This window comes from Amycolatopsis sp. (assembly GCF_035546795.1).
Classification (GTDB): Bacteria; Actinomycetota; Actinomycetes; order Mycobacteriales; family Pseudonocardiaceae; genus Amycolatopsis_E.
Map to the genome: position 1 here is coordinate 1 of NZ_DASZWC010000071.1, position 56,603 is coordinate 56,603.

General features: G+C 70.1%; 54 protein-coding genes (1 of these 54 running past the window's edge). 29 read left to right on the plus strand and 25 right to left on the minus strand.

The features are described 5' to 3' along the window. Positions 1-333: Scr1 family TA system antitoxin-like transcriptional regulator (locus VHD82_RS35030; protein WP_325713588.1), on the plus strand; the 333-nt coding region annotated here is incomplete at its 5' end. On the opposite strand, the gene VHD82_RS35035 is transcribed toward VHD82_RS35030, so the two are convergent. The 6 genes from VHD82_RS35035 to VHD82_RS35060 form a co-directional block, all read right to left on the minus strand. After that, positions 282-566, minus strand: a complete 285-nt coding sequence (locus VHD82_RS35035; RefSeq protein WP_325713590.1) for a hypothetical protein — start codon at positions 564-566, stop codon at positions 282-284. The two genes, VHD82_RS35030 and VHD82_RS35035, sit on opposite strands and share 52 nt — an antisense overlap. Before the next feature lie 66 nt (positions 567-632). Further along, positions 633-1,991 carry a PepSY domain-containing protein gene (locus VHD82_RS35040; protein WP_325713592.1) on the minus strand — a complete coding sequence of 453 codons (1,359 nt, stop codon included), beginning with the start codon at positions 1,989-1,991 and terminating at the stop codon, positions 633-635. A gap of 12 nt (positions 1,992-2,003) precedes the next feature. Further along, the gene (locus VHD82_RS35045) at positions 2,004-3,413 is read right to left on the minus strand and encodes a copper resistance CopC family protein (RefSeq protein WP_325713594.1); all 1,410 of its coding nucleotides are present in this window, start codon (positions 3,411-3,413) and stop codon (positions 2,004-2,006) included. After that, the gene (locus tag VHD82_RS35050; RefSeq protein ID WP_325713596.1) at positions 3,410-4,183 is read right to left on the minus strand and encodes a DUF1775 domain-containing protein; all 774 of its coding nucleotides are present in this window, start codon (positions 4,181-4,183) and stop codon (positions 3,410-3,412) included. The genes VHD82_RS35045 and VHD82_RS35050 overlap by 4 nt, the downstream gene beginning before the upstream one ends. A gap of 65 nt (positions 4,184-4,248) precedes the next feature. Further along, a complete protein-coding gene (locus VHD82_RS35055) occupies positions 4,249-6,510 on the minus strand; it encodes a YncE family protein (RefSeq protein ID WP_325713598.1) in 2,262 nt (753 codons plus the stop codon). Between the two features lie 167 nt (positions 6,511-6,677). Then, positions 6,678-6,875 carry a hypothetical protein gene (locus VHD82_RS35060; RefSeq protein WP_325713600.1) on the minus strand — a complete coding sequence of 66 codons (198 nt, stop codon included), beginning with the start codon at positions 6,873-6,875 and terminating at the stop codon, positions 6,678-6,680. A 55-nt stretch (positions 6,876-6,930) separates the two neighbouring features. Here VHD82_RS35060 and VHD82_RS35065 point away from each other — a divergent pair, with 55 nt between their 5' ends. The 6 genes from VHD82_RS35065 to VHD82_RS35090 all read left to right on the plus strand — a co-directional run bounded on the left by VHD82_RS35065 (position 6,931) and on the right by VHD82_RS35090 (position 12,037). Next, positions 6,931-7,152 (plus strand): hypothetical protein, encoded by a 222-nt coding sequence (locus VHD82_RS35065; RefSeq protein WP_325713602.1) that lies wholly within the window; start codon positions 6,931-6,933, stop codon positions 7,150-7,152. A gap of 629 nt (positions 7,153-7,781) precedes the next feature. Next, positions 7,782-8,597 (plus strand): hypothetical protein, encoded by an 816-nt coding sequence (locus VHD82_RS35070; protein ID WP_325713604.1) that lies wholly within the window; start codon positions 7,782-7,784, stop codon positions 8,595-8,597. A 143-nt stretch (positions 8,598-8,740) separates the two neighbouring features. Next, positions 8,741-9,577 (plus strand): helix-turn-helix domain-containing protein, encoded by an 837-nt coding sequence (locus VHD82_RS35075; protein WP_325713606.1) that lies wholly within the window; start codon positions 8,741-8,743, stop codon positions 9,575-9,577. 254 nt (positions 9,578-9,831) lie between these two features. After that, positions 9,832-10,794 carry a PDR/VanB family oxidoreductase gene (locus tag VHD82_RS35080; protein WP_325713608.1) on the plus strand — a complete coding sequence of 321 codons (963 nt, stop codon included), beginning with the start codon at positions 9,832-9,834 and terminating at the stop codon, positions 10,792-10,794. Between the two features lie 61 nt (positions 10,795-10,855). Then, positions 10,856-11,575 carry a trimeric intracellular cation channel family protein gene (locus VHD82_RS35085; protein ID WP_325713610.1) on the plus strand — a complete coding sequence of 240 codons (720 nt, stop codon included), beginning with the start codon at positions 10,856-10,858 and terminating at the stop codon, positions 11,573-11,575. 39 nt (positions 11,576-11,614) lie between these two features. Continuing rightward, positions 11,615-12,037: a GNAT family N-acetyltransferase gene (locus tag VHD82_RS35090; RefSeq protein WP_325713612.1), complete on the plus strand. Its 423-nt coding sequence runs from the start codon at positions 11,615-11,617 to the stop codon at positions 12,035-12,037. A 95-nt stretch (positions 12,038-12,132) separates the two neighbouring features. Here the strand turns inward: VHD82_RS35090 and VHD82_RS35095 are convergent, their stop codons facing one another. Further along, the gene (locus VHD82_RS35095; RefSeq protein ID WP_325713614.1) at positions 12,133-12,996 is read right to left on the minus strand and encodes an esterase/lipase family protein; all 864 of its coding nucleotides are present in this window, start codon (positions 12,994-12,996) and stop codon (positions 12,133-12,135) included. A 126-nt stretch (positions 12,997-13,122) separates the two neighbouring features. On the opposite strand from VHD82_RS35095, the gene VHD82_RS35100 reads away from it, so the two are divergent. Next, positions 13,123-13,779, plus strand: coding sequence for a TetR family transcriptional regulator (locus VHD82_RS35100; protein ID WP_325713616.1), 657 nt, complete (start codon positions 13,123-13,125; stop codon positions 13,777-13,779). Between the two features lie 4 nt (positions 13,780-13,783). On the opposite strand, the gene lexA is transcribed toward VHD82_RS35100, so the two are convergent. Both lexA and VHD82_RS35110 read right to left on the minus strand, forming a co-directional pair. Continuing rightward, positions 13,784-14,440 (minus strand): transcriptional repressor LexA, encoded by a 657-nt coding sequence (gene lexA, locus VHD82_RS35105; RefSeq protein ID WP_325713618.1) that lies wholly within the window; start codon positions 14,438-14,440, stop codon positions 13,784-13,786. A gap of 30 nt (positions 14,441-14,470) precedes the next feature. Continuing rightward, positions 14,471-15,067, minus strand: a complete 597-nt coding sequence (locus VHD82_RS35110; protein WP_414637625.1) for a hypothetical protein — start codon at positions 15,065-15,067, stop codon at positions 14,471-14,473. Positions 15,068-15,172: 105 nt separating this feature from the next. Between VHD82_RS35110 and VHD82_RS35115 the strand changes: the two genes are divergently transcribed. The 6 genes from VHD82_RS35115 (at position 15,173) to VHD82_RS35140 (ending at position 25,026) form a co-directional block, all read left to right on the plus strand. Beyond that, on the plus strand, positions 15,173-16,030 hold the full coding sequence (locus tag VHD82_RS35115) for a fumarylacetoacetate hydrolase family protein (protein ID WP_325713620.1): 858 nt from the start codon (positions 15,173-15,175) through the stop codon (positions 16,028-16,030). A gap of 63 nt (positions 16,031-16,093) precedes the next feature. Further along, positions 16,094-16,987 carry a LysR family transcriptional regulator gene (locus VHD82_RS35120; protein WP_325713622.1) on the plus strand — a complete coding sequence of 298 codons (894 nt, stop codon included), beginning with the start codon at positions 16,094-16,096 and terminating at the stop codon, positions 16,985-16,987. A gap of 100 nt (positions 16,988-17,087) precedes the next feature. Beyond that, positions 17,088-18,479: an MFS transporter gene (locus VHD82_RS35125; RefSeq protein WP_325713624.1), complete on the plus strand. Its 1,392-nt coding sequence runs from the start codon at positions 17,088-17,090 to the stop codon at positions 18,477-18,479. Next, complete coding sequence (locus VHD82_RS35130; protein WP_325713626.1) at positions 18,476-19,621, plus strand: L-talarate/galactarate dehydratase; 1,146 nt, start codon at positions 18,476-18,478, stop codon at positions 19,619-19,621. The genes VHD82_RS35125 and VHD82_RS35130 overlap by 4 nt, the downstream gene beginning before the upstream one ends. A 348-nt stretch (positions 19,622-19,969) precedes the next feature. Continuing rightward, on the plus strand, positions 19,970-23,011 hold the full coding sequence (locus VHD82_RS35135; RefSeq protein ID WP_325713628.1) for a S53 family peptidase: 3,042 nt from the start codon (positions 19,970-19,972) through the stop codon (positions 23,009-23,011). 74 nt (positions 23,012-23,085) lie between these two features. Then, on the plus strand, positions 23,086-25,026 hold the full coding sequence (locus tag VHD82_RS35140) for a DUF6541 family protein (protein WP_325713630.1): 1,941 nt from the start codon (positions 23,086-23,088) through the stop codon (positions 25,024-25,026). On the opposite strand, the gene VHD82_RS35145 is transcribed toward VHD82_RS35140, so the two are convergent. The 5 genes from VHD82_RS35145 to VHD82_RS35165 all read right to left on the minus strand — a co-directional run bounded on the left by VHD82_RS35145 (position 25,010) and on the right by VHD82_RS35165 (position 29,863). Then, a complete protein-coding gene (locus tag VHD82_RS35145) occupies positions 25,010-26,596 on the minus strand; it encodes a glycosyltransferase (RefSeq protein WP_325713632.1) in 1,587 nt (528 codons plus the stop codon). The genes VHD82_RS35140 and VHD82_RS35145 overlap by 17 nt on opposite strands. Next, positions 26,583-26,945, minus strand: a complete 363-nt coding sequence (locus VHD82_RS35150; RefSeq protein ID WP_325713634.1) for a DUF2304 domain-containing protein — start codon at positions 26,943-26,945, stop codon at positions 26,583-26,585. The genes VHD82_RS35145 and VHD82_RS35150 overlap by 14 nt, the downstream gene beginning before the upstream one ends. Then, complete coding sequence (locus VHD82_RS35155; RefSeq protein ID WP_325713636.1) at positions 26,942-27,706, minus strand: glycosyltransferase family 2 protein; 765 nt, start codon at positions 27,704-27,706, stop codon at positions 26,942-26,944. Before VHD82_RS35155 ends, VHD82_RS35150 begins: the two co-directional genes overlap by 4 nt. Positions 27,707-27,720: 14 nt before the next feature. After that, positions 27,721-28,971, minus strand: coding sequence for a hypothetical protein (locus tag VHD82_RS35160; RefSeq protein WP_325713638.1), 1,251 nt, complete (start codon positions 28,969-28,971; stop codon positions 27,721-27,723). Between the two features lie 76 nt (positions 28,972-29,047). Next, entirely contained in the window at positions 29,048-29,863 is an 816-nt protein-coding gene (locus VHD82_RS35165) for an alpha/beta hydrolase (protein WP_325713640.1), read from the minus strand. Positions 29,864-29,961: 98 nt separating this feature from the next. On the opposite strand from VHD82_RS35165, the gene VHD82_RS35170 reads away from it, so the two are divergent. Continuing rightward, positions 29,962-30,333 carry a helix-turn-helix domain-containing protein gene (locus VHD82_RS35170; protein WP_325713642.1) on the plus strand — a complete coding sequence of 124 codons (372 nt, stop codon included), beginning with the start codon at positions 29,962-29,964 and terminating at the stop codon, positions 30,331-30,333. 2 nt (positions 30,334-30,335) lie between these two features. On the opposite strand, the gene VHD82_RS35175 is transcribed toward VHD82_RS35170, so the two are convergent. Both VHD82_RS35175 and ribA read right to left on the minus strand, forming a co-directional pair. Beyond that, complete coding sequence (locus VHD82_RS35175; protein WP_325713644.1) at positions 30,336-30,794, minus strand: SRPBCC family protein; 459 nt, start codon at positions 30,792-30,794, stop codon at positions 30,336-30,338. 9 nt (positions 30,795-30,803) lie between these two features. Next, complete coding sequence (gene ribA, locus VHD82_RS35180) at positions 30,804-32,015, minus strand: GTP cyclohydrolase II (protein WP_325713646.1); 1,212 nt, start codon at positions 32,013-32,015, stop codon at positions 30,804-30,806. Positions 32,016-32,069: 54 nt separating this feature from the next. Here ribA and VHD82_RS35185 point away from each other — a divergent pair, with 54 nt between their 5' ends. The 8 genes from VHD82_RS35185 to VHD82_RS35220 all read left to right on the plus strand — a co-directional run bounded on the left by VHD82_RS35185 (position 32,070) and on the right by VHD82_RS35220 (position 39,482). Further along, positions 32,070-32,558 (plus strand): flavin reductase family protein, encoded by a 489-nt coding sequence (locus VHD82_RS35185; RefSeq protein WP_325713648.1) that lies wholly within the window; start codon positions 32,070-32,072, stop codon positions 32,556-32,558. 133 nt (positions 32,559-32,691) lie between these two features. Next, positions 32,692-33,972, plus strand: a complete 1,281-nt coding sequence (locus VHD82_RS35190; protein WP_325713650.1) for an MFS transporter — start codon at positions 32,692-32,694, stop codon at positions 33,970-33,972. Next, complete coding sequence (locus tag VHD82_RS35195; RefSeq protein WP_325713652.1) at positions 33,969-34,964, plus strand: Ldh family oxidoreductase; 996 nt, start codon at positions 33,969-33,971, stop codon at positions 34,962-34,964. Before VHD82_RS35190 ends, VHD82_RS35195 begins: the two co-directional genes overlap by 4 nt. Continuing rightward, positions 34,957-35,421 (plus strand): PaaI family thioesterase, encoded by a 465-nt coding sequence (locus tag VHD82_RS35200; protein ID WP_325713654.1) that lies wholly within the window; start codon positions 34,957-34,959, stop codon positions 35,419-35,421. The genes VHD82_RS35195 and VHD82_RS35200 overlap by 8 nt, the downstream gene beginning before the upstream one ends. Before the next feature lie 10 nt (positions 35,422-35,431). After that, on the plus strand, positions 35,432-36,460 hold the full coding sequence (locus tag VHD82_RS35205) for an LLM class flavin-dependent oxidoreductase (protein ID WP_325713656.1): 1,029 nt from the start codon (positions 35,432-35,434) through the stop codon (positions 36,458-36,460). Next, positions 36,457-38,049 (plus strand): AMP-binding protein, encoded by a 1,593-nt coding sequence (locus VHD82_RS35210; RefSeq protein WP_325713657.1) that lies wholly within the window; start codon positions 36,457-36,459, stop codon positions 38,047-38,049. Before VHD82_RS35205 ends, VHD82_RS35210 begins: the two co-directional genes overlap by 4 nt. 10 nt (positions 38,050-38,059) lie before the next feature. Continuing rightward, the gene (locus VHD82_RS35215) at positions 38,060-38,977 is read left to right on the plus strand and encodes a pyruvate carboxyltransferase (RefSeq protein WP_325713659.1); all 918 of its coding nucleotides are present in this window, start codon (positions 38,060-38,062) and stop codon (positions 38,975-38,977) included. Between the two features lie 22 nt (positions 38,978-38,999). After that, on the plus strand, positions 39,000-39,482 hold the full coding sequence (locus tag VHD82_RS35220; RefSeq protein WP_325713661.1) for a MarR family winged helix-turn-helix transcriptional regulator: 483 nt from the start codon (positions 39,000-39,002) through the stop codon (positions 39,480-39,482). Here VHD82_RS35220 and VHD82_RS35225 read toward each other — a convergent pair. Beyond that, the gene (locus VHD82_RS35225) at positions 39,479-40,198 is read right to left on the minus strand and encodes an alpha/beta hydrolase (RefSeq protein WP_325713663.1); all 720 of its coding nucleotides are present in this window, start codon (positions 40,196-40,198) and stop codon (positions 39,479-39,481) included. The two genes, VHD82_RS35220 and VHD82_RS35225, sit on opposite strands and share 4 nt — an antisense overlap. Positions 40,199-40,217: 19 nt before the next feature. On the opposite strand from VHD82_RS35225, the gene VHD82_RS35230 reads away from it, so the two are divergent. Both VHD82_RS35230 and VHD82_RS35235 read left to right on the plus strand, forming a co-directional pair. Next, a complete protein-coding gene (locus tag VHD82_RS35230) occupies positions 40,218-40,811 on the plus strand; it encodes a GNAT family protein (protein ID WP_325713664.1) in 594 nt (197 codons plus the stop codon). Then, complete coding sequence (locus VHD82_RS35235; protein ID WP_325713665.1) at positions 40,808-41,557, plus strand: class I SAM-dependent methyltransferase; 750 nt, start codon at positions 40,808-40,810, stop codon at positions 41,555-41,557. The genes VHD82_RS35230 and VHD82_RS35235 overlap by 4 nt, the downstream gene beginning before the upstream one ends. Before the next feature lie 177 nt (positions 41,558-41,734). On the opposite strand, the gene VHD82_RS35240 is transcribed toward VHD82_RS35235, so the two are convergent. Together VHD82_RS35240 and VHD82_RS35245 are read right to left on the minus strand one after the other, a co-directional pair. Then, positions 41,735-42,886 (minus strand): acyl-CoA dehydrogenase family protein, encoded by a 1,152-nt coding sequence (locus tag VHD82_RS35240; RefSeq protein ID WP_325713667.1) that lies wholly within the window; start codon positions 42,884-42,886, stop codon positions 41,735-41,737. 11 nt (positions 42,887-42,897) lie between these two features. Continuing rightward, positions 42,898-43,743, minus strand: coding sequence for a 3-hydroxybutyryl-CoA dehydrogenase (locus tag VHD82_RS35245; RefSeq protein ID WP_414637626.1), 846 nt, complete (start codon positions 43,741-43,743; stop codon positions 42,898-42,900). A gap of 126 nt (positions 43,744-43,869) precedes the next feature. Between VHD82_RS35245 and VHD82_RS35250 the strand changes: the two genes are divergently transcribed. Further along, positions 43,870-44,535: a helix-turn-helix domain-containing protein gene (locus tag VHD82_RS35250; RefSeq protein WP_325713671.1), complete on the plus strand. Its 666-nt coding sequence runs from the start codon at positions 43,870-43,872 to the stop codon at positions 44,533-44,535. Positions 44,536-44,916: 381 nt separating this feature from the next. Here VHD82_RS35250 and VHD82_RS35255 read toward each other — a convergent pair whose 3' ends face one another. Beyond that, positions 44,917-45,819 carry a serine hydrolase gene (locus VHD82_RS35255; RefSeq protein ID WP_325713673.1) on the minus strand — a complete coding sequence of 301 codons (903 nt, stop codon included), beginning with the start codon at positions 45,817-45,819 and terminating at the stop codon, positions 44,917-44,919. Further along, on the minus strand, positions 45,816-46,700 hold the full coding sequence (locus tag VHD82_RS35260; RefSeq protein ID WP_325713675.1) for a LysR family transcriptional regulator: 885 nt from the start codon (positions 46,698-46,700) through the stop codon (positions 45,816-45,818). The genes VHD82_RS35255 and VHD82_RS35260 overlap by 4 nt, the downstream gene beginning before the upstream one ends. 89 nt (positions 46,701-46,789) lie before the next feature. Between VHD82_RS35260 and bla the strand changes: the two genes are divergently transcribed. After that, entirely contained in the window at positions 46,790-47,689 is a 900-nt protein-coding gene (bla, locus tag VHD82_RS35265) for a class A beta-lactamase (RefSeq protein WP_414637635.1), read from the plus strand. Then, positions 47,686-48,216, plus strand: coding sequence for a D-alanyl-D-alanine carboxypeptidase family protein (locus VHD82_RS35270; RefSeq protein WP_325713679.1), 531 nt, complete (start codon positions 47,686-47,688; stop codon positions 48,214-48,216). The genes bla and VHD82_RS35270 overlap by 4 nt, the downstream gene beginning before the upstream one ends. On the opposite strand, the gene VHD82_RS35275 is transcribed toward VHD82_RS35270, so the two are convergent. Together VHD82_RS35275 and VHD82_RS35280 are read right to left on the minus strand one after the other, a co-directional pair. Further along, positions 48,197-49,195, minus strand: a complete 999-nt coding sequence (locus VHD82_RS35275) for a 2Fe-2S iron-sulfur cluster-binding protein (RefSeq protein ID WP_325713681.1) — start codon at positions 49,193-49,195, stop codon at positions 48,197-48,199. The two genes, VHD82_RS35270 and VHD82_RS35275, sit on opposite strands and share 20 nt — an antisense overlap. A gap of 1 nt (position 49,196) precedes the next feature. Beyond that, the gene (locus tag VHD82_RS35280; protein ID WP_325713684.1) at positions 49,197-50,420 is read right to left on the minus strand and encodes a cytochrome P450; all 1,224 of its coding nucleotides are present in this window, start codon (positions 50,418-50,420) and stop codon (positions 49,197-49,199) included. A 139-nt stretch (positions 50,421-50,559) separates the two neighbouring features. Here VHD82_RS35280 and VHD82_RS35285 point away from each other — a divergent pair, with 139 nt between their 5' ends. Next, complete coding sequence (locus VHD82_RS35285; RefSeq protein ID WP_325713686.1) at positions 50,560-51,498, plus strand: AraC family transcriptional regulator; 939 nt, start codon at positions 50,560-50,562, stop codon at positions 51,496-51,498. A 4-nt stretch (positions 51,499-51,502) separates the two neighbouring features. On the opposite strand, the gene VHD82_RS35290 is transcribed toward VHD82_RS35285, so the two are convergent. Both VHD82_RS35290 and benC read right to left on the minus strand, forming a co-directional pair. Next, entirely contained in the window at positions 51,503-54,112 is a 2,610-nt protein-coding gene (locus tag VHD82_RS35290) for a LuxR family transcriptional regulator (protein ID WP_325713688.1), read from the minus strand. A gap of 20 nt (positions 54,113-54,132) precedes the next feature. Then, positions 54,133-56,603, minus strand: the 3' portion of a protein-coding gene (gene benC, locus VHD82_RS35295) for a benzoate 1,2-dioxygenase electron transfer component BenC (RefSeq protein WP_325713690.1). Its footprint extends 28 nt past the window's final position; only the last 2,471 of its 2,499 coding nucleotides appear in the window; its start codon lies beyond the right edge, outside the window; its stop codon occupies positions 54,133-54,135.

Here is a 56,603-nt window from a genome sequence, read left to right on the forward strand (position 1 = left end):
CACCTGCTCGACCTGATCAAAATGCCCACCATCTCCCTGCAGATCGTCCCGTTCGACATGGCCGGATACGCCGCGGAAAGCGCTTTCTCACTCCTGCAGTTCGCCGAACCCGAACTCCCCAACATCGCCTACCTCGAACACTCTGGCGGCGCGACCTACCTCGAAAAACCCGACGAACTCGAACTCTACGGACGCGCCTTCGACCGCCTCACCGTCGACGCCGAAACACCCGATCGAAGCAGGCAGCGTGTACGCAAACTGGCCGCGGAACTGTGCGCCGCTCAGGGCAGCAGGCCGTCGCGGCGCATCGCCGTCTCCAGGTCTGACAGGTAAAACCGCGCTATCCGCTCGGCGGCGCGGGCGGCGGAGGCGGAGCGTTCGAGATGCCGCAACAGGTCCTCTTCCTCCGTCTTGGGCAGGTGCCCGAGACCGGCCGCGTCGGTCATCACCAGCGCGTCGGTGGCGTCGACGGTTTCACGAAGCAGCTCCGCGAGCCCGGCGAAGCGGGTCAGCAACTCCTGGACCCGCCCGCGCTGCTCGTGGTATCGCTCCGGCACTTCCGCCACGGCACTCCCTCCGGTTTTCCCGGGGCAGAACATTACTCGAATCGCCGTGACTCCACCGGACACCTCTCAGCTTTCGCGAACAGCGTTCTCCCGCGCGGGCCGCTTGAACCGGGCGAGCACCGCGTCGACAGCCACGAAAACCACGAGACTGGCGCCGAAAACGGGCAGGAACCACGCGAGCACCGTGACCGCGAGCAGGACGACGATCATCGCGGGCCGCGGCAGTTGCCGCCACAGCGGGCGCGGTAGCGAAGCCCACCGGCCCCGGTACGGGTTGTGGATCCACCACATGCGATAGCCCAGCGCGAGCAGCACCAGGGTGCCCGCCGCGAGCACGGTCAGCACGATCTGGTTCGCGAGCCCGAACAGCGAGCCGGTGTGGAACTCCGTGCCCAGCAGGCTGAGCTTGGCCGCCACCGAATAGTCGCCCCAGCCGACCCGTTCGGTCACCTTCGCCGTGTACGGGTCGATCGCGACGGCCTCGCGGTGGACCGGCAGCCCTTCGCCCACCTCGGTCACGGTGAACGGCGCCCCGGGGCCCGCCGGCGGGATCACCGAAAGCTCACCGGTGAGCCCGGCGGTTTCGGCGACCGACAGCGCCTGATCGAGGCCGATCGGCTGGGGCCCCTGCGGTATCGCGACTGGTGCGGCGGCCAGCACGGGCGCGCGGAGGTGGATCGGATCGAACCCCTGATCGGCCCGGCCGCCCGCGAACTGCGACATGGCCAGCCCGGTGACGCTCGCGACGAGCAGGCCCGCCGCGAGCCAGAGCCCGGCCGCCCCATGCAGCGCGCGGAGCCGTTGCCAGCCCTTCTTTCCTTGTGCCGCAGGTAAAAGCACCTCCCGCAGCCGGCGTTTCCGGCGCGTGCGGGCGAGCCACAACGCGAGCCCGCCCAGCACGATCAGCGGCAGCCAGCTGGCGGTCAGCTCGGCGTAGAGCCGCCCGGCCTGGCCGAGGTGCAGGTCGCTGTGCAACTGGCGCAACCAGGTGTTGGCAGGCAGCCGGTTCTCGACCGTGGCCAGTTCACCGTTGATGTAGCCGGTGTACGGGTCGATGAACACCGTCCGGTCCGGTGTGCCGGGCGGCCCGGGTACCGACAGGACCACGCGCGTGGTGCGATCCGGCGCCGGTGCGGTGAGCACGGCCTTCAGGCGTGCCTCGGGATGTGCCCGCAGCGCCGGCTCGATCTGCTCGGCGAGCGGGCGCGGGGTGCCGCCGATGCGGCTGACGTGCAGATCGGAATGATAGAGGCTGTCGTGGATCTGCGGGCTGAACACATAGACGAGCCCGGTCAGGCACAGGATGGCGAGAAAGGGCGCGACCACGATCCCGGCCAGGAAATGCAGCCGCCGGGCGATCAGCTGCACGGCGGTGCTCAGCCGTGGCGCTGCTTTCGGCCGTCTGACGGTTTGCGTTGTGTGCACGGCAACTCCTGGTCAACGCACGTCGATGGGCTGGGTGAGCGTCTGCGTGCCGCCGTCACCGGCCCGCAGGGTCAGCGCGAGTTCCCACGTGCCGTGCTCGGGCACCGTCGCCGAACCCGCCAGGTAGCCCGTTCCCTCGTGGCTCAGCGGCATCGGCACCGACCGGCCTTCGCGGGTGAGCACGGCCGTCACCGCGACGTCGTCCCTGGCGGCGCCGTTGGTGCCGAGCATGGAAACGTCCGCGTCGAGATGCAGAGCCTGGCCCTCGGCCGCGGGGATCAGCACCAGATCGACGCTTCCGGTGTCGAACGCGAGCCTCGTCGGCGCCACCTGGTCCCGGATCGCCGCCGGTGTCGTCGTCTGTCCCGATTGGACGGTCACGAGCAGCACGCCGCCGGCGGCGATCAACGCGGCGAGCACCGACATCCCGGCAGCCTTGACAGCGCGCAGTTTCCGGCCCAGTGAAAAGAAACCGAAGAACACGGCGGCCAGCGCGCACGCCCCGGCGGTGAGCAGCACGACGTGAACCGGCAGGTCCGTCCAGGTGGCGAACAGCGCCGCCACGCAGCCCAGCACCGTGCCGCCCCGCACCCAGCGCTCGGCGGCGGTTTCGGCGGGCGGCATGCTCATCAGCTGCGCCAGACCGAGCGTGCAGGGCGCGAGAACGTACAGCCGCGCGAGCAGCACTCCCCCGCCCTCGGACTCGACCGCGCCCGACAGCAGCCGCGGATCGAAGGCGCCACTCAACGGTGACCAAGCGGCGTACGGCCCGAAGGAAAGCAGCGCGAGACCCGTGCCCGCGAACAGCACCCACCACGCGTACTTGATCAGCCGCCGGACGGCGCTGGATTCCGAGCGAGCGATCACCCTGGCGAAGACCACCGCACCGGCCAGCAGCAGCATGGCGACGATCGCGGCGACCCGCGCGGTGGTGTACACGATGGTCACCGTGAGGTCGTGCGTGGTCTCGATCTGGGGCACGCCAAGGGGTTCGATGGTGGAGAACACGTCGAACGTGAAGCTGCCGCCGAGGGGTTCGAGCCGGTCCGAGGGCAGGGTCCAGGCGACCGCGTAGGTGCCTTCGTGCCGTTCCTTCGGCATGGGTACGGAGATCGTGTCCGCGCGGCCGTCCGGGTGGACCGGCCGCTCGAAGACGACCTGGCTGCCGTCCGGGTCGAGGATGCGGACCGTGGCCAGGCCGGCGGGAACCGGCCGGTCGAACGTCAGCAGCACGTGGTCCGGCGACTTGACGAGTTCCGTGCTGCCGGGCGAAGTCGTCCGGAGCACGGGGTCGCCGGAGGGCGAGGGCATCGCCGCGAGCAGGATGAGCCAGCTCGCCCCGACGAACACCAGCAACGCGATGACCTGCCCGGTCAGGCTCCGGTTCCGAGCCGCCCGCGGACGGTCTTTCACCAGCGTCATCGGCCCTCGACCTCGATTTCGTCCGCGTGCGCGATTTCTTCTGGGTGCTCGATTTCGTCCGGGTGCGCGGTGCCGGCGCGGCGGCGCGCCCGGAAGTAGACGAGGGCGATCACCAGGACGGCGACCGCGAGTGCGACCCACAGCAGGGCGAACGGCGCTCCACTGGCGCTGCTCTTCACCGGCGCGGCGGTCGGCTGTGTCTGGGGCGCGTTGGCGGCTTGTGCCTCCGGGCTCGCCGGCGCGGGCACGCCTCCCGGCGCCACACCGGAACCGAGCGTGAGCACCGGTGCGGTCTGACCGCCCCAGTGCCCGGTGCTGCCGTCCGCGAAGTTCTGCGTCGCCTCGAAGGCGAGCTTGCCGTCGGCGGGCAGCGGGCCCATCGTGACGAGGAACTGTTCGAACTCGCCCGGCCCGACCGGACCGCCTTCGAGCACGAGCGCGTCGGCGACCTGGCTGACCGTCTGCCCGCCGACGGTGACCGGCGGGTTCAGCGGCCGGGGCCGGATGGTGACCGTCCACCCCGGCACCGGATCGACCTTGACGTAGGCGATCGGCGGGTCCGCGGGGAAGGTGAGTTCCAGGCGGGTGGTTTTGGTGTCCGGCCGCTCGTTGGCGAGCCGGAAGGCGACGGTCTGCGTGCCGCCGCCATTGATCTGATCGGGCACGATGGACACCTGTGCGGTGGCGGGCGCCGAAAGTGCCAGCAGGCCGGCGACGGCCGCGCACACCACGAACAGGCTGCGGAGTAAGGCTTTCTGGCGCTGCGCCATGGGGGTCTCCTCGGCACCGTGGCCCGGGGCGGGGGCCAAGCCCGCCCCGGACCACGGATTCTTTTCTATGAGCAGGCGGACGGGGTGATGGGGTTGAGTTGCTGGCAGGTCAGCTGACTCCGCCAGGTCCCCTGGTTCTGCTGGGCCCATCCGTTGTAGACCAACGGAATCGGCAGCACACCCTGGCCGCCGTAGCCGGCCTTGCCAGAGATGGAACCGTCCATCTTGGTCGCGGAGGTCGGGTCCAGGAGAATCTGGCCGGCCACCTTCGCGTCCGAGATGTTGCCATCGTTGTTCGGGTCGATATCGATCACCTGCATGACGTTGGAGAACTTGTTCGACACGTAGGCGTAGTAGCCGCCGCCCTTCTTGGCACCGAAGTTGATGCCGTGGCAGCCACCCGTGCAAGGCAGGTCCTTGACGATCTGGTCGGTCTTCGGGTCGACCACGGTGACCGTCTGCGAAAGCACGTTCGCCGCGAGCAACGCCTTGCCGTCCGGACTGACCGGCAGCTGGATCGTCAGGCCACCGAACGGCGCACCGCTCTTCGGACCGTCCTGCGGGCTGTAGTTCGACCACAGGTCGATCGTCTTGCTGTGCACCTTCTCCCCGTTCGAATTACAGGCGTTCCCCGCCAGCGAGACGCAGGTGAGCGACTCGCCGAGGAAGTCGGCCGTGTAGAACTTCGAGGAGTCCGGGGTCATGCTGGTCGCGATCGGGAACTGGCCGGTGGGCTCGGTCTTGACCGTGCCGGTCGGCATGTCGATCACCGACGCGTTGTTGGTCAGCACGTTCGGGGTGACAACTGTCTTCCCGTCCGCGCTGGTCCAGTGCGCGTGCGGATGCCGCACCTCGCCGGTGGGGCTGACCGAGATCTTCCGCAGCACGTTGGTCGCGCCCGGCGCGAGCTCGACGATCTCGTTGCCGGCGTTGATGCCGATCACGAGCTTGTCACTGCCGGGTTCGGTCATCACGTGCGCCGGGTTGTGCCCGACCTGCGTGGACCTGATGAACTGACCTGTCTGCCGATCGAACACGTCCACCTTGTCGGAGAACCATTCGGTCTGGTACAGGTACTTGTAGTCCTTGTCGGTCCACATGTTGTGCGGGTTGTTCATGTCGATCGACGGCGCACCGATCTTGCGGTCGACGGTCCAGTTGGTGACGTCGATCTTCGTGGCGGAGCCGACCTTGTTCTTGCCTGCCCACTCCTCCATCTCGGTGTCGACCCAGACCTCACCGACACCGGGAGTGGCCGGCAACTGGTTCCCCTTGGACAGCGTCTTCGGGTACGAGAACTTCTTGTCGAAGTACGCGTCCAGGTTCGGGATCAGCACCGGGTTGCCCGCGGCGTCGTACTCCAGGATCGGCACCGGCGGCTGGATCGGGTTGAACGCGTTCTCCGTGTCACCCTTGAACTGCTGCCAGTTGTTCGGGTTCGTGATGTTGAAGAACGTATTGACCAGCCGGTTGACGATGTCGGAGTTGGTCGGCACGACGAGACCACGCGAGTTGACCTGCGAGGCCTTGCCGAAGTCGAGCCCGATCGTCAGCGGATCGTCCACCACGACCGCGCCCAGCATGTACGGGGTCACCATGTCGGTGAACGCGTACAGGCCCGGCTCGGTGAGCTGGATCGAACGCTCGCCGAAGAACGCGCCGGCCGGGTTCTCGTACGGGAAACCCTGCGCACCCTGGGGGGCGATGAGCCCCATGGGGTCACGGATGCCCGAGGACTCGTTCGGGTCGACGATGAAGTTCACCGTCACCGGCGGGCCCTTGATGGCGAACTTCGCCAGATCGTTGAGCGCTCCCTGCAGATCGATCCCGACCGGCAGGGAATTGAGGTTGACCGGCTGGTTCGCCGGCAACGTGGACAGCGCCTGCGCGAACTGGCCGAGCAGCCCCGCCGCCTTGGTGGCCGAGGGCAGCGCCTGCGGGTTCGACGCCCCGATGGACTGGATCGTCGACAGCGTGCTGTCGAGGTTCAGCGCCTTCCACAACTCGGTCCCGAGTGAGCCCAGCAACGGAACCTGGCCCGCCACGTTCTTCACCAGGTTTCCCAGCGCACCACCGAGATCGGAGTTGAGCAGACTGGTCAGCTCACCACCGGTGGTGAGGCCGCCCACGGTGCCCAGCCGCGGCATCTCCGCGACGGCCAGCGACTGGTCGCCGAACAGGTTGAGCCCGGAGTCGAACCACTTGCCGTTCTCGTCCCGCATGTGGAAGGTGATCGGCACCGGCCCGACCCCGACCGGAAATTGCGCCGACGCCGGTGCCGCGGCCACCACGGAGGCGCCGACCGCGGTGGCGACCAGCGCGGCCACCACCCGGAACCTCTTCCGCCTCGGCCCGGCTCCTGGCGGAGCATTTGTGGACATGGGCTTCCTTTCTTCTTGTTCGATCAATTCGCGCGGCGCGCGAAACACCCGGCACCGTTTCCGGTCGCGCTCGAAGAGCGGGTCCGGATGGCGTTACCGGAGAAATGGGGAAATCAGCCGAGCAGGCCGAGTACGGCGCAGAGCACGGGGCCGAGCAGCCCGTCGAGCTGACATCCGGGCGTGGGGACCGGTTCGGGAACGGGCTCCGTCGGCGTGGTGCCCGGCGAGGTCGTCGGCTCCGCCGAGGTGGTCGTCGGGAGGGGGATGCCCGGCTCGGTGAACGGCGGCGCCGGGACGGTCTCAGTGGGCACCGGTGCCGGCGTGGTCGTTGTCAGTGTCGGAGAACTGGTTGGCAGGATCGGGTTTGTGACCTCCTGGCCGGTCGTGGGTGGCGGTGTCACCGGCATCGGCGCCACGGTGACCGCCGGCGGCGCCGGCGCCGATGGTGCGGGTGTGCCGGGCCGGGCCGGTGCCGGGACGGGAGCCGCGATCCCGGCCGACGGCGGCGGCGGCCCCGCCGCGATCTCTCGCACGACGAAGCCCAGCGACCAGACGCAGGAGATCGCGGCCAGCAGCGCTGCCGTATAGGTACCGGCCTTCGTCAGCACAGTTCACAACCCGTCTTTCTCGAGTCGGAAAGCCATCTTCTTGGTTTCTTTTCAGGTTCTCTCGCGCCGATTGTGCGACGCTTTCCCTGTCGGGGCGTCATCGTGGCACGACCGGACAAGAGTTGACCAGTCCTGCCCGTTCGCGGCAGGGAACCGGCAATTCATCTTGGTTCACATTCACGAAACAAATGCATTTCCGCAGTTCGCGCGGACAATTCGGCAACACCACCGGTCCTGGCCGGGGAACCGGCCCGCCGATGGCCGGATAAAGCCTTCCCGGGCAAATAGGTTACTCGGCCGGAAGAGTGACCGGCCGGACCGGAAACCGTTCGTGCGCTGGCACAACGCCTGCGGGCACGATCTTGACTCCGGACGCGTTTGTGATACCTTTGCGAGACGGAATGGCCGCGCCGCAGGTGCAGATACCCTGAAATCACTGGCGCGAATTTCTTGATCGGCCGCCCCGTAATCAGCACTCAACAGATCGGTCACGCACCGGTCACGGCGGTCCGGAGTATTGCCAGGGCATTACCCCGGTAAAGCGGTGCCAAATCAGCCGGTCCACAAAGGACCCCTCGGCTTTCCGCGCCATGCAAGGAGTGCAAGCGCATGCCCTCACGACGCCTGCTGACCGCCGGCCTGACGCTCACGATGCTGTGCCTGACCGCCACTCCGGCCGAAGCGGCCGATCCGGTGCTCGTACCGAGCTGTTCGGCGACCGTGACAGAGCAGCCAGGCCGCCAGGTGGTACTGGACCCGGCCGGCGTCACCGGCCCGATCCGGCAGGCACTGACCAAACTGGACCCGCTCGGGCTGCTGACCGGTCAGTTCGACACCGACTGGGCCGCGGCCGGTCCCATTCCACTGGGCACTGTCCCGGAAGGACAGGCGGAGATCTCCGGAGCCACCATCGCCGACGCCGTCACCGCTCGTTTGGGTGAGATTCCCTTGCTGGGACCGGTTCTCCAGCCGCTGGTGGCTACAGTGCACGGCACACTGGCCTCGTTGTGCGGCATCCTGCTGCGCGGGACGGCGCCCGCCGCCGCGCCGCCGGCGAGCACTCCCGGCTCCGCGCCGCAGCCCGGTTCCCCCACGAGCCCGGGCGCCTCCCCGTCGTCATCGTCATCGAGCGCACGACTCCCCGACAGCACAGCCTCCGGGGCGAGCGGTCCCACCGTCTTCGGCTCGCTCGTGCCGGGCGGCGCGCTGTTCCCGTTGACCGGCAGCGGCGTGCCCGGTAACGGCGCCGCGCTCGACAGGCTGCAACCGGCGGCGCTGGCTTCGGCTCCCCAGCCGGCCGGTTCCGCCGAGGTCCTGCCGACGCGGCACGACGCGCTTTCCACCTCCACACTCACCGCATTGCTCCTGCTCAGCGTGGTCAGCGCGCTGCTGGTGCGCCGGTGGGTGCTCGGCGGCCGCGGGTGAGGAACCCGCTCTCGCCGGCTTGATCCAGTCGCCCGTTAACCCCACGTTACCGAAATCTCTCGGGCGACTGGGGACGGTGACAATTCGTTCATCGCCGCGTATCGAACGCGAACAGGACACTCGACACCATTCGGGGCTTGGACATGACAGCACGTGACGCTCGCAGCCTCTCCGCCGAAGCGCTCGAAACGCTCCGCCGGAGAGCGGTCGCGGCTGTCGAAGCCGGGGTCACCCGCGCCGAGGTCGCACGCCTTTTCGGTGTCTCACGCAAAACCGTCGGCGCCTGGGTTTCCGCTTACCAGCAACAAGGTGACGAGGCCTTCCGGCCGAAACGGCGCGGCAGACGGCCCGGCGAACAGCTGGCACTCTCCCCCGCGCAGCAGGCGTGGACCGTGCGGGCCATTGTGGACGGCACGCCCGATCAGCACGGCCTGCCGCACCGGCTGTGGACCCGGCAGGCGATCGTCGAACTCGTCAACCGCGACCTGGGGGTGCTGATCAGTCCGCCGACCGTTTCGCAGTACCTGGTGCGGTGGGGGCTCATCGAGGAGCCGCGGCTGCTGGAGATGATGCGCGGCCGGGTCACCGCAGTCGTGCCACGGCAACGCAAATCCGGCGGCGACGAGTGGCTGGCCAACGCCGACGTGCTCTGGATGGCCTGGACCCGCCCACGGCGCCCGGCCGATTCGCGCCGCGGGCCGGTGGCGGGCAAGCAGAACCTGATGACCGGCTTCCGGAACTATTTCGGCGATGTGAACGTGCTGCTCGCGATCTCGAACAAGGGCGTGGTGTTCTTCCAGGCGCGCCGCGGGCCGTTCGACACGGCGCAGACGACGGAGTTCCTCGAGCGGCTGATGCGCCAGCTCGGCCGGAACCTCAACGTCATCGTCTGCGCGTGGCCGCTGTCGCATTACGAGATCCTGGACGCCTGGCCGCGGCGGTATCCCGGGCGGGTGTCCGTCCGGTTCACCTTCGGCTGAGAGCAGCTACCTTCCATTCCACCGGGCGCCGGCCTCGCGTTTTCGCGAAAACGGGTGCGTAGTATTTGCCCGTGCTATTCCGCGGCGCGGACCGGGCACGGTATCTTTCGATCAATCTACCCGGAACCCGCGATTCTTCACCGTGAAAAGCCCCGGCCGTGAGAACACGGATACGGGGAGTTGACTTTGCGGCCATCCGCCCGTTTCCGCGCGCCGGTTGACTTTCCCCAGTGACCTGGACAAGTGGGAGAGTCATGACCGTCAACACCCTTGCTCAGACCGAACTCGATCTCGAGGTTCTGCTGGCACACAAGGAAACCCTCGCCGACGGTGTGGTCAGGCTGACGCTGCGCCACCCGGGTGGCGAGCTACTGCCGCCGTGGAGCCCCGGTGCGCATCTGGACCTGGTGCTCGCGCCCGGCCTGGTGCGCCAGTATTCGCTGTGCGGCGACCCCGGTGATCGCGCGAGTCTGCAGGTGGCCGTCCTCCGGGAAAACGATGGACGGGGCGGCTCGGCATTCGTGCACGACCGGTTGCGGGCGGGTGATCGCGTGCGGATCCGCGGTCCCCGCAACCATTTCCCGCTGGTGAATTCCGACCGGTACCTGTTCATCGCGGGCGGGATCGGCATCACCCCGGTCGTCCCGATGATCGCCGCCGCCGAGTCCGCCGGCGCGGACTGGCGGCTGGCCTATGGCGGGCGGGCCCGCTCGTCGATGGCCTTCCACGCGGAACTGGCCGGCAGGTACGGCGACCGGGTCTCGGTGCTGCCGCAGGACGAAACGGGGCTGCTCGACCTGGACGCGCTTCTCGCCACGGTGGACGAGCAGACGGCGGTCTACTGCTGTGGCCCGGAGCGATTGCTCACCGACATGGAAGAACGGTGTGCCGAACTCGCCGTCGACCTGTACGTGGAACGCTTCTCCCCCAAGGAAAGCACGGGCGCCCGCACGAATTTCCAGGTGGAGCTGGCCAGGTCGGGCCGGACGCTGACGGTGCCGGCGGACCGGTCGATCCTCGAGGTCGCGGAGGACGCCGGGATCCCGGTGCTGTCCTCCTGTCAGGAGGGCACCTGCGGCACCTGCGAGACCCCGGTCCTCGACGGCATCCCGGACCACCGCGACTCGGTGCTCACGGCGGAGGAGCAGGCCGCGAACGACACCATGATGATCTGCGTTTCGCGGGCTTGCGGCCGGAGGCTCGTGCTGGACCTGTAGCCGTCCGGCCCGCTCACCCGGCGGACAGGCGGCGGGCGAGCGGGCCGCTTAGGGTGCGGTCATGGCGGGTGACACGGCGGCCGACGCGATCAACCAGGTGACACGCTACCTGGATCTCGCCGGGGTGTTCGCGTGCGCGATCCTCGGCGGCGCGATCGCCCGCAGCGAGCGGCTGGACCTGTTCGGGTTCCTCGTCGTGGGCAGCGTTTCCGGCCTCGGCGGCGGCGTCATCCGCGACACGTTGCTCCAGCACGGCACTCCGGTCGCGCTCACCGACTACGCCTACCTTCCGACAGCTCTGGCCGGCGCGCTCCTTTCGTTCGTCATCTCGATCAGCGAAGGCGCCTGGGACAGGCTGTTCACCGCACTCGACGCGGCGGTCATCGGCTTCTGGGCCGTGACCGGTGCGCAGAAAACCCTGGCCGCCGGCCTTGGCTGGCTCCCGGCGATCCTGCTCGGCACGACCACGGCCGTCGGCGGCGGCGCGTTGCGCGACATCCTGCTGCGCCGGGTCCCGGCCGTGTTCGGCGGCAACGCGCTCTACGGCACCGTCGCGGCCGCCGTCGCCACCACGATGGTCATCTGCACCTACCTCGGCTCCCCCATCACCGGGATCGTGGCCGGCATCGTCGGCGCGCTGTTGTTCCGCGTCGCGGCCGTCAAGTTCGGCTGGAACCTGCCCAACGGACTGGAATGGCAACCGCATTCCCGCCTCACCGCCGCCTGGCGCCACCGCCGGCAACGCCGTAATCCGCCCGGGCGCGAAAGGGACGAACCGTGAAGTCCCGTGGCCTGGCCGGGCTGATGCGAGAATCACCGGGTGGAACCACCGGTGATCGAGGAACAGGCCGAGCCGGCACTGGCCGAACTGCTGCGGCTGTATGAATCCGTGGGATGGACGGCCTACACGAAGGACCCGGATCTGCTGCGGGCAGCCGTTTCCGGTTCGTCCTATGTGGTCACGGCGCGGCGGGACGGCGCGCTGATCGGCCTGGCCCGCGCGATGTCCGACGACGCGACCATCTGCTACCTGCAGGACGTGCTCGTGCATCCGGACGAACAGCGGCACGGCGTCGGGCGGCTGCTGGTGCAGGCGATGCTGGACCGCTACGCCAAGGTGCGGCAGAAGGTGCTGCTCACCGACGACGAGCCCGCCCAGCGCACGTTCTACGAAAGCCTCGGCTACGCCGAGATCCGCGACTTCGGCCCCGGGACGCTCCGCTCGTTCGTCCGGTTCGACTGAACGCCCAGCCGTTCGGCGCCCGCGGCAGCGTCCGGCCCGGCCCCCACCGCCGGGCCGGACGCGTGCCCCGTCCCACTGGTCCGGTGCCGACCAGCTCAGCCCGGCGAACCCGCCGTGCAGACGAACTTCCCGGCATGTGCCGGATCGAGCGCGTTGAACACCAGGTGCCAGACGTTGAGGTCATACGCCTCGCCGACGTGCCCCACCGGATCGAACGGGCAGGTGTCCTGGACGTAGGAGTCGACCACGCCCGGCTCGCGCACGAACGCCGTGTCCGTGGGCGTCACCAGCTCGTCGTAGCGCGAAGTGATCACCGTGTAGTGCACGCCGGGCTGCGCGATCGGCCCGGCCCCCAGGGTTTTCACCGCCGCGCCGCCGGTGATCAGGTCGTCGCACGCGGGACAGCCGAGGGTGTCCAGCGCCTTGCCGACCGCGTCGCGCTCGCCCTGGCCGAGCAGATAGGCGAGCTTCGTCAGGCCGGCGAACGTGGTGCCGTGCGCGGGCGGTGCGATGGCGACAACGTTGCCGATCTTGTCCGCGATCCCCTGGGTTTTGGTGACATACAAGGACTGGAAGCCGCCTTCGGAGTGGCCGACGAGGTCCACCTGGGACGCTCCGGTCGTGGCCAGCACGTCGCCGATGAACTGCTTGATCTCGGCCGCCGAATCGGCGATCGGGCGCAGCCCGCCGACCACGGGGAAGCCGGGATAGGCGCCGTAGGTCCGGCTGAAGGTGCAGTAACCCTGCGCCGCGGCGGCGGACTGCAGGAAGTTGAGGTCCTCGTAGTAGGTCGCGCCCAGCCCGTGCAGGAAGATCACCGGGCGCGGATGGGCCGCGCTGGGCCGGCAGGACGCATCGTTGTCGCCACCGGAGGCCGCCTGCGCCGGCGCGGCGAACACGGCCGCCACGAGCGCGGCGGCCGCGCAAACCAGCACCGAAGTCCGCAATCGCTTCTTCATCGGTACGCTTCCCTCCTCACCGGCCTCGTTGCCGGCGCCTTGACACTCAATACCCACGGGTATTGGATACCTGAAGGTATTGAGTTGGCGCCGCGGAAGTCAAGCCCTGAACAGGAGGTCCGGCCGATGGCCGCGCAGGAGCCCGGAGCCGGCCGGACGCGGCCGACCCGCGCCGAAACCCGGCGTCGTGTGCTCGACGCGGCCTTCACCGTGTTCGGCGAGCACGGCATCGCGGCCAGCAAACTCACCGACGTCGCGGCGGCCGCCGGGCTGACCAAGGGCGCGGTCTACTCGAACTTCGCGTCGAAGGACGAACTGGTGCTGGCGCTGATGGAAGAGCACGCCGCACACCGGCTCGAAGCGAGCCTGGCGAAGTTCACCGAGGCGGGTGACGGAGGCGCGGCACTGGCGAACGTGGCCACCGTGCTCATGTACGAGATGCGCGTGGACGCGGTGTGGCATCGGCTGCTCGCGGAGTTCTTCGCGATGGCGCAGCACAACCCGAAACGCCGGGACGCCCTGCGGCGGCGCCGCCGCGAGGTGCGCGAAGCGGTGGCCCGCGGCATCGAACGGCTCGCCGCCGGGCTGGACCTCGAACTTCCGTTGCCCCCGAACGAATTCGCCGTGATCCTGCTGGCGCTCAGCAACGGCCTCGCCGTCGAGTCCGGGATCGACGAGGAAGCAGTGCCCGACGGCCTGCTCGGCAAGGTCCTGACGTTGATCGCCGGCGACGCCGTCGCGAAAATCCAGTCCGTCGCCGGGAAAGCAGACGATCCTTTGTAGACGGTCAGACGCTGCGCAGCACGGAAACCACGGCACCCAGCACCGTGGCCTCGTCCCCGTCGATCACCTCGCACGCCGGGTTGCGCGGTTCGAGGTAGACGTGCCCGTTGCGGCGGCGGTAGACCTTCACCGTGGCCTCGCCGTCGATCATCGCGGCGACGATCTGCCCGGAATGCGCTTCCTGCTGCTGGCGCACCACCACGATGTCGCCGTCGCAGATCGCCGCGTCGATCATCGAATCCCCGCGCACCCGCAGGCCGAAGACGGTGCCGCGGCCGATCAGGTCGCGCGGCAGGGTCAGCACGTCGTCCGTATGCTCCTCGGCCATGATCGGCGTGCCCGCCGCGATGTCACCGACCACCGGCACCGGCACGGATCCGTCCGAGCTCGGCCCGCCGGCGGGCTCCTGCAGGAAGGCGCGCACATCCATCGGCCGGGTGAGCGTAGCGCCCCGCCGCAGAAAACCCTTGTCCTCCAAGGCTTTCAGATGTTTCGAGACCGAGGACGACGAGCGCAGGCCGACCGCGTCACCGATTTCGCGCGCGCTCGGCGAGTAGCCGTAGCGGACCACCCAGTCCCGGATGGTGCCCAGGATCCGCTGCTGGCGCGGCGGCAGGGTGGTGGTGTCGAAGTGCTCGAACAGGTCGTCGTAGGCGGTCACCCTGGCCATGGTAGAGCCCGCTTTGCCTGGTCAACCGCCCGGGTCGGGTTCCGGCGACGCCACGCTCAGCGGTACGTGTACTCCACAATGGACTCTCCGCGCGCCCCGGCACCGGGCTCGGCGCGATGCAGGATTTCCAGGGCCTCGTCGCGAGTCGACCAGTTCGACGATCTCCTCCGGGGACAACGAGGAAAGCAAGCGCCACAACGGTTTCCCGGCGCGCTTGGCCCGCGGGTCCCACAGCGTGGTGACGACGGCGCCGACGGCCATGTGCATGATGCCCTTTTCCGGCCCGGGCCAGCGCAGCTGCGAATCGTGCACCGGCTCGCGCCAGACCCCGCCCGGATCGGCGAGCAGCTCCCCGGCGTCCCGGCCGACGAGGTGGTCCCCGCAGCGCCTCGACGGCCGACGAGGTGGTCCCCGCAGCGCCTCGACGGCCGCGACCTGGCCGCCGTTCCCGCGCCCGATGGTGAACACGAACCCGTGCCCCGACGGCCGGTCCGCCGTGCCGGTGGACAGGACCACATCGGCGGCGGAATAGTCCGGGTTCGTCGCGTCCGAGCCGTCGAGCGTCCGCGAGGCCGGGAACCGGACGTCGCGGGTCTGCGGCTCGAGGATGCGGGGCACGGGCTCACGCCAGGAATCCGAGGTATGTTCGTCAAGCATCGCACCGGATCGCGATCGACAGCCTGGGATCGGACGCCCACCCGATCAACGATGTGAGGAGTACACGTGAAACTCGCCCGGCTCGGCCCCGCCGGCCAGGAGCGTCCCGTCGTCATCACCGAGGACGGGACGTATGACCTTTCCGGCGTGACCGCGGATATCGACGGCGCCTTTCTCGCCCAGGGCGGTCTCGCCGCCGCGCGCCGGGCGGCCGAAGCCGGTGCACTGCCCGAGCTGCCCGGCGCGGACGGCCTGCGCGTGGGCTCACCCATCGCCCGTCCCGGCGCGATCATCTGCGTGGGCATGAACTACGCCGCGCACGCCGCCGAATCCGGTTCGGCGCCGCCCGAGGTGCCGATCATCTTCCTGAAGACGCCGAACACCCTTGGCGGGCCAGGGGATCCGGTCGCGATCCCGCCGGGCAGCGAGCGCACCGACTGGGAGGTCGAGCTCGGTGTGGTGATCGGCGAGCGCGCGCTGTATCTGGATTCGGCGGAGCAGAGCATGGCGCACGTCGCCGGATTCCTGGTGGGCAACGACGTTTCGGAGCGCCGCTACCAGCTGGAGGAGTCCGGTGGCCAGTGGAGCAAGGGAAAGTGCGCGCCCGGGTTCTGCCCGCTCGGCCCGTGGCTGGTGACCGCCGACGAGGTGGACCACGCGAACCTGCGGCTGCGCAGCTGGGTCAACGGGGAGCCGCGGCAGGACTCCAGCACGAAGGACATGATCTTCGGCGTCGAATACCTGGTGTGGCAGCTGAGCCGGGCCCTCGCGCTCGAACCGGGCGACGTGATCCTCACCGGCACCCCGCAGGGCGTGGCGCTGTCGGGCCGGTTCCCGTATCTGCGCGCGGGGGACGTCGTCGAGCTGGAGATCGAGGGGCTGGGCAGGCAACGGCAGGAATTCGTCGCCACCGAAGGGAAGTGAGGCGATGTCCGTCCAGTGATGCTCGTGCACCCCCTGCCGGACCGCCGCTGATACCGTCAAGGCATGTTCTCCTTCGAGCAGCTGCGCGGTTTCGTCGCGGTCGCCGAGGAACGGCATTTCGGCCGCGCCGCCGAGCGGTTGTCGATCACCCAGCCGCCGCTGAGCAGGCAGATCCAGAAACTCGAGCGGACCATCGGGGCGCAGTTGCTGGTGCGCAGCAGCCGCGGCGTCCAGCTCACCGCCGCGGGCCAGGCGTTCCTCGCCGACGCCCTGCGCCTGCTCATGCTGGCCGAACGCGCGCCCGATCTCGCCCGCCGGATCGGGGCCGGTGAGGCAGGCTCGATCCGCATCGGGTTCACCGGGGCCGCGGCGTTCGGCGTGCTCGGCGAAGCGCTCAACCTGATCAGCGCGAAGCTGCCGGATCTGCGCCTGGAACTGTCCGAGCGGGTCACCAACGACCAGATGGCCGCGCTCACCAACGGCGAACTGGATCTCGGGCTGGCCCGCCCGCCGTTCGACCGCGAATTCTGCTTTTCCCGGCTGCTGCACCGCGAACGGCTCGTGCTGTGCGTGCCGGAGGGACACTGGCTGGCGAACCTCGGGCGCCCCGTCAGCGCCACGGACTTCTCCGCCGAAGCACTGATCATGCCCTCGGCGGACCAGGCCCGGTACTTCTACGACCTCATCGTCGGGCTGCTGCCGATCGTGCACGACAACGTCGCGCACTCGGTCAGCCAGATCCAGACGATGATCTGGCTCGTCGCCGCCCGCCGTGGCATCGCTTTCGTGCCGGAGTCGGCCACCCGGATGCACGTCGAGGGGGTCGCCTGGGTGGAGCTGGCCGAGCTGCCCGAAGCCCCGGTGGAACTGCACCTGGTGTGGCCGAACCCGGCGACCAGCCCGGCACTGTCCACTGTGCTCGAAGCGCTGGCACCGCTGACCGGCCGGTTCGGCTGAGCCGATACCCCCAGGGCATCACCCCATGCTGAAACAGACTTGGACGGGCATGGTTCCGGCGTCCTAGCCTTCTGAGAAGCTCCAACGCAGGAGGACAACGATGCCGGAAACCGAGACGAGTACCGCCCCGGCGAAGACTGTCACGGCCGCCCGGATCCCGGCCCGCTATCTCGTACTCACCCTGATTTTCGTCATCACCGCGGTCAACTACGCCGACCGAAGCAGCCTTTCCCTCACCGGCGGCAGCATCCAGGCCGAGCTCGGCTTCAGCACGGTCCAGCTCGGCTACATCTTCTCCGCCTTCAGCTGGGCCTACGGGGTGACGCAACTGCCGGGCGGAATGCTGCTGGACCGCTTCGGCGCGCGGCGGATGTACGCGCTGAGCCTGGGGTTGTGGACGGTGGTGACCGCGGCGATCAGTCTCGTCGGGCTGATCACCACGCCGGTGGTGATCGCGGTGGCGATCGTGTTCGCGCTCCGGCTACCGCTGGGGGTGTTCGAATCCCCGGCGTTCCCGGCCAATGCCAGGGTGGCCGCCACCTGCTTCCCGACCGCCGAACGCGGCCGGGCGACGGCGGTGTTCAATTCCGCGCAGTACTTCGCGACGGCGCTGTTCGCCCCGATCATGGGCTGGATCACGCACGAATGGGGCTGGCGCTGGGTTTTCGTGCTCCTCGGCGCGCTCGGCCTCGTGCTGACCGTGGTGTGGCTGCGCTGGACGGACGTTCCGCGCCGGCACCGCCGGGTCAGCGAGGACGAGCTGGCGAAGCTCACTTCCGGCGGCGCGCTGGTCGATCCGGACGCGCCCAAGAAGCGGGACGCCGCGGCGCGGGTGCGGCAGCGGGCGCCGCTGGATTCGCGCACCGTAAGGAAAATCTTCGCCACCCGGGCACTGTGGGGCGTCTACGTCTCGCAGTACGCCGTGAACGCGCTGACGTACTTCTTCATCACCTGGTTCCCGGTCTACCTCGTCAAGGGGCGCGGCCTGTCGCTGCTGGAGGTCGGGTTCGTCGCCGCGCTGCCCGCGTCGTGCGGATTCGCCGGCGGGCTCGCGGGCGGCTTCGTCTCCGACGGGATGCTGCGCCGGGGAAGGTCGCTGACGGCCGCGCGCAAAATCCCTTCGGTGCTGGGAATGACGCTCGCGACGAGCATCGCGCTGCGCAGTTTCACCGACTTGAGCGCACTGATCATCGCGATCATGACGCTCGCGTTCTCCGGCAAGGGGCTCGGCTCGCTGGGCTGGGCCATCACCACCGACATCGCGCCACCGCAGGCGACCAGTTTCGTCGGCTCCACCATGAACGGGTTCGGCGACATCGCGGGTATCGTCACGCCGATCGTGATCGGTTATACCGTGCAGGCCACCGGTTCCTTCGACATCGCGCTGTGGTTCGTCGCGGCACACGGCGTGCTCGCCCTGCCCGCGTTCGCCGTGCTGGGCCGCAGCCGGCGCATCGAATTCGACCTCCCGGAAACGGAGAAAACCCCGTGATCACCGACTCGGCCACCCTCGACCGCATCACCGGCGTGCGGTTGTCCTCGGTCACACTGCCGCTGGCCACCCCGATCAGCGACGCGAAAGTCCTTACCGGGCGCCAGAAACCGATGACCGAGGTGGCGATGCTGTTCGCCGAGATCAGCACGGGGTCCGGGCTGGAAGGCGTCGGTTTCAGCTACTCGAAACGGGCCGGCGGGCCGGGCCAGTTCGCGCACGCCCGGGAGATCGCGCCGGTGCTGATCGGCGAGGATCCCAGTGATATCGCCAAAATCTGGGACAAGCTGGTATGGGCCGGCGCTTCGGTGGGCCGCAGCGGCCTTTCGGTGCAGGCGATCGCGGCGTTCGACGTGGCGCTCTGGGATCTCAAGGCGAAGCGGGCCGGGCTGCCCTTGGCGAAACTGCTCGGCGCGCACCGGGATTCGGTGCGCTGCTACAACACCTCCGGGGGTTTCCTGCACTCGCCGATCGAAGAAGTGCTGGAGCGGGCGGGGGAATCCGTCGAAAGCGGCATCGGCGGGATCAAGATCAAGGTCGGCCATCCCGACCACGCCACCGACCTCTCGCGGGTCACCGCGGTGCGGGAGAGGATCGGCGACTCCGTGCCGCTCATGGTCGACGCGAACCAGCAATGGGACAGGGCCACGGCCCGCCGGATGTGCCGCGCTTTCGAACCACTGAACCTGGTGTGGATCGAGGAACCGCTGGACGCCTACGACTTCGCCGGGCACGCGCGGCTGGCGAGCACCTTCGACACCCCGATCGCCACCGGCGAAATGCTCACCAGCGTCGCCGAGCACGCGGAGCTGATCCGGGCCGGCGGCGCGGACATCGTGCAGCCGGACGCGCCGCGCGTCGGCGGGATCACCCAGTTCCTGAAGGTGCTGGCGCTCGCCGAGGGCCACAACCTCCAGCTGGCGCCGCATTTCGCGATGGAGATCCACATCCATCTCGCCGCCGCGTACGCGCGGGAGCCGTGGGTGGAGCATTTCGAATGGCTCGACCCGCTGTTCGACGAACACCTGGAGATCGACGGCGGCCGGATGCACATCTCCTCGCGCCCCGGCCTCGGCGTGACGATCAGCGACCAGGCGCGTGCGTGGACGGTGGCCGAACACGAGGTGCAAGTCGGTAAGTAACATACCATTCGAAATTTCCGTGCACTCAGGATTTTCCTGGTATCCCTGGCATTCCCGGCGCTATGATCATCGGGCTCTGCTGGTGTCGGGGGATGTCAGTGACGAGGTCTCGGTTCATGAAACGCTTCTCCAGTGTCCTCCCCGCACGGGTGCGGCAGAGCGGAAATCGTTATCCGGCAAGGGAGACAGCCGGCCCGCCCGGCTGTTAGTTTCCCTCCGGCCCGTCACACATCTGGGGGACGTGGTTCAGGGCTGTCCCGAACCACGTCAGGACGCTTCGCCGTGCCCGCCTTCCCGTGCCCGCTCGGGGGTTGTGTGACTCCCTGTCCGTTCATCGAGGAGGTTTCAGTGGCGCTTTCTGTCGCCAGCAGAACCGGTCGGCACAGACCGGTGGGGGTGGCCGTCGCGGCGGCGATCGCACTGGGTGTGTCGATCGCCCAGGTCCCGGCCGCGAGCGCGGCTTCGGAGCTCCGCCCGGTCGGCTCCGCCCCTGTCGTACCGCACGACGCCGTGCGGCTCGCGTCGCCGGACGCGAACCAGCAGGTGCAGCTCAGCGTGGAGCTCAGCCCGCGCGACCCGGCCGCGCTGAACGCGTTCGTCACCGCCGTGTCCACCCCGGGATCCCCGCAGTACCACCAATATCTGCCGAAGGGCCAGTTCGCGGCCACATTCGGCCCTGCGCAGAGTTCGATCGACACCGTGACGGCGGCGCTGAAGGCCGAAGGCCTGAACCCGGACCCGGTGAGCGCCGACGGGCTGTCCATCCCCGTGCACACCACCCTCGGTGAAGCCGCGAAGGCGCTGCACGTCAGCTTCGCCGGGTACCGCTTGCACGACGGCCGCACCACGTTCGCCAACACCGCCCCGGCCGAGCTGCCCTCGAACGCGGCGACAGCGGTCACCGGCATCGTCGGGCTGAACGACTTCGTCGACCCCGAACCGCACAACACCGGGGCGGGCAAGAGGCTGGCGGCGCCCGCGAACACGCAGGGCAGCCCCGTCCAGCCCAACGTGACCACCGCGAGCTACTGCTCGGACATCCACAACCTGCTGACCTCCAACGGGGTCACCGACACCGTGGACTACTGGGAGCCGGTGTCGCTCGCGGCGAGTTCGGTGTACAACACTTCGCCGTTGTACAGCCAGTACGGCAACAACGGCGCGGGCGTGAACGTCGGCGTCTTCGAGCTGGAGAACTACTCCACCGCGGACGTCGCGGCGTTCGAAAAGTGCTTCGGCGTCAAGACATCGGTCTCCGCGGTGAAGGTGGACGGCGGCCCGACCCTGCCCGCCGACATGAACACCGGCGTCGGCCTGGAGTCCGCGCTGGACATCGAGGTGCTCGCCGGGCTCGCCCCGGGCATCGGGATCACGGTCTACCAGGGGCCGGACAACGCGAACTCGACCCAGTACCTCGACACCTACCGGCGGATGGTCACCGACGACACGGTGCAGGTGATCTCCACGTCTTGGGGCGTCTGCGAAGCGGACCTGCAGGACTGGGACCCGTCGCTGCGCAGCGCCGAAGCGAACGTGTTCGCGGCGGCCGCGGCACAGGGCCAGACAGTGGTCGCCGCGTCCGGTGACTCCGGTTCGACCGGCTGCTACCACTACGGCTACACCGGTCCGTACGACTCGCAGCTCAACGCCGACGACCCGGCAGCTCAGCCGAACGTGCTCGCTGTCGGCGGCACCCGGATGACGAGCAGCTCGGCGAGCCAGAGCACGTGGAACACCCAGACCGGCGCGAGCGGTGGTGGCGTGTCGAAGTACAGCCAGCTCTCGGGCAGCGCGAACTACCAGAGCACGGTCCAGGGCGCCGGATACAGCGACGCCTGTGGTGCCGCGTCGGGAGCGACGTGCCGGCAGGTACCCGACGTGTCCGCGGTCGCGGATCCGAACACCGGATACCTGATCGCCAACGGCCAGGACGGAGCCAGCCAGTACTGGACCATCATCGGTGGCACCAGCGGCTCGGCTCCGCTGTGGGCGGCGATCCTCGCGCTCACGGACGCCAGCCACTCCTGCGCCGCCAACGGCGCGGTCGGGCTGGTGAACCCGGCGCTGTACCAGCACGCGAGCCTGCTGAAGGACATCACGTCCGGCAGCAACGCGCTGTCGGCCTCCGGCTACACCGGCAGCCTGTACGCGGCAGGCACGGGCTACGACCTGGCGACCGGCCTCGGCACGCCGAACGCCGCGAACCTCGTCGAACCGCTCTGTGCGGCGAAGCCCGCTTCGGTGGGTAGCTCGTTCAGTCCTGTCGCCCCAGGTCGCATTCTCGACACTCGTTCGGCACTCGGCACTTCCGGCACCGCACCGCTGGGTGCCGGTGCGACGCTGAAGCTGCCCGTGACGGGCACGAGCGGTGTGCCGTCCAGTGGTGTCACGGCGGTGGTCCTGAACGTGACCGCCACCGAGCCCACCGACTCGGGATTTTTGACCCTGTACCCGGACGGTCAGCCGCGGCCGGCGTCGTCGAACCTGAACTTCGTGGCAGGACAGACGATCCCGAACCTCGTCACCGTCCCGGTCGGCGCCAACGGCACCGTGGACATCTACAACCGCTTCGGCACCGTCCACGTCATCGCCGACGTCTTCGGCTACTACTCGACCGGCAGCGGAAGCCTGTACCAACCGCTGACGCCGGCTCGCGTCCTCGACACCCGTTCGGCTATCGGCGTGCCGACGAAGACGCCGCTGGGCACCGGGGCGACGATGCAGCTGCCGGTCACCGGCTCCAACGGTGTGCCTTCGACCGGAGTTACGGCGGTGGTGCTGAACGTGACCGCGACGGAGTCCACCGACGGCGGATTCCTCACGCTGTACCCCGACGGACAGACACGGCCGGCGTCGTCGAACCTGAACTTCGTGGCAGGACAGACGATCCCGAACCTCGTCATCGTCCCCGTCGGCGCCAACGGCACCGTGGACATCTACAACCGCTTCGGCACCGTCCACGTCATCGCCGACGTCTTCGGCTACTTCACCAGCAGTGGCACCGGGTACAAGTTCCACACGTCGGCCCCGCAGCGCCTGCTCGACACGCGCAGCGGCCAGGGAGTGTCGTCCAGCAACCCGGTCGGCACCGATTCGGTGCTCCAGCTCCCGCTGACCGACACCAGCGGGTCGGGTAACGCCGGTCCACTCTCCACCGCCGCCGCGCTCGTGCTGAACGTGACGGCGACCGAGTCGACCGACGGCGGGTTCCTGACCGTTTATCCGTCCGGTGTCGCCCGTCCCAGCTCGTCCAATTTGAACTTCGTGCAGGGACAGACGATTCCGAACGCGGTCGTGACCGCGGTCAACGGCAGTGCGATCGACTTCTACAACCGGTTCGGCACGGTCCACGTCATCGCCGACGTGTTCGGTTACTACAGCTCGAACTAGATCGAATAGTCTGCTCGGGTCCCCGGTGCCTCCGGGGGCCCGGGCAGTGTTTTGTGCAGGGGACGGAAATACCGATGAGCTGGTTCGAGGCGGTGCCGGTCGGCCTCGTGAGTGTGGCGTGGTTGCTCGTGCCGGGGTTGCTGGTGACCTACGCGGCCGGGCTGCGCGGGCTCGCGGCCTGGGCGACGGCGCCCATCGTGACAGTGGCCGGAGCCGCGGCGCTGGCCGTGGTGGCACAGAAAATCGGCGTCGCTTGGTCGGTCTGGCTGGTCGCGGTGGTGTTCGTGGTGCTGGCCGTGTTGACCGGCGCGGTGTCTTTTCTGTTGCGGCGCAGGGCACCTGCCCGCGAGGGCGATCCGCGCTCGGTGACTCTCGCCGCGATACTCGGGCTGGTGCCCGCCGGGATACTCGGCGCGCTTACGCTGGCTCGCGGTTTCGGGGAGCCGGACTCACTTTCCCAGACCTACGACGCGGTCTTCCACTACAACGCGGTCGCGTGGATCGTCGACTCGCGTGACGCTTCTTCCCTGACGCTGGGCGCACTCGGCACGCCCGGCATGCCCAACACGTTCTATCCCGGCGCCTGGCACGATCTCGTTTCGCTCGTCGTACTGAGCGGCGGCAGCGCGGTCCCGGTGGCGACGAACCTGTTCGCCGCCGCGGTGGCGCTGCTGATCTGGCCGCTGTCGTGTGTGTTCCTGGCGCGGCAGATCTTCGGCCGCTCCCCAGCCGCGCTCGCCGTCACCGGTGTGGTCGCGATCGGGTTCAGCGCGTATCCGTGGGGCCTGCTCAGTTTCGGCGTGCTGTGGCCGAATCTGCTCGGCATGTCGCTGGCCCCGGCCGCGCTGGCCGTGGTGCTTTCCTTGTGTGGCCTGGCAAAGGACGACATGCTCGGCCGTGGCCGGGCGCTGCTGCTGGTGCCGGTGGTGGTGGTCGCGCTCGCGCTCGGCCACCCGAACGTGTTGTTCAGCATCGTCGTACTGTCGATCTTCCCGGTCGGCACGGCGCTGATCCGGCGCACCCATCGATTGCACGGCGAGCGGCGCACCTGGCGCGGGATCGCCGAAATCGCCGTGGCGGTAGCGGTTTTCCTGCTCGGCTGGTGGTGGGCTGCGACAACCCCGTTGTTCGCCACCGTGCGCACAATGCCGTGGGCGCCCTTCACCACGCCGGGTGACGCGATCGGCGAGGTCTTCCGCAATGCCACCAACGGCTACGACTCTCTGTGGGTGCTGTCGGCGCTGGTGCTCATCGGCGTGGTCCGGTCACTGTGGACGAGCGGAATGCGCTGGCTGGTGGGCGGCCAGGTGCTCTCGGCCGTGCTGTATGTGCTCACGGCAGGGGTGAACACGCCGGCCACGTACAAGTTCACCGGCTATTGGTACAACGACGCGCACCGGCTCGCCGCGATGGTCCCGATCACGGCCGTGCCGCTCGCCGTGGCCGCGATCCTGGTGCTGGCACAGCTGATCCGCCGCGCCCTGCCGAAGCTTCCGCCGGTGCTGATCACTTCCGGGCTCGGCGTGGTACTGCTCGCCGTCACCGGCGGGCTCTACGTGCGCAGCCATGTTTCGGTGCTGGCCGGGCATTACACGGAAGCGGCCGCGAAACCCGGCAGCAGGCTGCTCGACAGCCGGGAACGCGCCTTTTTCGCGCGTATCCAGCAGGAGATCCCGGCCGGTGCGCGGGTGGCGGGCAATCCGTGGAACGGCAGCGTGCTGCTGTGGGCGCTGGAGGACAGGCCGGTGCTCGTGCCACATTTCCCCCTGAACACCACACCGGACCAGAAATACCTTTCGGCGCATCTCGTCGACGCCGCCACCGATCCGGCGGTATGTGGCGCGGCGGACCGCCTCGGCGTGCGGTACCTCGTCGTCACCGACAGCCTGTTCTGGCCGGATTCATCTGCTGTGCACGAATTCCCTGGGCTGGCCGATCCCGGTGGCAGGCCGGGCTTCCGGCTTGTCGACTCCGACGGGCCGCTGAAGCTCTACCGGCTCACGGCCTGTGCGTGATGAGCACGAACTCGTTGTAGGGGAACAGTTTCCCGGCGGCCCGGGGCAGCGGGAAGGAAATCCGCCGCTCCACCACCAGGCCCAGCCGTTCCGCCACGTCGGCCAGCCCGTCGAAATCGGTGTACTGCACGTGCGTGCTGTCGGTGGCGTAGCCGCGTTCCTGCGGGCAGATGAACACCACGCGCGCGCCCGGCGCCAGGTAGTCCAGGTAGCCGGCCAGCACTTCGACCGCCTGGTCCCGGGGCATGTGCTCGATCAGGTGCGCGGCGAGCAGCCCGCCGAACCGGCCGGGGCTCGCGTACTCGCTCTCACCGAATTCCGCGGTGGTGAAAGCCGTCAGCCCGCGCTCGCGGCACACCTCGATCGAATGCTCGTTGTGGTCCACCCCGATTCCGCGCGGCGCCAGGTGCGCCAGATTCCGGCCGAGCCCGCAGCCGACGTCGAGCACTTCGCGTTCGCCGAACAACCGCCGCACATTCCAGCGGTACGGCGCCTGCACGTCGAGAACCCGTTTCCACAACGGCTGTTCGAGCTGCTTGAGCCGATCGGTGTAATCGGCGCCGTCGGTGGATCCGGGAGTGGTCACGGCGGGGACATTACCGTGCCGATCGTCACTGATCCGACTACAGCCACGGCGGAAATCCGCCGCGGTTGGTGTCCGCCTACTTCCGGTCGGATCAGTGCCGGGCCCGAAAGCGTGCCGTGCCAGCGCCTTCGCCGATTCCCGCTCCCGTGCGAGCAGCGTGCCCGGCAGCAGTGTCAGCGCGAACAATCGTGACGACACATGCCTTCGCGCGGCGCGGGCGGCGCGGGTCCAGCCGTGTTCGCGCAGCCGTTCCGCGGTTTCGGCGAAGAAACGCCCGGCCTCGACGAATCTCGAACCGGACTGCGCCGTCGCGGAAGACTCGCTCGCCGCGTGCCGCCGGTATTCGAAGCACACGGTTTCGTCGACCAGCAGGCTCTCGCCGCGGATGACGAGCTCCAGCATCAGCGCCAGATCCTGGATGACACGCAGATCTTCGCGGAAACGCACCTGCTTCAGGCTGCTCGCCGTCCAGCACAGCGAAGGGAAATACAGCCAGTCGCCGCGGACGAGGCTGAGCGCCAGCTGTTCCCCGGACATCAGGAGCTTGCCGCGCACCTTCGGCGCGTACACGCGCCGCTTCGCTTCGTCCACGAGGGTGCGGGTGGGGTGGCCCTCGCCGTCGATCAGCCGCACCCCCGGCTGGATGATGCCGGCCTCCGGCACGGCCTCGTGGGCGGCGAGCACGGTACACACGTAGTTCGACAGCAGCCGGTCGTCACAGCCCATCAGCACCACGAGCTCTTGCTCGATCAGCTCCAGGCAGCGGTTGAAATTCCCGGTGACACCGAGGTTTTCCGGGTTGCGCAGGTAGCGGACCCGGTCGTCGCCGAGGCCGGCGAACCAGTCCGCCACCCCGGGCACGTCGCAGTCGTCCACCACGGTGAGCCGCCAGCGCGGATCGTCCTGCTCCAGCACGCTCGAGACGGCGACGCGCAGCAGCTCTTCGTCGCCGTAGTACGGGATCAGGATGTCAACCGCCGTCATGCCGCTGTTTCCTTTGGTACTCGTCGAATTCCAGTCGCAGGATCGCCAGGTCCTCGGCCAGTTTCCGGGTCTCGTTCTCCACCCGCGACAGCTCCCACGACAGGTGCAGCGCGACGCACACCAGGAAGATGATCGCGACGAAGAACAGCAGGTTCACCGGCAGCACGACGCCGGTCACCCTGGCCAGCGCCGTCAGCAGGCCAGGGAAAATGGTCAGCACGAGCACGACCACGCCGACCACGAGCCACAGCACCGCGTACTTCTCGCTCAGCTGGCGCCGCCGCAGCAGTTCGAGGATGCCGGCCAGCACGAGAAGGCTGCCGAGCACGCCCACCAGATAGGAACTCATCCCGCCCTCCCGTCTTCCGCGGTGACGATGGCCTGCTCCACCGTGACATCCCAGCGGCGGACCAGCGCGAGCAGCAGCGCGAACCCGGCGCGGAACAGGTAGATCCCGGCCTTCCACGGCCGGTGGCTGGGGATGCCGTCGCGGCGGGCCCGCATCCGGGCCGGCACCTGCGCGATGCGGCAGCCGGCGCGCACCGCGATCACCAGGGATTCGATGGTGTCGCCCAGGTATTCCACCGGGTAGTACTGCGCGAACAGGGGCAGCGCGCGCGGGCCGGTGGCCTTGAAGCCGGACGTGGTGTCGGTGAGCCTGGTCCTGGCCAGCCGCGAGATCACCTTGGCCAGCACCACCATCGCCCACCGGCGCGGGCCGCGGACGCGGTACTCGCCCTGGCCGTCGAACCGGGTGCCGATGACCACGTCGGCCTCGTCCAGTTTCGCCAGCAGCAGCGGCACCTCGTACGGATCGTGCTGCCCGTCCGCGTCGACCTGGACCGCGACGTCGTACCCGTGGCGCAGCGCGTACCGGAACCCGGCGCGCATCGCGCCGCCGACCCCGAGGTTGTAGGACAGTTCGAGGACGGCGGCACCGGCCGCGCGGGCGGTTTCGGCTGTGCCGTCGGCAGATCCGTCGTCCACCACGAGCACGTCGAACTCCGGCAGCGCGGCGCGGATCTCCTCGACCGTGCCACCCACGCACCGTTGCTCGTTCCAGGCGGGAACGATGATCAGTACCCGCCCGAAGGGCGGCTCTCTCCCCACCGCCGTAGTCTAGATCACCGCTTTTTCCCGCTTTGGGCGCGCACCAGCGCGACGGTCATGCCGGCGACCACGAGGACCGAGCCGGCGATCTGTGCGGTGACCGCCGCCCAGAGTGGGCTGCCGGGCAGGAAGAGCAGCCCGGTGAGCACGGCCGAGCCCACCGCCCAGGAAACGGTCGCCGCGCGGTGCAGACCCGTCGCCACCAACGCCGGTTGCAGCACCTGCGCGACCATGAGCGCGATCGTGCCCAGCGCGAGCAGCCCGAGCACATTGCCCGGCAGGGCGACGCGCGCGCCGAAGAACACCCGCACCGCCCAGGAACCGAGCGTGAACGACAGGACCACGCCGACGAACCCCGCCGCCGCGACCAGGCTCAGGATCAGGCGTAGCTTGCGCCGGAAATCGGCGAAATCGCCACGGGTGGCCGCCGCGGTGAGGGTCGGCAGCAGCATCGCCTGCACGGGCGCGAAGACGAAGAGCGGGATCCGCACGAGGACGAAAGCCGACGCGAACGCGGCCGCCGTCGCGGTGTCCGCGGTGAGCCGCCCGGAGACCACGACCGGACCGAGGTTGGCGACCAGCTGCGCCAGCAGTGTCGAACCGACCAGCACGTAGATCGCGCGCGTCATCCCGGTGGGCGACGGCTCCCCCACCGGCAGGGCCGCACCGCCCCGCAACACCGGCAGCCCGGCCAGCGCACCGAAGGCCGATCCGGCGGCGAACAACAGTCCGTAGACGGCACCGCCCGGTGCGGCGAACACCGCGACCAGGACACAAGGAAGCAGGCGCCCCAGCCCCTCGGCCGCGAGCGTCGCCGCGTAGCCACCGAAGCGGCGCTGCCCGCCGAGCAGCCCGCGCACCAGATACACGGCGGCGGACGTGGCCGAGCCCAGGATCAGCGCCACCAGCAGCGCCGACCGTCCGCCGAAGGCCGCCGGCACCAGCACCGGCGACGCGGCCAGCAGCAGCACGACGACCACCGCCAGCAGCCCCGCGCCCGCACGCGCGGCCCGGCGCCGGAAGGCAGCCCCGGCGGCGCCCGCGCTGATCGTCCGACTCGTCTCCTGCTCCAGCGCCGAAAACACGCCCGGCCCGATGATGTTGATCAGCAGGTACAGCGAGGCGACCGCCGCGGCGTCTCCGGTCGAAAGCGTGTGGCCGGACAGCGCCAGGAACGCGTACCCGGCAGCACCGACCATCGCGAGCCCGCCGCCCATCAGGACCGGGGGCCCGAACCGCCGCCGCGCGGAGACAGGTGCGCTCACCCGGCAACCGTAGCCCGAGCGGTCCGGCAGGTGTCGCCGACCGCCCACGCTCCACAATGGACAGGCGTAACAAACGTTATACAGCGAGGAACGGCCGCAGCAGCCGGAGCAGTTCGCGCGGCCGGTGCAGCGGGATGACGTGCCCACAGTCCGGGATGACGGCCGATGTGAGTTCCGGGGCGAACGGGCGCAGTTGCCGCGCCAGGGCGTCGCCGACCGGGTGGGCGCCGATCGTCATCGCGGGCACCGTGAGCCCGGTGGCGGCGTCGGCGATCTGGCTCGCGCTGACCGGCATGGCGCGGTAGTGCGAGAAGGCGGCGCGCAGGGATTCGCGGCCGGTGTAGGCGGCGACGAAGGCATCGCGGATTTCCGGCGGCACCCCGGCGCCGAGTGTGCCCGCGGCGAGGAACCAGTCGAGGTACTCGGCCTCGTGTCCGGTCAGGACGGTCTCGGCGAGACCGGGCACCGCGTGAAAGCCGAACCACCACGGCGGGCCGCCCGCGAGGAAGTCCTCCGCGCCGGGCAGCCTGCCCAGCAGGGATTCCATCAGCACGAGCTTGCGGACCCGCTCCGGCCGGCCGAGTGCGAGCAGGAAGGCGGGCGGCACACCGGCGTCGATCGCGACCACGGCGGCGTCCGGTTCGCCGAGCGCGTCGAGGATGCCTTCGGCGTCGGCAGCGAGCGTGGCCGCGTCGTAGCCGGCCTCGGCGCGGGTGGCGGCGCCGAGGCCGCGGAGGTCGGGCGCGATGACCCGGTGATCGGCCGCGAGCGGGCCGATGATCTCGCTCCAGAGCCGCCAGGTGTGCGGGAATCCGTGCAGCAGCAGGACGGCGGGCCCGCTCCCGGCGATGGCGACGTAGGTGTGGATGCCATTGGTCTCGATCCGGCGCATGAGTCTCCCCCTGTGGTTACCATTGGTTACCTGCAAACCGTAGGAAACCGAATGGCCGTCGCCAAGACGGCACTTTCCCCACAGGTGGTGAGCTCCAGGTGACCTCCCGGCGCGGTGTTCTGTTCGACCCGGCGTGCCCGACCCGCCGGCTGCTCGACCGCATCGGCACGAAATGGACCTCGATGGCGGTGAAGGTGCTCGCCGAAGCCGCCCCGGACGAAGTCCGCTTCGCCGAGTTGCGGCGGCGGATTCCCGGGGTCTCACAGAAGATGCTGTCGGTGACCCTGCACAGCCTGATCCGCGACGGCCTGGTCACGCGCCGCGTCGAGCCCACCGTCCCGCCGAGCGTGCACTACCGGCTCACCGACCTCGGCCTCTCCCTCGACGAACCGCTCGCCGCCGTCCGGGCCTGGGCCGAGGAACACATGGCTGAGATCGACGAGGCCAACGAACTGGCCGACGCGGGCTGACGTCAGCCGCCTGCCTCGGCGACGGCCCTGACGTGCTCGTTGCGGAGCCTGATGAGCGCAGGCAGGTACCGGTTGAGCGCGACGACCTCGGCGACAGCGCCCAGCGGGCCGAGCGGAGCCGCGAATTCGACGATGTCGCGCATGACCGTGCCCCCGTGCCCATCGGGCTCGAAGTGATGGGCGTGGCGCCACCGCTTGAACGGACCTTTCACCTGCTCGTCGACGAAGTAGCCGGGCGGGTCGCAGGCGCTGATAAGCGAGGTCAACCGCCAGCGCAGCCCGAAATACCGGGCCTCCCAAGTGACCGTGTCGCCGAGCCGCAGCCGGCCGGAGGTGACCCCGGCGATGGCTCGTTCACCGGAACCGCCCATCGACGCGGTATGCGTCTCGACCTCCAGGGAGACATCGAAGACACGCCGCGGAGCTGCCGCGATGGCCGTGCTGACTTCGAAAAGCGTCACGGCCCGACTCTAAGAGACCTCGCGTACGTCCAACAGGTGTCCCATCCGCAGCTGTTTCGCAGCCAGGTAAGGAATGTTCGCCGCCACCGCGCCGACGGTCAGCGGGAGACGCTCCACAACGGACACTCCACCGGCTTCGAGATCACGCATCTTGGCCGGATTGTTGGTCAGCAAGCGGACCTCCGGCACACCGAGATCCCGCAGGATCGCCGCCGCCGCACCGTATTCGCGGTCGTCGGCGGGCTCGCCGAGCGACAGGTTCGCGTCCACCGTGTCCAGGCCCTCGTCCTGCAGCCCATACGCGGCAAGCTTCTTCACCAGCCCGATCCCGCGCCCCTCGTGCCCGCGCAGATACACCAGCACACCGCCCTCACGACCGATGCGACGTAACGATTCCGCCAGCTGCGGTCCGCAGTCACAACGCCGCGAGCCCAGCGATTCCCCGGTCAGGCATTCCGAATGCACCCGCGCGAGTACCGGTGCGCCGCCGCGGATCAGGGCCACGTGCTCGGCGCCCGTCCGCAGGTCGAGGTAGCCGACCGAGCGGAACCGGCCGTACGCGGTGGGCAGCTCCGCTTCCGCCATCCGCACCACGCGCGGTGAATCCGGCAGCGGATAGCGCGTGCGGTGGCTGATCAGCTCCGCGATGCTCAGCACCGGCAGATCGTGCCTGCGCCCCAGCTCCTCGACCCCCGCACCCCGCAACATCGACCCGTCGTCGGCCACCAGTTCGGCGATCGCGGCGACGGGCCGCAGTCCCGCCAGGCGGCACAGGTCGACGGCCGCTTCGGTGTGCCCCGGCCGTTCGAGCACCCCACCGGGCCGCGCCCGCAACGGCAGGACATGCCCCGGCCGCACGAGTTCCGCGGCGCCTGAACCGGGATCGGCGAGCACCCGCAGCGTGCGCGCGCGATCGGCGGCACTGATGCCGGTCGAGACGCCGGTTCTCGCGTCCACCGTGACGGTGTACGCGGTCCCACGCGGGTCCTGGTTCCGGCTCACCATCGGCGGCAGCGCCAGTTCGGCGGCCCGGACCGGCGTCATCGGGGCGCACAGGAGACCCGACGTGTGCCGGACCGTCCACCCGATCCACTCGCTGGTCACGGCTTCGGCGGCGAGCACAACGTCGCCCTCGTTCTCGCGGTCACGGGCGTCGGTCACGAGCACCGGACGCCCGGCCCGCATCGCCTGCAGCGCGCGGGCAACTCGGTCTTCACTCATGGCAAAAGTATAAGCATGCTTGCACTCTGGCCGGCCGCGATTTATGGTGTCAGCATGCTTACAGTTCGGCCCGATCCCGCCCGGTTCCGGTCGGTGCTCGGTCACTTCCCCACCGGCGTCGTCGCGATCACCGCCTGCGACAGCGCCGGAAAATCCGTCGGGATGGCCGTTTCGTCGTTCACGTCCGTATCGCTCGACCCGCCGCTCGTGGCCTTCCTGCCCGGGAAGTCCTCGTCGACGTTCCCCGCCATCGCCGCGCACGGCACCTTCTGCGTGAACGTCCTGTCCGCCGGCCAGGAACCGGTGTGCCGGGCGTTGTCGGCCTCCGGCGGGGACAAGTTCGCGGACCTGAGCTGGCGGCCCGGCCCGCACGGCGACCCCGTGCTCGACGGCGTCACGGCCTGGATCGGTTGCACGATCGAGAAAATCCACGACGCGGGCGACCATCACCTGGTACTCGGCCGCGTGGACGAACTCGCGGCCGACACCACGGCTTCACCCCTGCTGTTCTTCCGCAGCCACTACGGGCGGCTCGCTTCCTGACCCCGGCAAACCTCAAAGGAGAGGCATGTTACCAATCCGAGCAAAAGCAGGCGGACACAATCGAGCACCGGCCGGTTTTGTGCGCAGCCGATTCCGCCGTGACCGTGGCCGGATTGGTAACGAACGGCGCAGTATGACCGACCCCTCGGCCCGCACCCTCAGACGCACCACCCTCGCCGCCGCCATCGGCAACACCGTGGAGACCTACGACTACGCCGTCTACGGGTTCCTCGCCACCGTGCTCGCCAAGATCTTCTTCCCCGCGGCGAGCCCCGGCACGGCACTGCTTTCTTCGTTCGCCGTGTTCGGCTCCGCCTTCCTCGCCCGGCCGGCGGGCGCGCTCGTCTTCGGCCCGCTCGCCGACCGGCTCGGCCGCCGGCCCGCGCTCGTCGCGTCGCTGCTGCTGATGGCCGGGGTGAGCACGGTCATCGGCCTGCTTCCCGCCACGTCGACCATCGGCATCGCCGCCCCGGTTCTGTTGGTGCTACTACGATTCGCCCAGGGACTGGCCGCCGGTGGCGAGTACACGACAGCATTGATCTACGTGGCCGAGTTCGCCCCGCCGCACCGGCGCGGGGCGTTGTCCAGCCGCGTCCAGGTCGGCAGCCTTGCCGGGCTCCTCATCGGCGCCGTGGTGGTGCTTTCGCTCAACGCCGCGCTCACCGCGCAGCAGATGCTGGCCTGGGGCTGGCGGGTGCCGTTCCTGCTCGCGCTGCCCATCGGCGCCGTCGGGCTGTACCTGCGCAGCAGGCTCGGCGAGACGCCGGAGTTCGAAGCCGCCCGCTCGGCGCCGGCGAAGATTTCCGCGCCCTGGGCCAGAATCCTGTTGATCGCCGGGGTTTCGGTGCTGCACGTGATCGGCTTCTACATGGTCTACACGTATCTGCAGAACTACCTCATCCAGCAGCACCTGTCCACACTGACCGCCACGGCGGTGATCGCGGTCGCGCTGTTCGCGGGGCTTTTCCTGGTGGTCGCGGGCGGGAAGATGACCGACCGCAAAGGCAAGGCACCCGTACTGCTCGGCACGTCGCTGGTCGTGCTCGTGGTGACCTATCCCCTGTTCGCGGCGCTCTCCACCGCACCGCCGTTGTGGCTGGTCATCTGCTGCACGACCGCGCTCTCCGCGGGCCCGGCGTTCTACTCGGGCGCCGCGCCGATCACCTACATCCAGCTCGTGCCGGTGCGGGTCCGGGGCAGCGTCGTCGCCTTGTCGTACAACGTCGTCGTGGCCGTGCTGGGCGGTTCGGCGGTGTTCGTCTGCCAGGCGCTCGTCGAGGCGACGGGCGATCCTCGCTCACCCGCCTACCTGCTCATCGCCGCGGCGGCCGTGAGCACTGTCGCCGCGATCGCACTCGCTCGACGGACCGCAAGTGAACCCGCCCCCGCCCTTCCCCTGGAGGCAGGCCGATGACCACACTGTCCATTTCGGATGCCCGCGCGCTCGCCGAAACCGCGATGACCGGCGCCGGGCACAGCGAAGAGGACGCGGCGATCATCGCCGACCACCTGCTCGACTGCGAGCTCCGCGGCCTGTCCTTCGGCGGCCTCGCTCGCGCACTGTCGATCATCGAACGCGTCCGCGCCGCACCGGCTCGCCCGAGTCCTATTCGGACAGTCGCGGAAACCCCGGTCTCGGCGACGCTCGACGGCGGTGACCAGGTAGGCTACGTCGTCGCCTCGCGGGCGCTGGACCTGGCGATCGCCAAGGCGGGCGAGCACGGGATCGCCGTCGTCGGCGCGCACAACACCTGGTACACCGGGATGTTCTCGTACTATCTGGAAAAAGCGGCCGCGGCCGGGCTCGCCGGGATGATCGCGGGCAGCGGCCCGGCCGCGGTCGCGCCACACGGCGGCACCGAAGGCAGGTTCGGCACCAACCCGATCGCGTTCGGGTTCCCCGCGAGCCCCACCCCGGTGATCTGGGACATCGGAACCTCCTCGGTGATGTACGGCGAAGTCATGCTCAAGGAACGGCTCGGCGAGGAACTGCTGCCGGGCCAGGCATTCGACGCGAGCGGCACGCCGACCGTCGATCCCGCCGCGGCACTCGAAGGCGCGTTCACCGTGTGGGGCGGGCACAAGGGGTCCGGGCTGGCGATGGTCGTGCAGCTGCTGGGCATGCTGGCCGGGGCCGCCGCCGATCCGCCGGGCCTGTCGGACTGCGGATTTTTCGTGCTGCTCATGGATCCCGCCGCGCTCACCGACGCGACGGACTACCGGCAGCGGGTGACACGATTCGCCGACACACTGCGCGCGACGCGCCCAGTCGAAGGTGGTGCCGCTGTGCGGGTGCCCTTCGACCGCTCCGTCGCGCGCCGTGCCGAGACGCTGCGCCGCGGCACGATCGAAGTGGCCGATCCGGTGGTCAAAGCTCTCCTCGCAAGCGGGGAAAGCCGTGTCTGACAACGACGATTTCGCGATCGGGCCGGATCTGCTGTGCGGTGGCTGCGCCGCGGAGGGCGTCTGCAGGCTCGGCGTGAAGATCGCCGACGAGCACGACGGCGCGACGCGCTTCGACGTGGTCTGCCCGCGCCACTGGCAAGGCGGACCGGCTGTGGCGCACGGCGGCTGGACCGCGGCGATGTTCGACGACGTGCTGAACGTCGCCGCGCTGCGCAGCGAGCCCCGGCTGGTGACGAAATCGCTGTCCGTGCAGTACCTGCGGCCGGTCCCCGTCGAACGACCGCTGACCGCGCTGGCGCGCGTCGAACGGCACGAAGGTCGCGAGTGGACGGTCTCCGCCCGGTTGACGCTCGGCCCGCACACATTGGCGACCGCACGCGCGGAGCTGCGCACTCGCCGCCCGGACCACTACGCCCGGGCCGAGCGCCAACTTCCTTTCCCTGTCAACGAAAACTGAGGAGGACAAGATGGTCGACTTCTTCACCGGCCTGCAGCCGCTCGAGCCCGGCGAGACCGATCCGGGGCCGATGCTCGAGCGGATCCGCGAGCTGGACCGCTCCGAGGTGATCGACCGGGTGCTCGTCGGCTACTCGTCGACCTGGCCGCACAACCACGCCACCGTGCCGTTCGCGCTGGCGGCTTCGGAGAAGTTCTCGCCGATCGTCGCGCACCGGCCCGGGGTGATGCCGCCGGTCGCCGCGGCCCGCTATTTCGCCACGCTCGACGTGCTGGCGCGCGGCCGGCTCGCGATCAACGTGGTGGTCGGCGGTTCCGACAAGGATCTCCGCCGCGAGTCCGACAACCTGCCCAAGGCCGAACGCTACCGGCGCGCGGTCGAATACCTCGACGTGGTCCGGCGCACCTGGACCGCGACCGAGCCGTTCGACCACCACGGCGAGTACTACACCGCCGAAGCGGTCAAGATCCTGACCAAACCGGTGCAGGGCGAGGTGCCGATCTTCATGGGCGGCGAGAGCGACGACGCCGTGGATTTCGGTGCCCGGCACGCGGATCTGTACATGCTGTGGGGTGAGCCGTTCGCGGGCACGAAGGAGCGCATCGAGCGGGTACAGGAGGCGGCCGGGCGCTACGGCCGCGAGATGCGGTTCTCGCTGAGCCTGCGCCTGTTCGTCGGCGAAACCGACGACGATGCGTGGGCACAGGCTCGCGCGGTGGAACGCCGGATCGCCGAAGCGGCGGGCACGCCGAAGTTCCTGCGGTCGTCGTCGGCGGACACGTCGGTGGGCCGGGAACGGGCGCTGGCACTCACCGACGAGGAGCTGCACGACGACTGTTTCTGGACCGGGCTGACCAAACTCCTGGGTGGCTTCGCCAACTCCCAGGCGCTCGTCGGCACCGAAGAGCGCATCCTGGACACCCTGGGCCGTTATCGCGAGCTCGGGGTCGGCGCGTTCCTGGTGACCACCGGCGCGGAGGCGGCGTGGGATCCGGCGCTCGAAGGATTCCTGGCACGGGTGAAGAAGGAGCTGGCATGACGCGGGATCTCGCCGACGGCACGGTGAGCGGCCTGATCGCCGACCGCGCGGCCAGGCACCCGGGCAAGACCGCCCTCGTGTCCGGCGAAACCGAGCTGACCTACGGCGAACTCGACACGCTCGCCACCGAGGTCGCCCGCGGTCTCCTCACGGCCGGCGGCACCCAGGGCAGTTCCGTGGGCGTGTTCCTGCCCAACCGGCCCGAATACCTGTACACCGTGCTCGGCGCCGCGCGGGCCGGGCTGGTCGAGGTGCCGGTCAACAGCGCGTACAAGGGCTCGTTCCTCGACCACGCCCTGCGCAGCACCGACGTGCGCATCCTCGTCACCGAGGCTGCGCTGCTGGAACTCGTCGCGGAGCTGCCGGAACTCCCTGACACGCTGCGGACCGTCGTGCTCCTCGACGAACCGCGGCGCGTTCCGGCCGGGGTGCGGGTGCTGACGTGGCGCGAGCTGCTCGCCTCGGGTGACGCGTCCGCGCCGCTGCCGGCCGTCGCGCCGGACGACCCGTTCGCGATCATGCTCACCTCCGGCACCACCGGCCGGAGCAAAGGCGTGGTCTACCCGAACCTGATGCCGCTGGTCGGCGCGCGTGAATGCGCGATGCAGATGGGCACGACCGCGGAGGAGCGGCTCTACACCTGCCTGCCGCTGTTCCATGGCGCCGCGCAGATCAACATCTCGATGCACTGCTTCCACGCGGGCGCCACCTTGGTGCTGGGCCGCCGTTTCAGCGCCAGCCGGTTCTGGGACGAGCTCCGCGCGCACCGGGTCACCCAGTTCAACGCGCTCGGCTCGATCCTGCCGATGCTGCTGGCGCAGCCACCGTCCGAACGCGACCGTGAGCACGAGGCACGGAAGCTGTTCGCCGCACCGGCTCCGCCGCAGATTCTGCACCCGTTCGAGGAACGGTTCGGCGTGCACATCGTGGAGGGCTATGGGCTGACCGAGATCAAGAACGTGCTCTACAACCCACTGCAGAAACGCAAGGTCGGTTCGATGGGGCTGCCCACCGAAACATCGATCCTCGAGGTGCACGACGAGTCCGGCAACCCCGCCGCGCCGGGGCAGGCAGGCGAGATCGTCTACCGGCCGAAGCTCACGAACATCATGTTCTCCGGCTACCACCGCGATCCGGCCGCGACGGTGGCGACGATGCGGGATCTTTGGTGGCACACCGGCGATCTCGGCTACACCGACGAAGACGGCTACTTCTACTTCATCGACCGCAAGAAGGACGCGCTGCGCCGCCGCGGCGAGAACATCTCTTCGCACGAGGTGGAATCGGTGCTGCTGAGCCATCCCGGCGTGGTCGCGGCCGCCGCCGTGGGGACGCCGTCGGAGCTGGGCGAGGACGAAGTGCTCGCCGTGCTGCAGCCCGAACCGGGACAGGAGCTGGATCTGCCCGCGCTGTTCGAGCACTGCGACCGGTCCATGCCGCATTTCATGGTGCCGCGCTACTACCTGGTGGTGGCCGAGCTGCCGGTCACCCCCACCGGCAAGATCCGCAAGAACGCGTTGCGGGAGCTCGGCCGGGACGGGGCGTGGGACGCGCAGGCCGCCGGTCTGAAACCGACCCGCCATGCCTGAGGAGCCGATCGTGCGTATCCGGGAAATCGCGCCACGTTTGACCTTCCAGGACCATCGCGTGCCCACCGAGGTGAAGCTCGAACTGGTGCGGCGGCTCACCGGCGCCGGGGTGCGCTCGTTCGAACTGTCCTCGTTCGTGCGCCCGGACCTGGTGCCGGGCCTCGCCGACGCGGCGGAGGTGTTCGCCGGGGTGCGGCGGATTCCGGGGCTGACGCTGGACTGCTGCGTCGGCAACGTCCGCGGCCTCGCCCGCGCGGCGGATGCCGGCGCGGACAGCGCGTACTTCCTGCTCTCGGCCGACGAACAGTTCGCCCGGGCCAACATCGGCCGGTCCACCGAGGACTCACTGGCGGAGCTGGGCCGGATGGCGGCGTTCGCGGCGGACCGCGAAATCGTGCTGGGCACGTACGTGATCTTCGCGTGGGGCGGGCCGACCGGGCCCGCGCGCGGTGCCGACGAGCTCGAACCGCTGGCCCGGCGGCTGCTCGACCTCGGCGTGGACCACTGGATCCTGGCCGATTCCTCGGGATACGCCGCGCCACCGCAGATCCGCGCACTCGTCGAGGCCGCGCTCGTGCACATTCCCGGCCGGCAGCTCACGGTGCAGATCCATGACGGGCGCGGGATGGGCCTCGCGGCGCTGCCCGCGCTCGTCGAGCTGGGCGTCGGCACGATCGACACCTCGCTCGCCGGCAGCGGTGGTCATCCCGCCATGCCCGGCACCCAGGGCGGTGGCGTCTGCACCGAGGACGCCGTGCAGCTGCTGGAACTGTCCGGGGTGCCGACTGGGATCGACCTGCCCCGTCTCGTCGACGCGGCGAACTGGCTCGCCGGAGAGGCGGGCGCGCCCGCGAAGGGGTTCGTGCGGCACGCGGGGCCGGTCCCCGTCGCGGGCGAGTCCGCCCGGCCGCTGAGCTTCACCTGGTAGGTGTGGCTTGTACGCTGGGCTGGTGGCAGAACCTGACGCGTCCGGCGACGGGACGGTGGAGGAGGCCGGCTACCTGCTCGACGCCGTCACCCGGTTGCAACGGGCGGTGGAGCGGATCGGCAATCTGCGGCTGCGGCCGTGGGAGATGACCATGTCCAGCTACGTGGCGCTGCGCATCCTGGCCAACCGGCCCGATCTCACGCTCGGCCAACTGTCGCGGCGGTGCTACGTGCGGCCGCAGACGATGACCCGCATCGTCGCGCAGCTGGAGAAGCGGGGGTTCGTCGAGCGCAGCCCGCATCCGCACAACAACAGCGCGATCTCGCTCGCCGTCACCGGGTTGGGGCGCCGGGTGCTGCGGGAGATGAGCGACGAGGTGGACAAGGTCACCACTACTGTGACGAGTGCGCTGGGGCCGGGCGAGGTCGCGAAGTTCAACGCCACGCTGCGCGACTGCGCGGTGCGGATCGAGACCGAGGCCACCGAACTGTCCAAAAAGGATTAACCTCGGGCGAGGAAGTCCGCCATCGCTTCGGCAAGCGCGGGGTTCGCCGCGGCGCTCCCGTGATCGCCGGGGATGGTCACGTACGTGGCGTTGGGCAGCGCTTCGGCGAGATCCTTGGCCGAGGCCGCGCGCGTGTCCTGCTCCCCTGCCACGACGAGCGTGGGCACGCGGATCGCCGCGAGGTCCGCGGGGCCGGTGGGCACGAGCGAGTCCAGCACGTGCACCAAAGCGGTGACGTCGGCGCCGCTTTTCTTCAGCCACTGCGCCATCGGGGACTCCGCGCCCACGGTGCCGTCGGCGACGTGCCGGACCAGATCGCCCGCGCCGCCGCCCTCGCCCGCCAGCTGCCGCGTGCCCTGCCCACCGACGATCGCGCGCCGGGGCGTGGCACCCCGCACGAGCATCCGGGCCACGACGCGGCCACCGAGCGAGTAGCCGCCGAGGTCGTAGTCGTCGAGGCCGAGGTGCTCGACCAGCGCGAGCCCGTCGTCGGCGAGCGCGTCAGGCAGGGCATGGCGGTGCACGCTGTCCCCGTGGCCGCGCAGGTCCGGCATGATCACCCGGTGGCCGCGGGTGGCAAGGACTTCGGCGTGCCCGGTGTCGATCCAGGCCATGGTGGCGGTCGAGGTCAAGCCGTGGAAGAGGATCAGTGGACTGCCTGCACCGGTTTCCCGGTAAGCGAGTTTTGCCCCGTCCCTGGCTTCGAATTGCGGCACGGTGCGAACCTACCCGGAAATGGAGTCGCGGGTGGCCGGTGCCGGCGGGCAGGATTGGTGGATGCTTCCGCTGGAACTGCCCGCCACCGCGCCATCGTACCGGAGCGTGGTCCTGCGCCCGTTCGAGCCGCGCGATGTGGGCATGCTGCTGGACTTGTCGACTGATCCCTATGTGCCCAAGATCGGCACCCTGCCCGCGCACACCGACGAAGCGGGCGCGCTCGCTTATCTCGACAGGCAGGCGGACCGGCTGGTCAACGGGGCGGGTTACTCGTTTTGCGTGGCGGACAAGGAAACCGGCGAGGCGCTGGGCACCGCGGGCCTGAACCTGGGCCCGATCGCCGCCGGCCGCGCGTCGGCCGGGTATTCCGTCGCTCCGCGCGCCCGCGGCCGCCGTGTCGCGGCCCAGGCGCTGACCGCACTGACGGGTTTCGCATGGACGGTGCCCGGGTTGCACCGGGTCGAGCTGTACATCGAGCCATGGAACCTGGCGTCGGCTCGCACCGCCGAAATCGCGGGCTACCAACGGGAAGGTCTGCTGCGCCGCCACCAGGAAATCGGCGGTGCGCGGGTGGACATGGTCCTGTACGCGACGCTCAGGCCCGGGCGATGACCGATCCTTACCGCGCGCTCGGGAATGGTTATGCCGATGTGCGCCGCCCGGACCCGCGGATCGCGGCTCAGGTGCAGGCGGCGCTGGGGAATGCGGCGTCGGTGGTCAATGTCGGCGCAGGCACCGGTTCGTACGAGCCGGATGATCGGCGCGTCGTGGCCGTAGAGCCATCCGCCACGATGCTGCTGCAGCGGCCGCCCGGTTCGGCTCCTGCCGTGCAGGCGTTCGCAGAGCACCTGCCGTTCGCGACCGGCCGGTTCGACGTCGCGCTCGCGGTGCTGACCGTCCACCACTGGCGCGATCCGCAGGCCGGACTCGCCGAACTGCGCCGCGTGGCGGGGCGGCAGGTTGTGTTCACCTGGGACTGTGAGGTGATGGCACGATACTGGCTGACCGCCGGGTACCTCCCCGAGATCGCCGAGCGCGAGCGGACCCTGTACACCGTGGATGGGATCGTCGATGCCTTGTCCCGCAACGGCCGGCGCGTCGAGGTCCAGGCGGTCGAGGTCCCGTGGGACTGCTCGGACGGTTTCCTCGCCGCGTACTGGCGACGCCCGGACCGCTACCTCGACGCGGGTGTCCGAGCAGGCATGTCGGGCGTCGCCGCACTGCCGGATTCCGTTGTCCGGCCGGCCATCGCGCGCCTGACGGACGACCTGGCCACCGGCACCTGGCACGAGCGCCACCGTGACCTGCTTGAGTGCGAGACTCTGGATGTCGGGTACCGCCTGGTCGTCGCCACGTAACGCCAAACCGCCGCCCGGCGATGCGGAGCGAGTGCCCCACACGCCCCTCCCTCGCCCCGATCCCGCAACCGCGAACACTCGAAGATCGGGGCGAGGGTGGGGTGCACACAGCGCGCTCTGCGTGCGTCCGTTGCTGTCGCAACGCCAACCGTGCGTACCCCACGCCCAGCCCCGGACTCAGCCCTTCAACAGCGACCGGGCCATCACCACCCGCTGGATCTGGTTCGTCCCTTCATAAATCTGGGTGATCTTCGCGTCCCGCATCATGCGTTCCAGTGGGAAGTCCCGCGTGTACCCGTATCCACCGAGCAACTGCACCGCATCAGTCGTCACGCGCATCGCGACATCCGAGGCGTGACACTTCGCCGCGGCGCCGAAGAACGACAGGTCCGCGTCGTTGCGCTCGGACTTTCCGGCGGCGACGTAGACCATCTGCCGCGCGGTCTCGACGGCCATCGCCATATCCGCGAGCATGAACTGGATGCCCTGGAAATCGGCGATGTGCTTGCCGAACTGCTTGCGCTCCCGCACGTAGTCCAGCGCGTGGTCCAGCGCACCCTGCGCGATACCGACGGCCTGCGCGGCGATGGTGATCCGCGTGTGGTCGAGCGTCCGCAGCGCGATCTTCAGCCCCTGCCCCGGCTCGCCGACGATACGGTCGCCGGGGATCCGCACGTTCTCGAACAGCAGCTCACGCGTCGGCGAGCCCTTGATGCCGAGTTTGCGTTCCTTGGCACCGAAGGAGAAACCCTCGTCGGACTTCTCCACCACGAAGGCGCTGACATTCGAACCGCGCTTGCCGTCCGGATCGGTGACGGCGAGCACCGTGTAGTACTCCGAGAAACCGGCGTTGCTGATCCACGACTTCTGTCCATTGAGGACCCAATGGTCCCCGTCCGCCTTGGCCCGGCAGCGCATCGACGCCGTGTCCGATCCCGCGTCCCGTTCGGACAGTGCGTACGAAAAGCCGGCCTCACCGCGGGCGAGCGGCGGCAGGTACTTCGCCTTCACGTCTTCGTTCGCCGCCAGCATCAGTGGCAGGCTGCCGAGCTTGTTCACCGCGGGAATCAAGGAGGAGGAGGCACACACGCGGGCCACTTCCTCGATGACGATGCAGGTCGCGAGCGCGTCGGCACCCGCGCCGCCGTACTGCTCGGGCACGTGCGGGGCGTGGAAGTCCGACGCCACCAGCGCGTCGTAGGCGGCCTTCGGGAACTCCTCGCGCTCATCGACTTCGGCGGCATAGGGGGCGATCCGCTCCCGCGCCACGTCGCGGACGGCTTCCCGGATCGCCTCGTGGTCTTCGGTCGTGGCAAACAGCTCAGCCATCGGAAATCCTTTCAGGAGTAGGTGTAGAAACCGCGTCCGCTCTTGCGGCCCAGCAGGCCGGCGTCGACCATCCGCGCGAGCAACGGCGGCGGCGCGTACAGCGGCTCCTTGAACTCCTCGTACAGCGATTCGGCGACGGCCTTGGTGGTGTCGAGCCCGATCAGGTCCGCCAGCGCGAGCGGACCCTGCGGGTGCGCGGCCCCGCGGACCAGGCCCTCGTCGATGTCGTCCCGCGAGGCGAACCCGGATTCGAGCATCCGCACGGCCGCGAGGATGAACGGGATCAGCAGCGAGTTGACCACGAACCCGGCCCGGTCCTTGCACAGGATCGCGTGCTTGCCCAGCACCTCCTGGGCGAACCCGCGCGCCCGGTCGACGACCTCCGGCCGCGTCAGCAGGCTCGGCACCAGCTCGACCAGCGGCAGCACCGGCACCGGGTTGAAGAAGTGGATGCCCAGCACCTGCCCGGCCCGGCCGGTCACGGTGCCCAGCTTCATGATCGGGATGGACGAGGTGTTGGACGCCAGGATGGCGTCCGGATCGGTCACGATCTTGTCGAGCCTGGCGAACAGATCCGCCTTGACCTGCTCGTTCTCCACGATCGCCTCGATCACGAGGGTGCGGTCGGCGAGCTCGTCCAGGCTGTCGGTGACCCGGATCCGGCGCAGCACCTCGGCGGCGTCCGGGATCCTGCCCTTGCGCTCGGCCCTGCCCAGCGAACCCTCCAGCCGCCGGCGCCCGGCCTCGACCGCCTCGGCGCCCGATTCCACCGCCACGACATCCAGCCCGGCCCGGGCGCAGACCTCGGCGATCCCCGCCCCCATCTGCCCGCACCCGACAATGCCGACGCGTTCCATCACATCCACCTCTCTGGTACTCGATACCATGGAAACGGTACTTAGTACCGACCAGTAGGGGAAGGGCCGCGGGTATGACCGGCGCCACGCCTCTAGGCTGGCCCGGAGTAGGCACGAGGAGCGGGGATGCCAGCGAAACCGGCGAAGGACCGCCTGATCGCGGCCGCGTTCGAGCTGTTCGAGGAACGCGGCTACGACCAGACGACCGTCGACGACATCACCGAGCGGGCGGGTGTCGGGCGCACCACGTTCTTCCGCACGTTCCGGTCCAAAGAGGACGTGATCTTCCCCGACCACGAGGTACTGCTGAGCGCCATCTCCGCCCGGCTCGACGGCTCGACCGAACAGACCGCGCTGGTCGCCGTCACCGAGGCGGCCCGGCTGGTGCTGCGGCGCTACGTGGCCGAGGGCGAGCTGGCGCTGGCGCGCTACCGGCTCACCCGCAGCGTCGCCGCGCTGCGGGACCGGGAGATCGCCGGAACCCAGCAGTACCAACACCTTTTCCGGCGTTTCCTGCATCGCTGGATGGGCGGCGGGCAGGATGCGGCGCTGCGGGCCGAGCTGATGGCGAACGCCGTGGTGACCGCGCACAATCACGTGCTGCGGCGCTGGCTGCGCGGACAGACGCGGGAGCCCGAGGCCGAGTTCGACGCCGCGATGGCCGACACGGTGGGCCTGTTCACCGCCCCGGCGGCGCGTTCCGGCGAGCACTCCGTCGTGGTGTTCCAGACGACGAAGGATCTGGACTCGGTGCTCCCCGGCCTCCGGCGGCTCCTCGGCGAGACACCCTAGCAGCCGGAGTCCACAGTGGACGTACCGTCGCTACCACATCCGCGCGGTTCCGGACCGCACCCGGCCGACCAGCCGAGATCGGTGGCGACCAGGCGCAGCCCCCGTGCCCGGCGGAGGACGCCGATCGGCGGGGCGAAGCGCGCGGAAGACAGTGCGCGCGCCAGCCGGCCGGGCGGGATCACGCGCGCCGCGCCCCGCGCCCCGCGGGCGCCGGATGTCCCGGTGATGGATCATGGCGTCCAGCAAGGCGAACCCGGTGGTGATCCGCGCGGGCGCGAGTGCCGTCGCAGCTTTGCCTGCAGGTCGCCGTGAGCGGCGCCGCCCCGTGCCCGGACGCCGGGCTCGTTGATCCGGTCCACCGGGACGTGCCGGTCATCGGACTCACCTCGCCCGTAAATGGTCCCGCAACGCCCGCGCCACCTGTGCCATCAACGCCTCCGCCTCCGGCTGGATCGCCGCCGGGACACGGGATTCGGTGAGCGCGGCGACGGCGAACGTCTGCCCGTCGGCATGTTCGACGACGCCGACCTCGTGCCGCAGGTTCAGCAGGGTCCCGGTCTTGGAGCACCACTTCGTGGCATCGGAACTGAAATCCGGGCTCAGCCGCTGCCGGATCAGGTTCTCCCCCATCAGTTCCCGCACCCTCGCGGACACCGTTTCGTCGATCTTCGACGGCGTCCACAACGCTTCGAGCAGGTTCACGTACGCCCGCGCGGAACCGGAGCTGGCGCGGCTGATGTCCAGCTGTGGCAACGGATGCCCCTGCCCCGCGGTCGCCGCCCCGATGGCCAGCGAGTGCGCCAGGTGGACGTCGGCGGCGTCGAACCGCTCGGCCGGGGTGTCGGTGAGGTCGCCCAGCGGGTGCCGGACGCTGATGCCCGCGACGCCCCAATCGCGGACCATCCGGCCGACCTGGGCGGGCGGGGTCAGCTCGAACAGGGTGTCGGCCGCGATGCCGTCGCTGATCGACATCATCAGGTACAGCAGGTCGTCGATCGCCAGGCGCGCCGGATGCCGGAAGCGCGCGAGCCCGGTCGGCCCGGACGTGACGGTCCGGCCCGGCGCGACCTCCAGCTGAGTGGCGCCGTCCAGCTCCCCGCTACGGATCCGCTCGAGGGTCGCGGCGGCGAGCGGGATCTTGATCAGTGAGGCGCTCGGGAACTCCAGGTCCGGCTCGATCCCCACCTCGTGCCCGGTGCGCAGGTCGCGGACCAGGAACGCGCCGCGCAGCCCGCCGTCGGCCAATTCCTCCCGCAGGCGCACGAGCAGTGCTTCGGTGTTCACCCGGCCTCCCCGGTGTCCGTCGTCCCCAGACATCGTGCAATACCGGCGCGCAGCCGGGTGCGCAGGTACTGGGCGTCCTCGCCCAGCCCGGCCACGACGTCGAACCCGCGCTCGAGCCGGATCCCGCCCAGCGGCCGCCAGGCGAGCCCGAGCTCACGCGCCTGTTCCGCCGAGCACAGCAGGAAATCGGCCGAGTGGAAGACGCTCGCGGCGGCGGCGGTGAGCGAATCGGCGACCGCGACCTGGGCGGGTTGCAGGCCCACCGAATCGCGGATGCGGATCACCCTGTCCCTGATGTGCGGGACGTCGTCCTCCGGCTGGATCCAGACCCGCCGCCGCGGGCCGCGCGAGCGGCCCGTCCGCAGGGTTTCCAGGTGGATCACGTCCGCCTCGGGCTCGGCTTCGCTCGCCAGCCCGAGCGGGACGGTCCACACCGCTTCCTTGCCGGGGACCGCGGTCAGCGCGGCGCGCACTTCGTGCACGCGGACGAGTTCGGCGCGTTCGCCGGGCGGCGCGGGCCGGAACTCCAGGAAGATGTCGAGCGCGCGGGCTTCGGCGTCCAGTTCGGCGAGGTCACGGGTGGTGCAGGTGTCCGGGACCGCGAGCCGCAGCGGCCGCAGTTTGGCCCGTTTGGCGTCGTGCTCCAGCGCGTCGGCCAGGTGCACGAGACGCTTCGCCGAGGGCAGCATGTCGCGGCCGAACGGGGTCAGCCGGGCGCGCCGGGTGGAGCGGTCGAACAGCCGCTCGCCGAGGTGTTTCTCCAGTGCGGCGATCCGCCTGCTGGCAACCGGCTGGGGGATGCCGGCGACGGCGGCGCCCGCGGTGAAACTGCCCGTCTCACTCACGCTCACGAAGGCCCGGCAGCTCCCGATCAGGTCCATGACCTCATCTTATGCCGCATTGACATCGAACACGTCAGTTCTGTCTTGGACAGCATGAGCGTGCACGCAGACACTGCGAAGGAAGATCGATCGGGAAGGAACGTCCGTTGTCCCCAGCCTCTCGCATCGCGCTCGCCGCGCTGGTGCTCGTCTCCGTCGCCGCCTGTTCCGCGCCGGCGCTTGCCCCGGCACCGGACACGGTCTCCGCGCGTCAGCAGCAGGACTTCGCGCAGCTCGAACAGACCTTCGGCGCTCGGCTCGGTGTCTACGCGGTGGACACCGCCAGCGGCCGCGAGGCCGCCTTCCGGGCGGATGAGCGCTTCAACTACGCCTCGACCTACAAGGCGCTCGCCGCCGGTGCGGTGTTGCAGCGGACCCCCGTCGCCGGCCTGGACGAGAAGCTGACCTACCGCGCGAGTGACCTCGTGACGTACTCCCCGATCACCCGACAGCACGTCGCTGACGGGATGTCCCTGCGCGACGTCATGGACGCCGCGCTGCGCTACAGCGACAACACCGCAGGCAACCTGCTGTTCGGCGAACTCGGCGGCCCGGCGGGGCTCGGCGCGGAGCTGCGGGGCCTCGGCGACACCACCACGCACGCCGACCGGCTCGAAACTTCGCTCAACGAAGCCATTCCCGGCGACATCCGGGACACCAGCACCCCGCGCGCGCTGGCGAGCGACCTGCGCGCGTTCGCCGTCGGCACCGCGCTGCCCGAGGACCGGCGCGCGGTGCTGCTGGATCTGATGCGCGCCAACACGACCGGCGGCGAGCTGATCCGGGCGGGTGTGCCCGCGGGCTGGCAGGTCGCCGACAAGACGGGCAACGCCGATTACGGCACCCGCAACGACATCGCCGTCGTCTGGCCGCCAGGGCGGGCGCCGATCGTGCTCGCGGTGCTGTCCACCCGGCCGGCGGAGGACGCGACCTACGACAACCGGCTCGTCGCACAAGCGGCCACCGAAGCACTGCAGGCCTTCCGATGAGATGCCTCCGGGAGCACGGCTACCGGTTACTGACCCGCGCGCTTGCCTTGCTACTGCTGCCTTTCGCGTGCCTGGCCGCACCGGGCGCGGCACGGCTCGCGGCGTGCCGCTGGGCGCTGGCTGTCCGGTTCCCGCGCGAGAACCTGGCGGGCCTCACCCCCGGCGCGCTGGCCGCGTTCGAGGCCGCGCGGGCGCGGGCGTTGTGGCGGGACGGCGTGGTCATCGGACTCACGTCGGGCCACCGCAGCGCGGCCGAGCAGGCGCGCCTGTTCGCGGCGGAAGCCGGCCGTGGCGGGCAGCCGCGGACATTGCCACCCGCCGAATCCCGCCACGTCACCGGCACCGCGATGGACGTCCGCCCCACCGAAGGCGCGCGGTGGCTGGAACTGCACGGCTCGTCGTACGGCCTGTACCGGCGCTATGACAACGAATGGTGGCATTTCGAGTACTGCCCGATGGGTCCGCCGGAACGGCTGCCCCATCCCGGGGCACGACTGTCCACTGTGGTCACCGCTGCGCCGGGGTGAACTTCTCCCGGCGGATCTGCCGTGGCGCCATCCGGCGCCGTTTGAACGCCTTGACCCCGGCCTCCACCATCGCCGGCGGCCCGCACAGCCAGCCGGACCAGCCGCGCCCGCTGACCACGTCCTCGAGGAACGCCTCGGTCGGAAACCCGGTGCGGTGCGCGGGATCCGGCTCATGGGACAGCACGGGCACGAACCGGAACCCCGGATGCGCGCCGGCCAGCTCGGCGAACCGGTCGAGGTCGTAGAGGTCGGCCGCGCCGCGAACTCCGTGGTACAACAGCACTTCACGATCCGGCCGGCGGGCGAGCGCCGTGCGGGCGATCCCGGTCAACGGCGCCAGCCCCGTGCCACCGCCGATCAGCACCATCGGCCCGTCCTCGTCCTCGGCGCGCAGATGGAAGTCACCGAGCGGGCCCACCGCCCGCACGTGCTCGCCGACGGACAGACTGCCGAAGATCCACCGGTCGGTCGCCACCCCGCCGGGCACGCGCCGCACGTGCAGCTCCAGCACCTTGTCCTCGTCGGCGGTGTTGGCCAGCGAGTACTGCCGCCGCGCGCCGGAACCCGGGACGACGAGCTCCACATACTGCCCGGCTTCGAACGCCAGCGGTTCCGCCAGGCCGAGCAGCACCCGGCGGGTGTCCCTGGCGATGTCGGCGATCTGCAGCACCGTGGCCGTCAGATCGCGCAACGGATGTGTCGCCCGGGCGGGGGCGGAGGCACCGATCTCGACGTCGGCCAGCGGCCGGGCCTGGCACGCCAAGGCCAGTCCCGCCGACCGTTCCTCTTCGGTGAGAGTGTCCAAAGGGGACTGTCCATGATCGACGGAACCGGTGCGCACCTGGAGTTTGCAGCTGCCACAGGTGCCCTGGTTGCACGAGTTGGGCATCCATACCCCGGCCCGCAGGCAGGCCTCCAGCAGGGATTGACCGTCGGCGCAGTCGACCCGGCGGCCGCCGACGGTCACCGCGTACCCCACGTCAGACCTCCCAGGTGACGTGCAGGGCCGTCGGGCCGCGGAAACCCCAGCCCCAGAACTCGACGCCTTCGCGGGTGTCGCGCTCCAGGTTCGGGATGGCCTCCAGCAGCTCCTCCAGCGCGATCCGCATGACGTGGTTGGCGAAGTAGATGCCGGCGCACGCGTGGTTGCCCGCGCCGAAGGCCAGGTGTGGCAACGGCGGCCGGTGCAGGTCGTAGGCCGAGGGCGCCTCGTACCGTCCGGTGTCGTGGTTCGCCGAGCCGTAGGACAACATCACCGGCGTGCCCGCGGGCAGGTCGACGCCGGCCACGGTGACCGCTTTCGTGGAGATCCGCGCGGTGGCCGACCAGATCGGCGAAGTCCAGCGCACGCCCTCGGAAATCGCCCGCGGGATCAGCTGCGCGTCGTCCACCACCTCCTCCAGCTGCTCCGGGCGGGTGAACAGGCCGGCCAGCGTGGAAGCCAGGCCGTGCCCGGGTTCCTGCATGGCGCCGAGCAGGTAGACGTAGATCGTGGGGTAGATGTACTCGCGGTCGCGGGTCTGCCCCGGCGGCATCCCGTCGTGCAGCCAGTGCGAGATCGCGCTGTCGTCCGGCTCGGCGATCCACTTGTCGATCAGCGGATCCACGATCGCGCGGATCTCCGCCTTGGCCTGGTCCCCCTCGGCGAAGCCCGCGGGATTGGCGAACTCCCCGTGCTCGTCGACGGCGGCGTTGGTGAAGGAGCGGTTCAGCTTGGCGAACCAGTCCCGCAGCTGATCCGAGCCGACGTCGTGCAGCCCGAGCAGGTCGCCGAGTGAACGCACGCTGACCGGCTCGCAGTACTGCGCGACAAGTTCGGCCTGGCCGTCGTTCTCGAACCGTGCCAGGTAGCGGCGGGCGATCGGGCGGACCAGTTCGTCGATCCAGCGGTCCACCTCCACCGGCTGCAGCGCGGGCTCGACCATCGACCGCAGGTCGGCGTGCACGTCGCCGTTGACGCCGATGATCGCGGGGTGGCCGAAGGTGCGCCCGCCGGCCGGGGTGATCACGGCTTCGAAGTCCGGGCTGGTGGCGATCTCGCGGCACACGTCGGCGGTCGAAGCGACGTACGAGCCGAGCACCGGCACGTAGGCCAGCGGCGCCTGCTCGCGTAGCCGCTCATAGGTGTCGTAGGGGTTGCGCTCGAGTTCGGTCATGGTGACGCCGTCGAGCCAGGACAGATCGGGCCGTTCGGTGGTGGTCATCGCCGCGTTCCTCCCACATCGTCGTAAGGGACGGCACGGGATGTTAGGAACCACGGGCGGCCGCGGCGACACGCTTCGCGCGAGGACGGCACGGATCGCGCGGCGAGTTCCTGACCTGGTGTTCTGGTACCGTCCAGCCATGCGCGCACGGCGTAGTGCGCCGCCCCGGGATTGGGACCAGGCCTCCCGGAAGGTGGCGGAGGCATACTTCCCGCACGAGCTGGACCCGCTCGGCGGGGGCCGCGATCCGCGCCTGACCCTGCGCACGCTCGACCTCGGGACGGTGCTGATCGGGCACGTCGGCTGGGGTGCCGACGTGCGGGTCGCCTGCGACTACCCGGGCGCGTACGAGATCAACATGCCGCTCACCGGGCACCTGGCCAGCCGCGGCAGGCGCGGGCCGGTCACGTCGGTGCCCGGCCAGGCCACGGTGTTCCGTTCCGACACCCCGTCGGAGATCACGCACTGGGACGCGACCTGCACGGTGCTCGGCGTCAAGTTCGACAGCGCGTGGCTGGACCGCGAGGCCGAGCGCGTGCTGGCGACCGACCGCGTCCTGCTGCGCACGGGGCTCCCCGATCAGCTCGACCTGGCCGTCGGCCAGGCACGGGCGTGGCGGCAGCTCATCGGGAGCCTGGCCGCGCATCTGCGCGATCCCGGGCTGTTCGGCGACTCCGGCCTGGTCCGGGACCAGCTGGCCGGGGCGATCGCGGCTGGTTTCCTGCTGGCCGGCTGCCCCGGCGCGGACGCGGGCCCGCCGCCGCGGCCGCGCGCGATCACGCGTCTGGTCGATCAGCTGCACGACGATCCGGCGCGGGCGTGGACGGCCGGCGAGATGGCCGCCGTGGCGGGCACCAGCGTGCGGCGGTTGCAGGAAGCGTTCCGGCACTGGGTCGGGTGTTCGCCGACGGAGTACCTGCTCGGGATCCGGCTGCGCCGTGCCGACGCCGACCTGGCCGCCGATCCCGCCCGCACGATCAGCGAAGTGGCGGCGTACTGGGGGTTTTCCAGCGCCAGCAGGTTCGCGGCCGCCTACCGCCGCCGCTACGGGGTATCACCGGCACAGGCCCGGCGCTGAGCGTTCACTCCCGACCGGCGAGCCGGGCCGCCAGCCCGGCGCGGGAGCGGATCCCGAGCTTGGCGTAGACGCGGGTCAGGTGGTATTGGACGGTTTTCGCGGACAGGTAGAGCTCGGCCGCGACGTCCCGGTTGGACAGTCCTTTCGCGACAAGTCGAGAGACGGCTTTCTCTTGCGGGGTGAGCTCATCGTGCCCACGGTCACCGCGCGGCAGGTGCACGCCGCCCGCCTTCAGCTCGCGGTCGCACCGGTCGACGAAGGTCACCGCGCCGAGCCCGGCGAAGACCTCCCGCGCGGACGTGATGGCCTCGTCGGCCTCCCGGCGTTTGCCCGCCCGGCGCAGCACCTGGCCGTGCGTGAACTCGATGCGCGCCCGGTCATAGCGCAGCGGCAGCCCTTCGAGAAGTTCCAGCGCCTCGCCGAAACAGGTCTTCGCGCGGCCGAGTTCGCCCCGGGCGCCCTCCAGCCTGCCCCGCGCCGCGGCCAGCCGCGCGCGGGCCGAGGCCCGGCCCCGGTCCGCGGCGAGTTTTTCGTGCGGGACAAGGAAAGTATCGGCCTCGTCGTAATGCCCGGCGATGACCAGGGCGTGTGCGTACATGTCGGCCCACGGCCAGTGCCCGGGTTCATCGATCGCGCCACCGGCCCACGGCTGCGTCAGCGGCCGGAGCGCGCGCAGCACGCCCGGGGCGTCGGCCCGCACCTCGGCCAGCTGCGCCCGCGCCAGGCACAACGGTACGCGCATGATCTCGTAGTCATCCGGTCCGGAATCCGCGCGCTGCAAGGCTTCCGCGGCCAGTTCGGACTCTCCGCGCAGTGCGTGGACGGCCACGGCCGTCCACTGCAGCAGCGGCCCGACGAGCGCGATCCCACTGTGGTCGAGCACCGCCTGCGCTTCGCGGACGGTGTGCACGGCGTCGTCCCAGTCACCGGTCAAGAACCGGGCGCGGGCGAGCCAAGCGCTAGCCCACAAGGAAATCCTGCTCGAACCGCCGAGCATCGTCGTGGGCACCGCGCTCTTGAGATCGGCGCGCGCGTCGTCGATCGCGTCGAGCGTGAGCCCCACCCAGCCGCGCGCCATCACGATCCGCTGGGTCTGGGCGCCGTGGCGCACCCGGTCGGCCAGTTCGGTGTACTCGCGCAACGCTTTCTCGGCCTCGCCGCGCCCGGCAAGACCGAGTCCGCGGATCGCGGCGGCCTCCACCGCGGCGGGCACGCCGGCGCCGGTCAGCGCGATCGCGCGGTCGGCCCACGCCACGAGTTCGGCGGGACGGCAGCGGGACAGGAAATGCAGCACGTAACGCTGGCAGATCAGCGCGGCCACCTCCGGTTCACGCTCGGCGTTCACCAGCGCCCAGGCGCGCGCGAGCCGCGACTCGGCCTCGGCCGGACGGCCGCGCACGATCGCCAGATAGCCGAGAACCGCGTTGCGGAGCGGAGTTTCGCGCAGGCTTTCGACTTCGGGGACCAGCGCTCCGGCGCCCAGCACGTCGCCGGCGCCGATCAGCGCGTCGACCGCGCGGGTCAGCCTGTCTTCCCGCAGCAGCCGGTCTTCGGTGAGCCGGCCCGCGTCGCTCAGCAGCGAAGCGGCCACGGCCCATGCGCCGTCGGCGGCTCGTCTTCCTGCCAGCTCCTCGAGTTCGTCGGCGAGCGCGGCGTCCGGCAACGGCGACGCCGCGACGAGCAGCGTCAGTTTCCGCACCGGGTCGTCGACCAGGTCGGCGGCGCGGCGATGCAGTCCGGCGGCCGTGGCCGGGCCGAGCGCGGCGAGCACGGCGGCACGGGTCATCGGGTCCGCCGGGGCGAGTTCGGTGATGCCGCGCGGGCCGAGCACGACCAAGCCGCTCTCGCAGGCTTCGTCCAGCACAGCAAGCAAATCATCCTGCACACCGGCCAGCAGTGCGGCGTCACGCACGGCGGTGGCCGGGCCGAGTACCGCGACCGCCTCGACGATCCGCCGCGCCTGCGACGAACAAGCCGCGAGCGCTTCGCCGGTCCTCGACGCGACCGCGGCGGGCGCGGGCAGGTCGGGATCGAACCGGGCCCAGGTGTCGCGCGGGACCTCGGCGAGCAGATCGACGACGTGCCGGGCGATCCCGCCGGTGTGCCGGGCGAGCTGCTCCGCCATCGACGCGTGCAGCAGGATTCCCTTCACCGCCGCCAATTCGCCGATCTCGGTGGCGGTGAGCGGCGGGAGCCGAACCTCCGCCGTGGCGGCCTGGCGCAACAGATCCGACGGCGCGGGCGCCGCCGCGACGACCAGCAGCCGGGCTTCCGGATGGTGCCGGACCGCGGAAGCCAGCGCCCGCACCGATTCCGCGTCGGCCCACTGCGCGTCGTCGACCACGGCGAGCGTCGCGCTTTCCCTTGTCAGGGCGGCGATGTCGCGCCCCGGCGCCAGCTGGTCGGCGACGGCGTGTGCCTGCGCGCTCTCCCAAGGCGCGGCGGCCGCGCGCCGGACCGGCCCGTCATGCCGGGCGGCGAACGCTGCCAGCACCGCGCTTCTGCCGACCCCTGGCGGGCCGGTGACGAGCACGAAACCGCCGCGATCCGCCTCCCGCCGCAACACGGCGAGCGCGTCTTCACGGCCGGTCAGGGGCGGGGCGCCATCGCTCACCTCATCACGATAGCTGCGCCTCAACCCAGGTCGCCGCCCGCGACCGGGAGCACCGTGCCGGTGATGTAGGCGGCTTCATCGGAGGCGAGGAACGCGATCGCGGCCGCCTGTTCGTCCAGCGTGCCGTACCGCTTCAGCAGCGAAGACTGCACCGTCTGGTCGATGTGCGCCTGGAACCACGCCTGCTCCTGCTCGGTCTCGGCGGCCGGGGTGCCACGCGAGATCTTCCGCGGCGGGGCCTCCGTGCCACCGGGGGCGGTGGCGACCACGCGGATCCCGGCCTCGGCGTACTCGAAGGCGAGCGACGCGGTGAGGGCGTTGATCCCGCCCTTGGCCGCCGAGTAAGGGATCCGGTGGATGCCCCGGGTCGCCGCGGACGAGACGTTGACGATCACCCCGCGCCCCTGCGCGGCCATCGAAGGCAGCGCGGCATGACAGGCATACAGGGTGGTCAGCAGCGACCGCCGGATCTCGGCCTCGATCTGCGCCGGGGTGAACTCGGTGAACGGTTTGAAGTTGATCGCCCCGCCCACGTTGTTGACCAGCACGTCGATCCGGCCGAACCGGCCGATCGCGGCCTCGGCCACCGCCCGCGCCCCGTCCGGAGTCTCCAGGTCGGCCAGTACCGCCACCGCGCCCGGCAGTTCCGCGGCAACGCCGGTCACCAGGTCCGCCCGGTCGGCGAGCACGACGGTGCCGCCTTCGGCGCTGATCCGGCGCGCGGTGGCCTCGCCGATGCCCTGCGCGGCGCCGGTGACCACCACGACCTTGCCGTCGAAACGACCGGGGCTGACGAACTTCGGGCCAGGCCGGGGGCCCGCCGCCATCGCGCGCCGGGTGGTGATCTTGGACCGGTCCGCGTGCTCGGCGACCAGGCGCCGGGCCGCGGCCCGGTCCCCCGCTTCGAACGCGGTGACGATGTCGAGGTGGTCCTGCGTGCACCGGGGGTGGCACCAGGTGGCGCTCCGCAGGGTCTCTTCCATGTGCCCCTTGACCCCGAGCGCCCGGTAGGCCTGCAGCAGGTGTTCGTTGCCGGTCAGGGTGAACAGGTAGTCGTGGAAGGCCGCGTTCGCCTCGGTGTAGGCGGCGGCGTCGACGAACCTGTCACCGTCCACATAGGGCACGGTGGCTTCGGCGAGCAGCCGGTACCCGGACAGCTGCGGCACCGACAGCCTGCCGATGGTGATCTCCACGGCACCCAGTTCGAGCGCCTGGCGCGCCTCGAACACGGCGTCGGACTCGTGTACCGACGGGTGTTCCTCGCCGATCTCGTAGCCGCGGGGTGTCAACGGTTCGAGGTCGCTTTCGGGCAGCATCCGCTGTCCGGCGATTTTGCGCGCGGCCGCCGCTTCTTCGGCGGGCGGCCGCGCCCTGCCCCCGCGCAGCGGCGAAAGCTCCCGCGGCGGGAACAGTTCCTGCCCGGCGACACCCCGGCTCACGCCGACGGGCCCGGGTTCGGGCAGCACCGGCCCGGGCTCCGCGGGCGCTTCGACCGGAGCGGGCTCGGCAGCGGCGGCCGAGAGGGCGAACTTCTCGTAGTAGAAACCGGTCGGCTCCACCCCGCGTTCGGCGAAATGCGTGCGCACGGCCTCGACCATCGGTGGCGGCCCGCACAGGTACACCGCGACATCACCGCCGTGCAGGTGCTCGTCGCGGATCAGGCTGGTCACGTATCCCTTGTTGGGCGCGGCACTGTCCGGATCGGACACACAGTAGTCCCAGGTCAGGCCCTCGACCTGAGCGGCGAGCTCGTCCAGGGTCGCGGTCTCGACCAGGTCGTCGTCGGTGCTGACGCCGTAGACCAGGTGCGCCGGGCGCGTCGAGCCGGCGGCACGCAGCGCTCGCAGGATGGACAGGATCGGGGCCAGCCCGGTCCCGCCGGCCAGCAGCAGCACCGGGCGATCGGCCTCACGCAGGAAAAAACTGCCGTTGGGGCCGGTGAACGCCAGCTCGTCGCCGGGCCGGGCGCGTTCGGTCAGGTAGTCCGACATGACGCCGCCGGGGGTGAGCTTCACGAGGAACGTCAGCTGCTTGTCGTCCGGGGCGGAGCTGAACGAGTACGACCGGGTCTGCCCGCTGCCGGGCACCGCGATGTTGACGTACTGGCCGGGCAGGAACGCGAGCTTGTCGCGGTCCGGCGTCTCCACGGTCAGCGCCACCGTCGTCGGGGAGAGCCGGTCCAGCGCCGTGAGCGTTGCCGGGTACGTGGCCGCCTGGGTTTTCGCGACCGCCGACGTGCTCGCGATGCGCAGTACGAGATCGGATTTCGGCTTCATACTGCACGGCAGGACGTAACCCTGCTCCGCCTCGGCTTCCGTCAGCGCGTCGTCGAGGTAGCTGCCGCCGTCGAACTCGCCCGACTCGCAGAACGCCTTGCAGGTGCCGCACGCCCCGTCCCGGCAGTCCAGCGGGATGTTGATCCGCTGCCGGTACGACGCGTCCGCCACGGTCTGGTCCGGCGCGCACGTGATGAAGCGGGTGACACCGTCCT

Coding starts and splice junctions, on each gene's coding strand:
- VHD82_RS35205 (WP_325713656.1), top strand. CDS start 35,432: ATGGTCGACTTCTTCACCGGCCTGCAGCCGCTCGAGCCCGGCGAGACC.
- VHD82_RS35145 (WP_325713632.1), bottom strand. CDS start 26,596: ATGACGGCGGTTGACATCCTGATCCCGTACTACGGCGACGAAGAGCTG.
- VHD82_RS35140 (WP_325713630.1), top strand. CDS start 23,086: ATGAGCTGGTTCGAGGCGGTGCCGGTCGGCCTCGTGAGTGTGGCGTGG.
- VHD82_RS35230 (WP_325713664.1), top strand. CDS start 40,218: ATGGAGTCGCGGGTGGCCGGTGCCGGCGGGCAGGATTGGTGGATGCTT.
- VHD82_RS35190 (WP_325713650.1), top strand. CDS start 32,692: ATGACCGACCCCTCGGCCCGCACCCTCAGACGCACCACCCTCGCCGCC.
- VHD82_RS35285 (WP_325713686.1), top strand. CDS start 50,560: ATGCGCGCACGGCGTAGTGCGCCGCCCCGGGATTGGGACCAGGCCTCC.
- VHD82_RS35095 (WP_325713614.1), bottom strand. CDS start 12,996: ATGAAGAAGCGATTGCGGACTTCGGTGCTGGTTTGCGCGGCCGCCGCG.
- VHD82_RS35245 (WP_414637626.1), bottom strand. CDS start 43,743: ATGGAACGCGTCGGCATTGTCGGGTGCGGGCAGATGGGGGCGGGGATC.
- VHD82_RS35165 (WP_325713640.1), bottom strand. CDS start 29,863: ATGCGCCGGATCGAGACCAATGGCATCCACACCTACGTCGCCATCGCC.
- VHD82_RS35235 (WP_325713665.1), top strand. CDS start 40,808: ATGACCGATCCTTACCGCGCGCTCGGGAATGGTTATGCCGATGTGCGC.
- VHD82_RS35070 (WP_325713604.1), top strand. CDS start 7,782: ATGCCCTCACGACGCCTGCTGACCGCCGGCCTGACGCTCACGATGCTG.
- VHD82_RS35120 (WP_325713622.1), top strand. CDS start 16,094: ATGTTCTCCTTCGAGCAGCTGCGCGGTTTCGTCGCGGTCGCCGAGGAA.
- VHD82_RS35080 (WP_325713608.1), top strand. CDS start 9,832: ATGACCGTCAACACCCTTGCTCAGACCGAACTCGATCTCGAGGTTCTG.
- VHD82_RS35050 (WP_325713596.1), bottom strand. CDS start 4,183: ATGGCGCAGCGCCAGAAAGCCTTACTCCGCAGCCTGTTCGTGGTGTGC.
- VHD82_RS35150 (WP_325713634.1), bottom strand. CDS start 26,945: ATGAGTTCCTATCTGGTGGGCGTGCTCGGCAGCCTTCTCGTGCTGGCC.
- VHD82_RS35240 (WP_325713667.1), bottom strand. CDS start 42,886: ATGGCTGAGCTGTTTGCCACGACCGAAGACCACGAGGCGATCCGGGAA.
- VHD82_RS35045 (WP_325713594.1), bottom strand. CDS start 3,413: ATGACGCTGGTGAAAGACCGTCCGCGGGCGGCTCGGAACCGGAGCCTG.
- VHD82_RS35260 (WP_325713675.1), bottom strand. CDS start 46,700: ATGGACCTGATCGGGAGCTGCCGGGCCTTCGTGAGCGTGAGTGAGACG.
- VHD82_RS35075 (WP_325713606.1), top strand. CDS start 8,741: ATGACAGCACGTGACGCTCGCAGCCTCTCCGCCGAAGCGCTCGAAACG.
- VHD82_RS35195 (WP_325713652.1), top strand. CDS start 33,969: ATGACCACACTGTCCATTTCGGATGCCCGCGCGCTCGCCGAAACCGCG.
- VHD82_RS35270 (WP_325713679.1), top strand. CDS start 47,686: ATGAGATGCCTCCGGGAGCACGGCTACCGGTTACTGACCCGCGCGCTT.
- VHD82_RS35250 (WP_325713671.1), top strand. CDS start 43,870: ATGCCAGCGAAACCGGCGAAGGACCGCCTGATCGCGGCCGCGTTCGAG.
- VHD82_RS35100 (WP_325713616.1), top strand. CDS start 13,123: ATGGCCGCGCAGGAGCCCGGAGCCGGCCGGACGCGGCCGACCCGCGCC.
- VHD82_RS35210 (WP_325713657.1), top strand. CDS start 36,457: ATGACGCGGGATCTCGCCGACGGCACGGTGAGCGGCCTGATCGCCGAC.
- VHD82_RS35280 (WP_325713684.1), bottom strand. CDS start 50,420: ATGACCACCACCGAACGGCCCGATCTGTCCTGGCTCGACGGCGTCACC.
- VHD82_RS35185 (WP_325713648.1), top strand. CDS start 32,070: ATGCTTACAGTTCGGCCCGATCCCGCCCGGTTCCGGTCGGTGCTCGGT.
- VHD82_RS35085 (WP_325713610.1), top strand. CDS start 10,856: ATGGCGGGTGACACGGCGGCCGACGCGATCAACCAGGTGACACGCTAC.
- VHD82_RS35125 (WP_325713624.1), top strand. CDS start 17,088: ATGCCGGAAACCGAGACGAGTACCGCCCCGGCGAAGACTGTCACGGCC.
- ribA (WP_325713646.1), bottom strand. CDS start 32,015: ATGAGTGAAGACCGAGTTGCCCGCGCGCTGCAGGCGATGCGGGCCGGG.